Source organism: Candidatus Velamenicoccus archaeovorus, assembly GCF_004102945.1.
GTDB lineage: Bacteria > Omnitrophota > Gorgyraeia > Velamenicoccales > Velamenicoccaceae > Velamenicoccus > Velamenicoccus archaeovorus.
Genome location: NZ_CP019384.1, coordinates 1,840,266 through 1,895,931, shown reverse-complemented (window position 1 = coordinate 1,895,931; position 55,666 = coordinate 1,840,266). Strand labels below are relative to the sequence as shown.

The following is a 55,666-nucleotide window of genomic DNA, read 5'->3' as shown; positions in this document are numbered from 1 at the left end:
AGTTTTAGCCCAGGCAGGCGCGCTGATAAAAGACATTATGTTTAGAGATGTGAAGAAGATTAACGTATACCGGGATCAAGAAGAGGCTTTAGGCATTTTTAAAAAATATGATCTTCTGGCTCTGCCGGTTATAGATAATAATGAGAAATTATTAGGGATAATAACCTTTGATGATCTGGTAGATGTTATTGATGAGGAGGCCACAGAAGACTTCCAAAGAATTGCCGCAGTTGTCCCCATAGAAGAACCTTATCTTGAGACGAATCTGTTTAATATACTTTGGAAAAGAAGTTTTTGGCTTATCTTATTGGTGATTTTGGGATCTGCCTCAGGCTTTATTCTTCAAAAATTCCAGCTGACTATACAAAAATGGATTGCATTAAGTTTTTTTCTCCCCATGCTTGTTGATACGGCTGGTAACGCAGGCACCCAATCCTCGACGATAGTTATCAGGAGTTTGGCGGTGGGCGAGATAAAAATAAACGATTTTCTCAAGGTAGCTTTAAGAGAGTCAATGCTGGGAATCTTGTTAGGCGGCATTTTGGCCTTAGCGTGCATATTAAGGGTATTTTTTCAAGAATACAACTGGGGCTTGAGCCTTTCTGTGGGGCTTTCCATGGGGTTAACTGTTATCATTTCCGCAGTGATAGGCGCCAGCCTCCCCATTATATTAAAAAAGATTAAATTAGACCCGGCTTTGATGAGCGGGCCTTTACTTACGACAATAATTGATATCTTGGGCATTACAATATATTTCTGGATTGCTAATAAGTTCTTGTTTTTGCTGAGAATCTAAAAATAAGATCAATGGCCAGCTTGGAAGGCTTAAAAAATCAAGGAGGATACTAAATGAGCCGGAATGTGACATTAAACATAGGAGACACGATAAAATATTCTGGAGACAGCACCGGCATTATTGAAAATATCAGGGTAATTTCAACGGGGAATTATATTGAGCAGTATGAATATAATGGCAATGATGAGGATATAGTTTTAACCTTAAAAAACGACCATGGAGTAACGAGCCTTTGGCTTAAAGATATGGTTGTTTCTAAAGTACTTTAAAAATGGGCTGTAAACGCAAAGGAAGAATTTCTGATAGATTACTGGGTGTTAAAGTAAAGAGCGTAGATAATAATGCCAAGAGATTAGTTACAGAGGAAACAAGGGTTAGCGGGAACAAGGCGAAGCATATAAAGACAATTTTTACTGTAGATGCCCAAACACTGATTATAGGAAAGGGCAATAAAAACGCTGGCCTTTGCGATATAAAAGCCGGAAACAAGATCAATATAGATTTTATAAAGACTCAAGATAAAAAAATGCTTGCCAAGGGCATTACTATATTAGATTAAATCTTATTGAAAGGAGGTGCGCGAAAAGCATTTTAGGTATGGCGGTTAATAGTAATTACATAACAGAAAGGAGCGTCCAATGGCTGCAAAAATAAAGAAAATTACAACCGATAAGAAAGAAACCTCCGCCGGATCTGAAAAGTTCTTTGTTGAGGTGCAGAAGAAAGCATATTATCTTTGGGAAAAAGAAGGGAAACCTCAAGGAAAAGATTGGAATATATGGCTTAAAGCGGAAAAAGAGGTTTTAGGCGGATAAAAATATTAAAGCAGTATGGGTAAATAACCTGCGGCCTGTATTTCGGGCCTTATAATGGGCTGTCTGCGCAATAGCAGAGTTGCCATTAACGGGTTTAAATGTAAAGGAGCGGAGGCCATGGCAATAAACGTATTTGTTAGTTTTGACCAGACTGATCAGAAGCAAGTCGAAGCCTTTAATTTTCTTAAAGGTAAATCGAAACATGTGTTTGAGGCTCACGATTGTTGCTTTAAAGAAATATCGGCTGACGGGAGCGAAAAATTGATACAGTGCCAGCTAAATGACGGTCGTTCAAGAGCAATACGAGAAGAGATTATTAAAAAATTTGAGCAGTGTGCCAAATTAGTTGTTTTAATCGGAGATGGGACTTATAAGAATGCCTGGGTGGAATGGGAAGTCAACAATTTTTATAAGATGAAAGACGCGCTTTTGTCTGGTAAAGCGTGGATGAATATTCGCGGTATGTTTCTTGAAGGCTGCGAAAAAGCAACAGCTCCTAAGGCCTTGGAATGCAGGTCGACACAACGCTTGGCTTGGGACCCCGAGGCTTTGGAAAAATGGATAGAAGAATTAAGTTAGATAGGCGCGTAATAAAGGGCAAGAATGCGAAAAGGGTATTTTTATATAGCAAATCAAACTCGTAGCGGAAAGCGTATGGGGTTGGTTTTTATCCTTAATGTCGGCAATGGAAAACTGCTTAAGTTGTCTACCTTAAAATACATCTTCAAAAATAATAGCATCCTTGTTGTTTTTACGCCTGTATCAAGCAATGAAGCTGGTATCCTTAAAAAGCGCTTAAAGAAGACGAACCTTGTCCATAAAACCTTTGATACTCAAATCTGTAGGCTGCTCGGAGAGATTATATCTGGGCTGCTGAAGCCGGATATAGGCATGGACCTTGTCATTAGGGAGCTGACAGAGAAGCAAAATAAGGATTATAAGGATTTTGAATACAAATGCTACGATAAGGTCTATATACCCGGCACCATTCCCATGAGGCGGAGCAACGAAATCGAAGTGAATAACCACAAGATAAAGCTTGGCGACTCGGTGTTTAAGCTGTTCTTGCGCCTTGCGCTGGAATTAAAAAAAACAAAAGAGGGCTGGGTTCACCGGCATAGCTTGGGCTCGGACAGCATAATTGCCGATGTCGAGAAATTTCAGATTTACAGTAATCTCAGGACGGCTTTGCAGGGAAGCCTACTGGATAAAGACGGCCAGAAGTTTATAGAGAACAACGGCTCAAAGCAGTACCGCATATCCCTCCACCCCGATTTTATCGCCTACGATAAAGAAAAGCTCCTTAAGCATCCGGATAACAGCATCAAAAATATTGCAAAAAAATTATCCAATAAATAGGAAATCGTCTTGAAGAATAGATCCTCCGTTGGCTAAGTAGGCTGGCGGAGGTTTTTTGTTTCGCAAGTATTTCCAGCGCGCCCTTCCAGAAAGATATGTTTAATTACTGAAAAAAATCATTGACAAATTATCCTAAGTGTATAATACTGTATACATGCAGACTACCGCTATAACGAATAAGGAACTAGAAGCCATCCGCGAAATACGCAATTTCATCCTGCACATCGGACGCATCCCATCCATGCGTGAACTCATGTCTTCTCTTGGATATCGTTCGCCTCGTTCTGCCTCGTTGATTGTTAACAAGCTGATTGAGAAAGGTGTGCTACGTCGTAGGGACGATGGAAGCTTGCAGTTTGTCAAAAGTGTTGGTGATGATAGGATACGTGCTCAGACCGTGGATGTCCCATTGGTTGGAGTTGTAGCTTGCGGCGCTCCAATGCTTGCCGAAGAAAATATACAAGCTAAAATACCGGTTAGCATAAAATTAGCCTGTCCGCCACATCGTTATTTTCTTCTAAAAACAAAAGGTGACTCGATGAATCAGAAAGGCATCGGTGACGGAGATTTTGTTTTAGTTCGTCAACAAGTAACAGCGAAGAATGGTGATACTGTTGTAGCGCTGATTGATAATGAAGCAACTGTTAAGGAGTTTCACGAGGCAGGGGAGACGGTTGTTTTAAAACCCAGATCAAAAAATAAACAGCACCAGCCTATTGTTCTAACAAGGGATTTTCAGATTCAGGGAGTGGTCGTGGCAACGATTCCAAATATGTAGTAATTTTATTTAAGGATAGAGGAGAAAAGTATGTATGATAACGCAGTAGCAGAAAAAATATCGATCCAATATAAACAAACCCCTCTTACCGATTTCGCAAGTGTTAATTCAAAAACTAGACTTGATGATTTGAACCTGAATTGGCGTGAAAGAGATCTTCCGGAAAACGAACGGACAAAGCATGTCCATAGACTGCATCCATATATGGGGAAATTTATTCCTCAATTAGTCGAAATTTTCCTTAGGAAATATCAGCCAAAATTAGTTTACGACCCATTTTGTGGATCTGGAACAACCCTTGTGGAGGCAAATATTCTTGGGGTTGATTCAATCGGCACAGACATTTCTTCGTTCAACACTTTGCTTTCTCAAGTTAAGACGGCTAAATATGATTTAGATTTACTGGAAACGGAATTGAGAGATATTCTGAAAAAATTATATACTTTTAAATATGGCCCCTCTTCTCCAAAAAATGGAGGTAATGGCCGTTTATCAACCAGCAGTGAATACGTCAAAACATGGTTCTCCCAGAGCACGCAAAACGAATTACTGTATTTTAAAGACTTGATCGATAAATACACGTATAAAGATTTATTGAAAGTAATTTTATCGCGCTCTGCTCGCTCTGCTCGCCTTGTGACGCACTATGATTTGGATTTCCCTAAAAAACCTCAAATCGAACCATATTTTTGTTATAAACATAATCGAACGTGTCAGCCAGTAAGCGAAGCCTATAAGTTTTTATACAGGTATACTCTTGATACGCTGGATAGAATAAAGGAATACGCAAAATTACGAACGGAAGCATCGGTTGTAATCTTTCACGATGATTCCCGCGAAGTAAAATTGCCGAAGAATATTGATATGATCTTTACATCGCCGCCCTATCTGGGACTTATTGATTATCACGACCAACACAAATATGCTTACGAACTATTGGGTTTACAAAATAATGAGACGAGGGAAATCGGCCCCGCAAAAAATGGACAGTCGGAACAGGCTCGCAAAGATTATATTAAAGGTATAAACGATGTTCTGTCGCATACCAGAGATTTTATGGTTAAAAAAGGACTTGCCCTAATCGTTGTTAACGATAAATTTAACTTGTACAAGGCAGAAGACGTAGGCTTCAAATCTGTAGGGCGAGTCGATCGTCATGTAAATAGACGAACAGGCCGCCGAGAAGGCGCTTTTTATGAGAGCATTTTAATATGGGAGAAAATATGACAGATAAACAAAAAATGAAAGAGGCGATCCAGTCTGTCATCAAATCGATGATGGACAGAATTATGCATAAGGTTTTAGTCGAGGATCCGTTTATTAAAGAAGACCACAAAGCAGAGAAGCCGCTATATGCGGCTCTGGTGCCGGATGAGATATTTAAAGGATCTCATTTCGAAAGGCGGTTCGTTACTCCATTTGGTAATGTTTGGGAGAAATTAGCCATTGTAGCGGCCAATAATGGGCTTGGACATGGTGAGCAGGGTGTGTCAATAAAAGGACAAGTAAATTCAGAACGGCTACGAAGAATTCAAGAGGTTTTGAATACCCTGGAGCATTCCGGGCGAGGCAAGGAAAAGGTGCGTCCTGATTGGAAAAAGGAATTGCAATATATTTTAGAAGGTAAGAGCGAGAAGCTTATCCCCACGACTGTTATCTGCGATGTTTATGCTGAGGATAAACGTAGTAATAAAAAATATGCTTTTGAGTTAAAGGCTCCTTTGCCCAATAGCGATCAAACGAAGGTCAGTAAAGAAAAAATTTTGAAGCTTTACAGCATGCAACCACTACAAGTCGATGGTGCCTATTATGCGTTGCCGTATAACCCTTATGGCAAACGTGCTGATTACGCATGGGCTTTCCCCGCTCGCTGGTTTGATATGAAAAATGATGATGTTGTACTTATCGGGGATGAGTTCTGGGAAAAAATCGGCGGAACAGGAACATATAAGGCATTTATAAGTGCCGTGAACGAAATTGGCAAAGATTATAAGGATAGGATTTATAGAGAATTTTTAGGGATTGAGCCTCCAGGTGATCTAGAAGAAGGTAAATTGGATTAAAAGCCTTTAGGGCTTAGTAACATGTCATATACCATAACCCGATCGAATTCAGGATTTATGGCATTTTTTATGAAGGATTTATATGAGCGGCAAATATTTTGAATATCCTGAATTATTATCCCCGCCGGTAAAACGAGCAGCTTATAGTGATAGGACATCTTGGCTTATGGCCAAAATGTCGAAACTGGCATACTTGCCTTTTGAAAAAGACGACACTGAGTTGAAATCCGCGTTAACAGAAGCAGGATTCTTACTGGTTAGAGCATTTAATCAAGATGGAACGCAGGCCTTTTTGGCAAAAAGGGATCCTGACAAGATGGCGGTCCTATCATTTAGAGGTACACAGACTGAAGGTTTGACGTTTGAAACGTTCTTTGATGTATTTACTGATTTATATGCCGCTATGCGGGTGGATCAGAATAATATCAAAACTCACAAAGGTTTTCTTTCGGCTTTTAAAAAAATACAAGTAGATGTTACTCAGCAACTGCAGTCTTTGACTGATTATGGATTGTATGTAACCGGCCATTCTCTCGGCGGGGCATTGGCTTTAATTGCGACGTCCGAGATCAATTCAGATAACCTGGCGGCATGCTACACATTTGGAAGCCCTAAAGTCGGCAATGAAGAATTTGACGATAAGATCAAGGCGTCAATCTACAGGGTCATCAATTCTTTTGATGTGGTGCCTTTCTTACCATTTACGCCGATTATGTTGCCCCTATTTTGGCTGATTAAGAAGAAGGTAAAGAACAATAAGGTTAAAATACTTGCTGAGAACTTTTCTGAATACCAGCATCATGGGGATATGCGCTTTTTGACTAAAGTGTCAATAAACGCAGATGCAAAAGTGTTAACAGAATATGCCGAGTTAACGCGATCGCTAAATTTAATCTGGTTATCGTGGACGATCGCGAAGGATATAGGCGTACAACATCATTCGCTTGATGTTTATTGTGAGAAATTAGCTGGTTGGGCACTAAAGCGAATCAATCTGTGAGGTGAATTATGGGATTTGAGATAGATTTTTTACCAGTTGGTGAGGGTGAACGTGGAGGCGATGCTATTGCAATTCGATGGGGCAACCTTCATGGGGATCGTTCGGAGCAAAAAATAATGGTTATTGACGGAGGGACAAAGGAATCCGGTAAATCCCTTATTGAACATATCAAGAAATATTATAAAGCCGCAAAAGTTGATTATGTTTTCTGTTCTCATCCTGACGCAGATCATGCTTCTGGATTAACCGAGGTAATTAACAATCTTACAGTTGGAGTTCTATGTCTTCATAGGCCATGGGAACATGCCCAAGATTTAAAGAACATGTTTCAAAACGGCAAAATTACGGGGACCAGTTTAAAAGCTAATTTAAAAAAAGCATTAGAGGATGCCTATGAGTTAGAATCATTGGCAAAGCAGAAGAATATTCGCGTTTATGAGCCTTTTGCGGATGATTTTACAGACGGGAATGCCGAAATAGTTGTATTAAGCCCTACCAAAGATTTCTATAGTGTTATGCTTGCTAATTTCCGGGAAACACCTGAACCAAAAGAAAGTTTGACTTTAACTGAGAGGATTGTTACTGCTGTTAAAGAGGCGATCAAATGGGTTGCTGAGAACTGGGGACTAGAAACATTGGCTGACCCGCAGGAAAACGAAACGAGCGCAGAAAACAACTCAAGTGTAATTTTATTGCTTCAAGTTGAAGGGAAGAAATTTCTATTTACTGGAGATGCTGGTATTGAGGCGTTAAGTGGGGCAATCAAGAAGGCGGTAAGCCTAGGGATCGATTTGAAAACACTAAACTTTATTCAAGTTCCTCATCATGGAAGTAAGCATAACATAGGTCCTTCTTTGCTCGACTCTATAGTAGGTGAAAAGTTACAGGAACCAGCACACCTAAAAACAGCCTTTGTGAGCTCTCCAAAAGATGGAGACCCTAAGCACCCATCGCGAAAGGTAGTAAATGCTTTTATGAGACGTGGCGCTAAAGTTCTTGCTACTAAGGAAAGCACAAAATGTCATTTTGACAATGCTCCGGATCGCGGTTGGGTCAAGGCAGAACCATTGCCATTTTATGATGAAGTTGCAGAATAGGGGAGGAATAATAAATGAAAGACATAATTGATAAACTTTCCTCATATAATCTATTTAATTATCTTTTTCCCGGAGTTGTCTTTGTTGTTCTGGCTGACGCAATAACTGACTATTCTTTTATACAACAGGATGTAATTTTGGGACTCTTTTTGTACTATTTTGTAGGGTTGGTAATTAGTAGGGTTGGCTCTCTTGTTGTTGAGCCACTGTTGAAATGTACGTCATTCCTTAAATTCGCAGATTATAAAGATTATGTAGCCGCCACAAAAAAAGATGAAGGAGTTGAGCTTTTATCAGAAGTCAACAATACTTACCGCACATTATGTGCATGCTTTGGGCTGCTCGTTTTGCTTAAATTAGTTGAAATTTTAGGAAGGAAGTTTTCGATCCTCCGAGGGTGGGAGCTTTTTATTCTCGTGGTTACCTTACTGGTTATCTTTTTGTTTTCCTACAAGAAGCAAACAGCCTATGTTAAGAAGCGAGTAGAGGCTAATAAATAAGAAGGGAAATTGAGGTCTAAATCTTTAGCAATAGGCGTTCAATTTCGCTTCGGCGTTCTTTCTCGGTTTTTAGGCGGGAGATCTTCAGAAGTCTTCGGCCGTGGAAGATTTTTAGCATGCTTTCATCAGTGCAAGATTTCATGTTTTCTACGAAGTCCGGAGGTAGCGTCTTGACTATTTTCAGCAGGTGTGCTAACTTGGCTTCTGAGATATTTAACGCTTTACGGGTTTGTGCCCAGGTCAGCATCGTAGGCCCCTGGCTCATGAATGCCTTGATCTTTAAGGCTTCTACTATGGTATTGGGGTAAACCGGCGGCAACCGGATGGGTTTTGGGGGCAGGGGATCGACTAAACTAAGCAAAATCCGCTTGCTTCGCCTAATCTCCATTTTCACAACTAATTGAACCACTTGAGGTTGTGCGGTGCGGCTGGCGACAACTCTGGGCAGCCAATCTTGACGCTCAGGCGAACATCGAGCGTTCGATGCAGTAACAAGCGCCTTGCAGGTTTCCCCTGCAGGGCGTTTGTCATTTTGGGGCGGTTTATGGGCCTCCGGAACAGATAGTCTGCACGATAGGCTGTCTACAGTCGGTTGATCTATGTACATTTTTATTTCGATATAGTCTTGGTAAACGATGATTTCCTTGATAAGGGCTTTTATCAAGGCTTTTCGGGCATCAGGAGGGGCCTGATCGAGATATTGCATGGCAAATCGAAGGTTAGAATGTAAAAACTCTCCCGAATTTGCAGACATCTGGGCAACACTCTTCTTAGCTTGTAGTTTTTCCAAGTCGTCTTCCAGCCTGATAATTTCCTCATCCAGCTTTGCCATTTTATCTTTGTAAGTTTTTCCTTGCGATACCTTGCTGTTCATGGCCAGCTCGAGAAGCTTGTTTGCTTCTTTTTGAACCGATAAGAGTTTTTCTTGAAGAGGTTTAATGAGTTTTTCGAGGTTTTCCAGCTTTATTTGCGAATCCAAGATGGCATCGCCGATAGCTTTTACGATGATATCTTGATCGCGGGAAGCACGCTTAAAATAATCGATTAGAGCATCATCGAATCCCTTGGCAGATAACCGTGACGCTTCACAACCCAATCCTTGTTTCGATCTGCCGCAGACATAGTAAAAGAATTTTTCAGAATGCCCGTTACCGCTTTCGCAGACATAGTGACTGCCACATTTCCCACACTTAAGGATGCCGGATAAGAGATAAATGTATTCCTGGGGTTGTTTTGCAAAGCGATGTCCGGGAAGTTTTGCGGTTAGAATTTTGTTTGCCTTTTCCCATAAATGTTCATCGACAATAGCCGGATGATGGCCCTTGTGTATTTCATTCCCGTATTTGACATAGCCTTTATGGAATGGATTTTTAATAATCCAAGCGACGCTTTGTTTACGCCAGACTTTTTGGCTCGGTGTTTTTATACCTCTGCGGATTAACTCTTGCGCGATATCGTAAAGAGATCTGTTATCAGCCGCCATTTCCCAGATGAAACGCAATTTGGTGCCGTTTTCAGGGTCGACGATTATTTTATGCGGCTGTCTTCCGTTCGGCAAAGGATCGCCGTCATCGATTAACTTGTAGCCAAAGGGGACATTGCCGCCCACCCATTTGCCTTGTCTTACTCTGGCCAAGCAGGAAGCTTTGACACGTTCGCCTGTCAGTTCGCGTTCGAACGCGGAGAGGAGTCCGAGTATTCCTATAACTACGCGGCCGATTGCAGTCGAGCTGTCCAAATTTTCGCGCACGGAAATGAAATCTATTCTGGTATCTCGGAATAAATCTATGAGGGCGTATAGATCGCGCGGATTACGCGTGAGCCGGTCAAGCCGAAAGAATATTATGCCGTCGAATTTCTTTTGTTTTACATTGGTGAGGATTAACTGTATTCCGGGGCGGTTCAAATCTTTTCCCGAATAACCGTCGTCCTTGATTATGCCTTTTTTTCCGATTTCAGCCAATTCATATCCGAAGGCATCTAACATGTTTTTGCAGTGATAAGCCTGAGCATCCAAAGTGGTAAAATCGCCTTGCGCTTGATCATCCGTTGAGCAACGTGTATAGATGACATAGCGTTTTTTCTTTTGAGTATTTGTATTAGGCGTAATCATTAATTATGTATGTTCTGTTTCAGGCATCCGCCGTGTAAATAAATGCATTTACACGGCGGATGAAAGATATTTTATGCCTGAACGTCTTTTTTGTTTTTGCCTTTTCCCCAACCGGCTTTCCATCTGGTTACTGCCCCTGAAACGATTTCGTTGATGCGTTCTTGGGTTGTACCTTCCTTAAGGATATCAACCAATTCTTCTTTGTTGATTACCCGGAAGTTTTTAATGCCGCGATCTTTTGCCAAGAGCATCAGCTCGTTGCGCGTCGGCTCCTTGGCGGATGGCTCGCCGGTAACCGGCGCTTTGGTTTTTTGAGCTTCTGATTTCTTCTTGCCGTAATGCTTGGCATGAAGCTTATGCAAAAACTCCTTGTCTTTCTTTTTCTGTTCTGCAGTCATGTGTTTGTCACCCCCTTTCATTTTTTGTCACCCCAACCCTATAACAATAATTAAACAAGTCAAGCTATATCAATGAGTTAAGACAATTTGTCGGATTGTTTCAGAGTTTGCCCTCAATGCGTATATATCGTTTTTTTTCTCGGATTGTCACATCTTGCTGTGACAGTTTCTCAAGAAACCCGATATACACACGGTAGAGGTGACAAATATGGGGCAGCGGATAAAAAATAATTTTCAGAAAAGATTTGGCGATCATATTCATGTGATTTACGCAGAACATTCTACCGTAACGGAAAAAGAGATTTTAAAAACAAGGCTTTGCGAGGCAATCGCAATGGTTTTGTCTGGAATTCTCGGGAGGGAGCCGACTCAAAGGGAATTGCTGGGCATCGACGATTTGTCGAGGATCAAGAAACGTAAATAGTGATACCTCCATAAATATTTATGAGCCCTCCGTGATTTACTTCATGGCGTTAAATGCATATCGTTGATTAGGACTCATTTGAGACACCTCAGAAAAACAAAGGAGGTGTCTCGTGAGTCTCAATTACGGAGGTTTATTTGAAAGTTGGGAGCTTGCCGTTGCTAAAAAAATTATTAATGTGTATCGAAAAAAATGGAAATGTCTTGAGAGGGAGGGGTTCGACGATCTGCTACAGGAATGCCTTATTCATTGGATGGAGGTTCGTGACAGGTATGATCCTGGTCGCGGCGCGTCAAAAAATACCTATATGGCGGAGGTTGTTTCGAATGTGCTCGGCCACATTGCTGAAAAAGCAAGAACGGATAAAAGAAAGGCAATTTATGAGAGTGTATCAATAGACGAGCCTCTTAAAGACGAGGAAGATTCCCCTGCATTAAAAGATAAAATTTCAGTAAGCGATGATGCCCTGCCGCAAATTAATTCAGATCTCAAGATAGAATTTTCCAAGGTATTTCAGAAACTCACGCCGCAACAACAGAAGTTATGCAAGCTTTTAGGCGAAGACGGGTTGAGTATAAGCGACGCATCCAGACAGATGGACAAACACAGAATGGTTATTTACAGGGAGATTGCGCGGATTAGAGAGCTTTTTGAAAAAGAAGGGCTTAAGGATTATTTGAAATAATTTTTCAAGCGACATGTGACAGTTTTTCGGAAAAAGCGATATACACGCAATGGAGGCAATAAAGATGACCGATGTATGCAGATTTAAATTCCACGAAAAGATAGGCAAGAGAAACATCGAGAAGCAAATAGCCCGCGCTATTGAAACTGCAGAATATGCTTTCGGCCAGGCTAAAGTAAGACTTCATGCGGCATATCTAGCAACAAATGATAAGGCGGTTATCGATGCTTCAAGTGAGGTTGGTGAATATATTGCGCAAATATTTATCGGTCTGATGACCCGTAAAGTCGGTGAAGATAAATTTTCCGTAGAAAGGATAAGGAGGAGCAACGAACTATGAAAATCAATAAGGGATGGAAAGAAATCTATAAAAGCCTGAGCTGGTATAACCGGCGCAAGCTTGTTGAAGCCAACCGGCCGTTCGGCAAGGACCCGAAAGAGTTTAGAGAGCTGGTGATGTGGATGCTCGCGGGCCTCTCCATCTTCGGTGTTGTCCTGAACGTGAATAAAGATCCGGCCGGGTTTCTGGTGTGGATGTTTACGAACGCATGCTGGGCAGTGATCGATTTTAGGAAGCGTTTATACGCGCAGTCGTTTTTGTTCGTTGTGTACTTTTTCTTGGCCTTGTGGGGCTGGATCATCTGGGCCAGATGAATTGGTTTCGGGGAGGTGAAAACAATGGAGACGATTGATAATCCGGACAAATTTTTATCAAAAGAAGAACAGCTTTTACGCTGGTGCAGGCAACGCGGGATCTTCTCGAAGGCCGAGGTCATAGCGTACGGGACTAAAAAATATTATTTGCGGGCCGAGAGGACGATCAGGGATTTTGTTCTGCAGGGCATCGTGAGGAAGGTCGGCAAGGATGAATGCATCCGGCGTAACCTCAAGGGCAACATGGCTTGGTATGAAGTTGTTTCTTCTTGAGAAGGTTTTTCATGGGAAATATCGATATCAGGGATTTACGTGACGGGAAATTTCTATGGATAGACAAAGCCGCTTTGAATCTGGTCAGCGCGAAGGCCGGTAACCGCGGAGTCGCGGTCTATTCGTGGCTGTGTTATTACGCCAACGCCAAGAATCAAAACTGCTTTCCGTCCTTGCGGACGCTTGCCAACCACTGCAATGTCAGCCGCAGGACGATCATGCGTACGATCAAAGTCCTTGAGAGGATCGAAATCGTTTCAATTGAACGAAAAAAGGGGAAGCCGAATGTTTATAAATTGCTCAATTCGCCTGTGGATAAAAGTAGTGACACTGATGTCACCGGTGTCACGCATGGCACCGGAGTAGTGACAGCGGTGTCACCACCTCTGGTGTCATCGGTGTCACCCGAACAAGAATTAAATGATCAAAAAGAAACGAACAAAACGGACGTTTGTTTTTCCGACCTGTGGATAAGCTCAAGTTTGCCGTACGGCAATCCAAGCAAGGAGCAGGTAGCGGAACTGGCTTCATGGTGCGAGAGGCTTTTAAGCGAGGTCAATTTATACCGATTGCTTATGGAATACCGTACGGACAAGGGATTCCCACCCAAGCCGGAGGTTGTTATCGCGTTGTGTAAGCAATTTATGCAGGGTAAGGCGAAGGTAAAGAACGCTTGGGGCTGGTTTAAGAAGGCAATCGATGGGCAGATGAGGCAGGTCTTGATGGATATAAGGCTAAGGGAGCATGAGAAACTCAAGAAAGAACCGGCATCGATCGGTCATCTGCTGTCGCAGATCGCCGCCCGCCGTGAGTAGGCTGGCGGGTCCTTGGAAGGGGGTGTCGGGCGAGGGTCGGGCGAGGCGCGGGCCTTCAGTGATGAGGGGTTCAAAAAACGATGTCCATGTCCATCACTTTTGGGATTTAGCACATCTGGGGTAAAAACGGCCAAACGGCCTGTTTCCGTCGGGAATACGGGCTTTTTTTGATTAAAAGACACGTCTGCAAGGGGTTCAAAATGGGCGTTTTGATGGACATGAGCGGACATAAAAAAGGAGAAAATCGTGGCAAAAATCAATGTTAAACCGGAAATCGTTGAGGTCAAGGTGGAGGAGTTAAAACCGGCACCGTACAACCCCCGGGAAATAACCGAGCCTGCCTATGCGGGGCTTAAGCATAGCTTGGAGAAGTTCGGGTATGTGGATCTTTTGATCGTTAATAAACGGAACATGCGGATTGTGTCCGGCCATCAGCGGTATAAGGTCTTGCAGGCTGACGGGGTCGAAAAGGTCGATGTCATCATGGTCGATCTGGACGAAATCCAAGAGCAGGCCATGAACGTGACGCTTAATAACAGCGAGATTGCCGGTCAGTGGACGGCCGCCTTGATCCCGCTTTTGGAGAGGTTGAGAAAAGAAGCCGGTGATGATTATCTCAACTTGCGGCTTCAAAGCCTGCGGGAGAGTGTCGGGGATATGGGTGTCGAGAATCTGGGGAGCGGAAAGACCCTTCCGGACGATATCCCGGAGCCGCCCGAAAAGCCGATCACCAAGAAGGGCGATCTCTGGATCCTTGGCGAACACCGGCTTTTGTGCGGGGATTCTACCAGCGAGGCAGATGTCGCGCGGCTTATGGATGGCCGCAAGGCAAGTCTTCTGGCAACCGACCCGCCGTATTGCGTGGATTATACCGGTGCGGACAGGCCCAACGGCGGCCGGGACTGGTCGAATGTCTATCACGAGATCGATATCCCGGACGCGGTGGATTTCATGCGCAAGTTTTTAACCGTGGGCCTCGGTTTCATTAAAGAAAAGACCGCGCTTTATATGTGGCACGCTTCGAAGCGGCGTTCGGATATTGAGGGCCTCTGCAAAGAGATCGGTATTTTAATCCATCAGGAAATCGTGTGGGTCAAGCCGTGCGTCATTTTGACGTACTCGTTTTATTCGTGGCGGCATGAACCGTGCCTTTTGATGTGGGTCAAAGGCCATAAGCCGGAGTATAAGCCCAAAAACAAGGCGATCGGCAGTGTCTGGACGGTTGGTTTCTTAAGGACTGGCGATCCGGAAACGCCGGAGTATCACACCGATGTCTGGGAGCTGGACTGGGAAGGCAAAAAGCGCAATCCGGGCCTTGATCATCCAACCGTTAAGCCGACCGAGGTTTTTGCCATACCCATGCGGGTTCATACAACCCCGGGCGATGTCTGTTATGAGCCGTTTTCCGGTTCGGGATCGCAAATTATCGCTGGCGAGAGGCTGAACCGTAGGGTGTTTGCCATGGAGATCGAGCCGGTCTTCTGTGACGTGGCGGTCAGGCGCTGGGAGGAATTTTCAGGGAAAAAAGCGATAAGGGATAGTAATGGATGAAAAGAACCGCAACCTTGTTGAGATTGCCAAGAAAAAACGTTACATCGCCCTTGTCGAAAAGCTGGGGCGCGGTTCGCTGTCGTCCAAGGAGCTTAAAGAGCTTGAGGAGTTCGAGAAATCAGAACAGCGGCCTGCGGGGGTTATCGATGGAACGGTAGACTTGCCGACATTATGTGTCTACCTCGAGAAATCCCCGCGGATGATCAGGCGGTATGTCCAGCAGGGCATGCCGGTCTTCAGGGACGCCGTCGGTGAGATCGCGCGGTTTAAGGTCGGGGATGTCTTCAAGTGGTTCTATAAGAAGCAGGGATCGGAAGAGGATAACGGCAAGGATTACTGGGACAAGGAATATCGCAAGAACCGCGCGAAGCTGAGCGAGATCGAGTTAAAGCAGAAAGAAGGGGAAGTCATCCCTTTCGAGGATCACGTTTCTATCGTTAAAAACCAGATCCGGGGCATCAAGGCCGGATTCCTTCGTTTGCCGAAGCATATTGCGCCGAAACTCTATCAGCAGGATCCGAAGGTTATTTGTGAAATGCTTGATCAGGAAATCAGGTACATCATCGAACAATTTGCGGGGAAGCAGAATGCCAATAAAGCTGGGAAGGGAAATTCTTAAAACCATTGTGCCGTACGCGGCCGTTGAATGGGTCTTGCCGGTCAAGATGACCGTGAGCGAGTGGTCGGATCAGTTTCGCAGGCTCGATGTAAAGACATCAGCCGAGCCCGGGCAGTGGGCGACCGCGCGCACGCCGTATCTTAAGGGGATCATGGACGCGTTCACGGATCCGTATGTCGATGAGATCACGGTCATGGCGGCTTCGCAGGTTGGGAAAACCGAGGCGATGTACAACATGCTGGGGTTTATCATCGATCAGGATCCGGGCCCGACGCTCATGGTTTCCCCGCGCGCGGATGATGCCAAGAGCGTTTCGTATAACCGCGTCAGGCCGATGATCGAATGCTCGCCGGTCTTGAGCAAGTATATCCCGATCAATACGGACGATATCACGAAGCTCGAATATCATTTCGACCGGATGATTCTTTATTTTGCCGGATCGAACAGCCCCGCGGACCTTGCGTCGCGTCCGATCCGCTATCTTTTCTTGGATGAGGTCGACAAGTACCCGAAGTTCTCGGGCCGGGAAGCGGATCCGATCAAGCTGGCGTCCGAACGCCAGAAAACTTTTTGGAATAAAAAGACGGTCAAGGTGTCTACGCCCACCACGCGCGAGGGATATATTTTCCGCGAGTACGACAAATCAGACCAGCGCAGGTTTCATGTGCCGTGTCCACATTGCGGGAAGAAGCAGGTTTTACTTTTTGGGCAGATCAAGTGGCCGAAAGAAGAATCATCAGCCGAGAGGATAAAAAATAACCGGCTGGCGTGGTATGAGTGCGGGCATTGCAAGAAGCGCATCGATGATATCCATAAACAGAAGATGATGCTGGCGGGTGAATGGATCTCGGAAAAAGGCGAGCATAACCGCAACCGTGGTTTCTGGGTGAGTTCGCTGTATTCGCCGTGGCTGACATGGAGTGATATCGCATCGGAGTTTCTGAAATCAAAAGACTACGTTGAGCTTTTAATGAATTTCGTCAATTCATGGCTTGCCGAGGTTTGGGAAGAGAAGATCGAAGAAACCACGGTTGATAAGGTGCGCAATCTGGCGCGCGATTATGATCAGGGCGTTGTTCCGGATGAGGTGCTGGTGCTGACGGCCGGTGTCGACGTGCAGAAGGATCATTTTTATTACGTCATTCGCGGCTGGGGATATTACGAAGAGTCGTGGCTCATCCGGGCCGATCGCGTTGAATACTGGGACGATATCATCGATTGTTTGTTCAAGACCGAATACCGCAGGGTGAGTTCCGCGGAAACCTTGAACGTATATATGTCGTGCATCGACTCTGGTTTCCGGACGGATGAGGTATACCGTTTCTGCCGCGAGTGGCCGGACAAGACAAAGGCAATCAAGGGCCTTGAAGAAATCACCGGCGGCCGGTTCTACCGCGCGAACAAGATCGATATCAATTCTCGCACTGGCGCGGTCATTCCGGGCGGGCTTGTGTTGTGGAATTTGAACGTCACGCAATATAAAGACAAGATCAACCGCCTTGTTACCTCGAAGAATCCGGGAAAGTGGCATATCTTCAAGAATCCCGCAGATGATTATCTGATGCAGTTTACTTCCGAACATAAAGTTCTCATCCGCAACCGAACAACCGGCAAGGCCAAGGAAGTCTGGCAGAAAAAGAAAGAGGCCGCGGCCAATCACTACTTGGACGCGGAAGTCTACGCGCTGGCGGCCGCGGATATCATCCGGGCCCTGAATATGCGTAAGGAAGACGCGCCGCGGGTTCATCAGCCGGTAACGGATGAATCCGGCCGCGGCGGGTGGCTTCGCAAAACGAAAGGGTCATGGATTTAATGGGGCGATGGATAGAAAGAAAATCAAATTGGCTGAATAATGGCGGGAGTTCCCAGCCCCGGGAGAAGCCGTTCGGCAGGCCGCCGAATGATTCATCGGATTACGGCGTTCGTTTTATTCCGATCCGATGCCCGAAATGCAAAAGCAAAAATACGCGCTGTTATTCAACACACCCGCCGATCCGGTATCACAGTTGTTATAAATGCGGGCATAATTTCAAGTCTGTTGAGGTGGATGATGAAAAATGACTTTTTACTACTCCGTAGTAACGACCCCATTGCCAAAATATGAAAATTACATATTATTGAAATAGAACATTTTTGCGAGACGGCTGATCACCGTTTTCGCGCCCAATAAGCATTAAGAAGCCCGTTACCGTGCACGGCGGTGGCGGGCTTTTTTTATTGGGTTCAAGAGGAGGACGCATGGCCGCACCTACAAAACAGGAAATGCTCGAAAACGTCGAGACCGCTATCAATGCCCGCATCAGCGGCGGCGCGGTGCAGTCGTATTCGATCGGCGGCCGCAATCTGCAGTACATTCCGCTTCAGGATCTCTACAAGTTGCGCGATCAGCTCAGGCGCGAGATCGCAGGTTCAGGCGGGACTACCACATACGTTTCATTCGGGAGGCCGTCATGAAGACGCCGCTTACGGAAAAACTATCCAGCGGCTTGGACGGCCTTATTTCTTTTTTCTCTCCCTGCGCGGGCCTCAAACGGCGCATGTACCGCGAGGCCATCAAAGTTACCAAATCATTCAGTTCATACAGGGGCGCGTCGCGCGACCGTCTTCGTTCATCGTGGATGCCGGGCGGAGGATCTGCTGATGCGGATCTTCTTCCGGAGTTAAAAGACATCCGCGAGAGGAGCCGCGATCTAAACCGTAACGATGCGCATGCCTCAGGCATTACCTCGACCATGACCGTCAATGTGGTGGGTTCGGGGATCCGGCCGCAGTCGCGTATCGACAGAGACGAACTCGGCCTCGGCGAAGAAGAAGCGGCGAAGTTTCAGAAAGACGCGGAGCGTGTCTGGAAGAGATGGATACCGTACGCGGATGCGGGCAGGCGCATGGATTTTTACGAGATCCAACAGCTTGTCGACCGCCAGATTCTCGAAAACGGGGAGGCGTTGATCGTTCCGATGATGATCGAAGATCCTTCCCGGCCTTACAGGACAGCTTTGCAGGTGATCGAGTCCGACCGGTTGGATACGCCTTCGGATAAACGGGGAGACAAATCGATACGCGCGGGCGTGCGCATAGGCGAAAAGGGCGAGGCGGTTTCATATTTCATTCAGAAGACGCATCCCGGCGAGTCTCGGATTGCCAAGAGCGGCGATAAAGAATTCATGGAGATTCCGGCGTTCAATGAATACGGCAGGCGCAATGTCTTCCACCTCTACTACGTCTTACGTTCGGGACAGACGCGCGGTGTGCCGTTCTTTGCGCCGGTTTTATCTTATTTCAAAGATCTCGGGGAATACGCGGAAGCCGAACTCGTGGCCGCGAGGATCGCCGCGTGTTTCTCGCTTTTTGTGACTTCAGAAGCGTCCATGGACGTTTCGGCAGGTGGTGTTTACGAAAGAAACCCTTCGGGTCAGTTTATTGAAAGTCTTGAACCGGGAATGATCAAGCACCTGATGCCGGGAGAGAGCATTACGTCGTTTAATCCCCAGCGGCCGGGATCGAGTTTCGAGCCGTTCGTTGACCGCATCTTGAAGGCTATTTCCGCGGCGCTGGGCCTGCCGTATGAACTCGTGGCCAAGGATTTCTCGAAAACAAATTATTCCAGCGCGCGGGCGGCTCTTTTGGAGGCGCGGCGATATTTTCGGATGCGTCAGGAATGGCTGGCGCAGAAATTCTGCCAGCCGGTCTGGGACATGTTGCTGGAAGAGGTCTATTTAAAGGGCGAGATTTCGGCAGAAACTTTTTACGAAAAAAGACAGCGCTGGACTGGTGCTTCATGGATCGCGCCGGGATGGGAGTGGGTGGATCCGCTTAAAGAAGCGCAGGCCGCGGAGGTGGGTTTAAGAAACGGCATCGTGACCTATTCGGATCTTTACGCGCAGGACGGAAAGGACTGGGAAGAGTGTTTCGAACAGCGCAAGCGTGAGCAGGAGAAGATGAAGAAGCTCGGACTTGAGGTGCAGGATGAAAACAAAGCAAAAGAAAAGCAGAAAAACACCGGTGAAGAAAACGAAGAGGATTCTGGCGGGGGCAAAAAGCCAAATGGCAATGCCGATTGAGGTTGATGTTTCCCTCACCGATGTGAAAGAGGTGCGAGATGGCGAATAAAGACACTTATTTTCGCGCGGACATTGCGCGCGGCGGGGGCGTTCGCGTTAACCGCAAGGAAGAGGTTATCGAGGGTTTTGCTGTCGTAACCAAGGGGATTACCCATGACGAAAGGGGTGAGTTCGATGACATAGCGCTGGATTCGGTTGTTGAGCTGGGCAATAAGGTCAAAGCCGGAGTCAAATCGAGATTCGGGCATCCGAACATGTCGAGTACCGCGCTCGGCACGTTCTTGGGCAGGGCGAAGAATTTCAGGAGAGACGGCGATATCGTCCGCGCGGATCTGCATATCGACAAGACCGCGCACGAGACGCCGGACGGCGATTTGGCCGGTTATGTCATGAACCTTGCCGAAAGCGACAGCCAAGCGTTCGGATCTTCGATGGTCATCCACTGGGATGAGGAATTCCGCGAGGAAAAAACGAAGGCCGGAGAGGATCTGCCGCCGTATATCCGCGTGAAGAAGCTTATGTCCGTGGATATTGTCGATGATCCCGCGGCAAACAACGGTCTTTTCGGGATGCCGTTTTTCTCGGAAAGCGTCCGGCCGTCTGCGGAGATGACGGCTTTTTTAGATAAATTCCTGAACCAGCCGGAATCGGTTGAGAAGGTGATCGCGTTCTTGGAAAGGTATGGGGTTAACAAAAACAAGGAGGAAAAGAAAATGCCAGAGGAAATCACGATGGAAAAGATTAAGGCGGAGCATTCCGGCCTTTACGACTCCATTCACGCGCTCGGGGTCGAAGAGGGTGTCAGAAAAGAGCGCGAACGGGCGGTTTCGATTTTGAAGAAATCGAAGGTGTTCAAGGATATGTCCGATATCGCCGTCGAGGCGGTCGAGAACGGCGCGACGTTCGAAAACGCGGTCATCAAGTTTCAGGAGAAACAGCTTGAAGGCCTGCAGAAAGCGTCCGTGCCGCCCTTGGGGCCCGACGCAGAGGAAGAGCCGGTCAAGAAACAGACAACGCATCTGGAACGCGCGCGGCAGTATCAGAAAGAGCACGGGTGCAGTACGACCGATGCGCTTAAGGCAACAGCGGACAAAAGGAAATAACCAAAAGGAGGTAGGACGATGTCTCAATTCAATATCGGATCAAAAGCATTTGTCGCAGGAGAAGAGCTGGAAGCTTACCGCAGGGTCAAGCTGAGTACGGGAAGCGGATCGCAGGTGGAATATGCCGACGCAGGCGAAGCTTGTATTGGGATCACTGCGGCCAAGGCGGCTTTGGGTGAGCATGTCAGCGTTGATTTAAAGAGTTCCGGCAGGACGTTCAAGATGGTCGCGGCCGGAGTGATCAGCGCGGGAGGCAATGTGTACGGGGCCAATGACGGGAAGATCAGCGCAACCGTGAGCGGTTCCATTATCGGCAAGGCGCTGGAAGCATCAACAAGTGACGGTGAAGTTGTCGAAGGGCTGTTTGCCTAATCAAAAGGAGGAATGAAACATGCCAGACTATCAAGGGACAAGAGCAGTACCGAGACTCGAGTTAGGGGAAGCGGCGCTGGAGTTTATCCAGTCGCAGGACGAGTTCATAGGCACGAGAGTTCTGCCTATTTTCCAAACCAAAAAGAAGGCGAGCATCTTTCCGGCCATCACCCGGGAGAGCATTACGCGCGAAGCGGATACCAAACGCGCGCCTCGCGGCAATTACAACCGTGACACCTTTCAGGCCAAAGACCGGCAGTACAACTGCGAAGAGCATGGCTTGGAAGGGCCTCTGGACGATTCCGAACGGGAAATGTACGCCACGGATTTCGATGCCGAGCTTACGACCGTTCAGATCGTAACGCGCAGGGTTCTGCAGGCGCAGGAAAAGAGGATCGCGTCGAAGGTTTTCGATACCACGGTCTTTACGGGATCGAAGCTTTTTACGGATTTCTCGAGCGCGCCGTGGGACAATATCTCAAGCGATGTCATCGCTCAGGTGAGAGCCGCGCGCGAGCAGGTGAGGCAGAACTGCGGCATGGAGCCGGGGACGCTCATCATGAGTAAGGCGAATATCGACCGGCTTCTTGGCAATGAGAAGATAACCAAAGCCATCCAGTATGTCGCAAGATTGACCGAGGCAGAGCTCTTAAATGCCATGGCAGACATCCTTGGCGTGAAGCGGATTCTTGTCGGCAAGGCGATCTACAACACCGCGAAAGAAGGCAAGTCGTTTCAGGGCGCGGATATCTGGAGCGATGACTTTGTCATGGTGGCGGTGATCGGCGAGGGACAGAGATTGTCCGATCCGACAGTGGGAAGAACGTTTCTCTGGACGGCGGACAGTCCAGAGAACGCCACGGTCGAGCAGTACCGCGATGATGCGGCCAGAAGCGATATCTTCCGCGTGCGCCAGCATGTGGACGAGATAATCGTGGATCCGTATTTCGCGCATCTGTTGAAGGTCGACGCTTAAAAATAGGGGATGCCCGGGGGCGTAACTGCTCCCGGGCCCCTTTTGGGGACATGTTCATGAGCTTAAAAGAACAAATGCCGACGGATGCTGTCGGTTGTTTCTTGAATATGGGCGAGTTTGCCGAGGAGATCACGTATACGACCGGCGCGGGGGTTTCCAAGGTGATCGCGGCCGTTGTGGTGCGCTATGAGCTTGCACCGGCAGAGGAAAACATCAACCGGTCGCTCAAGAAGCAGGCGGAGGTTTATATCGCCAATGATGCTACCAGCGGTATCGCGGCAGTGAGCAAAGCAGACGACCGCATCACGCTTAAAGACTCGGAAGGATTCGACCGCGAGGCTCGCATCAACGATGTCATCAGCCGTGATGAAGGGATGTGGCATTTGCTAGTGGGGTGGTAGGCATGGTGCAGTTAACCACAGAAATTGACACAAGGGCGCTGGACAGGGCGATCAAGATCGCGCCCCGCGTCCTTAAGTTCGAGCTGGCGGACGGGCTGGATCGTATCGGCAAGGGGTTCTTGAAACGGTTCAGACAGCAACAGCTTCAGGGGCCTCCGGGTGTGCGCGGCGCATCCGGTCATGGCCTTTTCGGCACGTTCAAGCGTGTGTTTTTGGTGTCGCCCGAGATCGAGGGCATGGGCATCGAGGTCTTTTCCGAGTCGAAGATTGCCAAATTGCACGAGACCGGCGGCACAGTCAGGGATCCCGGAGGGAAGCGCTTGGCAGTGCCGTTATCGGCAAGGTCGGAGATGTTCACGCCGTCAGGGAAACTCCGAGCGCGTTATAAAAAGCCCAAAGAGTTGAAAAACGTCAGGGCTTTGCGTTGGAAGGGCGAGACGTTTCTTGCCCGGGTGACGAAGCGCGCGCAGAGGATCTTGCCGCTGTATGTGCTTAAGCGGTCAGTTCGTATTAAGCCGAGGCTGGGGTTTTACCGGACATGGGACGGCCTCGTGAATTACCGGATTGATATTTTGAATAAATCGATCGAAAAGGCGTTGAGGAAGATCTGATGGAAACGGTCAGAGAGCGGATATTGCAAAACATCAAGACTGTACTTGAAGGCGTGACGATCGCTAACGGGTACAACTTCGATTTTACGCCCGCCACCGTACAGCGCTGGTCGATGCACGGCAACAGAATGGTTGATATGCCGATGGTGGTGATCAGCCCGGGCGATGAGGATGAGTCGAGCATGCCAAATCCGTTCGAAGAATGTCTTTTAACTTTGTATCTCGACATATTTTTCGTGAACGATGAGAACGACCCGGTGCCGACCGATACATATTTGAACAGACTGCAGGGTGATATCAAGAAAGCGATCCTGCAGGACTCCACGCGCGCGGGCAACGCAGTTGATACGGATGTTTTAGGGACAACGCCGTTTGAGACGACCGAGGCACAGCCGTACGCGGGGATCATCATGGAGGTTCGCGTCCGCTATCGTCATTTGCGGACGGATCCGACAGCAAAGAACTAAAAGGGAGGGATTGCAATGTCAATGCTCATAAGAAAACGCCAGCTTGCGGCGAAGATCGAGGCGGTCGAAGGTTCTGCGGAAACACTTCTGGCGGCCGACGCAGGCATTCTGGTGAATTTTTCACCGAAGGCAAGTTACGATCCGCAGATGTACCAGAGGGATCCTGTGCGCGCGTCTTTGACCAAGATGGGCAAGCTCGCGGGGAAGCGATCGGCCGGGATCGATTTCAGTATTGAATTGAAAGGTTCGGGATCGGTTACGCTTGAGCCGGAGTGGATGCGGCTGGTCAGGGCCTGCGGGTTTCAATCGAACGCGCTCAAGAAGATTTCGATCGGTGCGATCACCAGCGGGCCTTACAGGCACGGAGAGGTGATTACCGGTGATACGTCGGGTGCAACCGGCCGGGTTGTCATTAAGACCGCAAACGGTGCGGCATCGCTTTACTATGTCGCGCTCACCGGAGTATTCGAGACCGGAGATCACATAACAGGCGCGGATTCAGGCGCGGTTTCGACCGCTTTATCCGATCCGGCAAGTGCGGGTTTTGAAATAAAACCGATCAGCAGTTCTGTGGTTTCTTTGACCATGGGGCTTTATGAGGACGGCGTGGCGAAGCTTCTTAAAGGTTGCCGCGGGACGGTCAAGTTCAACTTCAAGATCGGCGAACCGGCCACGCTCGATTTCAGCTTCAAGGGCGTTGAACATGGAGTCACGGACACTCCGATGTTTACCGGCGTGAGCTTCGACGATACGGTGCCGCCGGTGCTTTTGAACGCGGTCATGTCCTGCGACGGCGTGTCGCTTAATGTCGGCGAGATGGAGATCGACGTATCGAACACGCTGGCTTCAAAAGACAAGATCGACGATGCGAAGGGGATTTTATCCTACATGATCACCGGCCGGGATATGCAGGGGTCGTTTAATCCGGAAATGGTGCCGGTTGCTTCGCATGATTTCTTCTCCAAGTGGTTCAGTAATACGCCGATGGTTCTTGATTTGGCGTACGGAGAAACCGAGGGCAACAAGTTCCGGTTCTACGCGCCCAGCATTGTTTACAACAAGGTCGATGACGGCGACCGCGACGGCATTCAGCTGGCGCAGACGTCGTTCGATCTGACCGGTTCGATGGAGCCGGGGGATGATGAACTTGCATTATTACTTTTATAAAAAGGAGGCGGCTTATGCTTACAGGAATTGATGTCAATGCAACGCGTGAATATGTGTCAAAACTTGACCCGGACAAAGAGAATCCGAGCGTGTTTCATATTGGACTTTTGGATCCGGTGTTGAGAGCAGAGGTCGACGATGAAAGCAGTACGTATGAGATGAGCTCGACCAATCCCAACGACAAGGCCAAGGTCAGACTCAACTGGAACAAGCGGCAGATCACGGCGATCAAGTTCGGGCTGAAGGGCCTGACGAATTTTTTGGATCCCGAGACCAAGAAGCCGATCGAGCTTAAGTTCGACACGATTCATTACGCGGGCAAGATGAGAAACGTTGTTCCGGACAGGATCATTGCGATGTTCCCGAACGAATTGAGGCAGGAGCTGGCTGAGGTCATTTTGAACGAGTCGAAACTGTCGGAGGGCGAGCAAAAAAACTGATCGTGGCGGTTCATTTGGGCGGCCTCACCGTGAACTGCCAGAGCTGTTTAAGCGGGAGAAAGATACGATGTGAGTATGAAGTGCCTGGGCAGGAAGTCTGGGAGCTTAACGGAACGCAGTACCGAGGATGCCCTTTTAAGATCGTCACACGACAGTCGGCGAGCTTTATAAGGGCATTTCAGTTTTACAGGCAGGGTTATCTGCCGAACGCGGGCGGCTGGATCGACCAGTCGGCCAAAATGCTCGATGCTTTTGAAGTGATCGAAAAGGAACTACAGGCAATCGAGCAGGAGATGCAGAAAAGAAGGGACAGGTTCAAGCGATGACGAATAAAGAACTCTCGATCATATTGCGCCTCAGGGACGAGGCGACCAAGCGCCTTGAAGGCGTGCGCGGCAACCTGCAGAGATTCGCCAATGCATGGAAGCAGAATTGGATTGCGATCACCGCGGCCATCACAGCCAGCATCATGGCGCTTCGCAAGGCGTGGGATCTCATGGAAATGGGAGCCAAGGCCCAGCAGATCGAGCAGAGTTTCAGCCGCATGGCAGAGAGCGTCGGCATAGACGCGCAAAAAATGCGGCAGTCGATCATGGAGGCTTCCAAGGAGACGGTTAATTTCTCCAATGTCGCGGACAAGGTTTCGGCTCTCATGGCGCAGGGCTTGAATATGGATCAGGTCGCGGCGCTCATGAAACAGGCTCGGGCCGAGGCGAGGATATTCGGCACTACGACCGAAGAGGCGTTTCAAAATATTTCAAGCGCGGTCACCGGCGGTCTGGTCACGACCTTGAGACGGTCGTATGGACTTCAGCTGTCGCTTAAAGACGCGGCAGAGGAATACGCCAAGGCAACAGGCAAGACCGTCGAGCAAGTTCAGAAATACCACATGGCGCAGGCTCTGGCCAATCATATTCTCGCGCAGAGTAAATCGCACCTTGAGGCAGTGAATCTCGAGATGATGACCAGCTACGAAAAGGTGCAGATGCTCAAATCCCAGTGGAATGATTTCATGGAAAAGGCAGGGCAGGCGCTCTGGCAGGTGCTCGGGTTTCTGCAGGGGTTTGCCAATCATCTGGTGGCGGGTGTTTTCACGATCCTTGAGTATGGCGCGGGTGCGGTCAAAGGGTTCATTCAGGGCATAACGAATGCCTTGAACGGCCTCTTGGGTTTCGCGGTCGATTTCTTTCAGGCGCTCATGGTTCCGCTCATTAAGTTTTACGACCTTTTGGGAAAACTTCCCGGCAGTGTCGGTGAAACATACCGGCAGGCGTCCGCGGAGGTAGAGAAGTTTTCGCAGTCGCTGGAAGAGAACAAGATTCAGTTCAATGTCGAGGGTCTTACTCAGGGGCTTGAAGAGGCGCGCACGGCGTTCAATCTGGCCGCGCAGGAAAGCGCGCGGGACGCGATGAATCAGTACGACCTTGTGTTTGCCAAGGTCAAGGAGACTGGTGACAAGACAGCGGAGATATTGAAGAACGTGGCCAAGGATGTGGGGAAAAGCGCGGAAGCGGCCGCCCAGCAGTTTAACGTCATGGAAGAGTTTGCCAAGCAGTCGGCGCATAACATGCAGAACGCGTTCTCGCAGTTTTTCTTCAAGGCGTTTACGGGTGAGCTTCGCAGTGTCAAAGAGGTGTTCGCTGATTTCGGCCGGGCGGTTCTGCAGATGATCTCAAACATCTTGGCGAAGCTGTTACTCATAAAGATATTTACGGCGATGGCCGGTGCTGGCGGCACGATTTTCGGTGTGCCGGTGGCGAGTTTGTTTCATAGCGGAGGAACGGTCGAAAAGCGCAACCGGGCGTTTATCCGGGCGCATTCGGGCCTTGCGCCGGATGAGGTGCCGATCATCGCGCAAACGGGCGAAGGCGTGCTTTCCCGCAGGGGAATGCAGGCGGTGGGCGGGTCGGACAACCTTCGCGCGCTTAACCGCGGGGAATCTATGCGCGGGGAAGGTGTCACGATCAACGTCAATCAGGTGATTCAGGCGTGGGACGCGCAGGACGTTTGGCGCAACCGCAAGATGCTTTCCAATGCCATTGCCGATGACATTTATAACAACGGGAAGATCCGTTCGGTGATCAGGAGTTACGCATGAGTGATTTTAGCTATTTACCGGATTTTGTTTTCGAAGAGACGCTGGAATACAAGACGCTTATTTCGGAGTTTGAAAGCGGCGTTGAACAGCGCAGGCGCAAGTGGGCGGCGCCGTTACACAAATGGCGTCTCAGGTTTTCCAGCAGGTCAAAGGCGGACATGGAGATGATGCGGAATTTCTTTTCCGCGAAATACGGCTCGTTTATGGCGTTCACATGGACGAACCCGAACGATGCCGTGGAGTATACGGTTCGGTTTGCCGAGGACAGTTTTAAATACACGATGAAGGCGTATGAGGTGTACGACTTCGAGTTTGATTTTATAGAGGTGAAGCAATGCCTAGAAATGTCAGCCCCGCTTTTATAAGCGAGAAATCAAAACAGGAGAACGCGCCCATCTTTTTATACGTTCTCGAAAAGTACGACTCCATTAATGATTTGAGGATCGCGGGGTTCGATCAGGATGTGACGTATCAGGGAGAGGTTTATTCGAAGTTCCCGGTCACGCATGAGTTTATCGGCGAGAACAATCAGGGGCAGATCGATCAGGTCAAGGTGCGGCTGGGGAATGTTTCACGCCTGATTCAGCTATATCTGGAGCAGTTTGATCTGCGCGGGAAGAAGGTCACGATCCGCATGGTCTGGGCAGACCATCTGACGGACCCGGACGCGCATATGGACGACGTTTTCTATATCGACAGCTATACGGCAGATCAGAAGAACGTGGAGTTCACTTTAACCGGCAAGTTCGATGTTCTAGGCGTTGATCTGCCCGCGCGCAGGTACGCGCGCAATTACTGCGCGTGGAAGTTCAAGTCGCCCGAATGCGGGTATATCGGAGGAGAGGTTTCATGCAACAAAACCAAACAGCGGTGCAAGGTGCTGGAGAATTACCACCGGTTCGGGGCGTTTCCATCCGTGCCGACGCGAAGAATCTACGTGATGTAGAAAAGGCGATCATCGGCAAGTATCTCGGGATACCGTATCGACACAGGGGCCGGACGATAGACGGGCTGGACTGCTGGGGGTTTCTAAAACTCGTCTATGCGGATCTCGGTTACAGGCTTTTCGATATTGAGGATCTGGAATACAGCAAGGTGTGGGGTTTAAGCGGCAAGGACTATTTCAGGGAGCATTACGGCCACGATTGGGATCGCGTTGAAACGCCGCAGGTTTTGGACGGGATATTGTTCGTCAATTCGAAAGGAGTGGCAAATCATGCGGGGATCGTTCTTTCGAAAAGGCGTTTTATCCATTGTTGCCGTCAGGGGGTTGTGGTGTCGCGGCTCGATGATGTGTCGTGGAAAACAAAAACAGAAGGTTTCTACAGGTTAAAAAATGATATCCGTTCGTAATATCGACAATCCGTTCAAGCCGGAAGAGGCTCCGGTTCTGGAATTCACCTATTCCAGAAGCAAATCCGTGCGCGAATATCTTGAGCATTCCGGCTTCGATTATAAAGACAAACGCGTCATCGTGACCGGCAAACGCATTGAAGATCTGGATTCGCGTATTGAAGAGGGCGACGAGATCGTGGTAGCGCCGGAGGTCAAAGCGCCGGTGGTAGCAGTTGTTTCGTTTATCATCTCGGCAGTCTGGGCGGCCGCGGTGGCGCATCCGTTTCTTTTCACGTTCTTTGTCCTCTCGATGGGGTATGCCATTTATCAGTACATGAATCAGCCGAAAATGCCGGATTTCAATCTCGGCTCGGCCGGGATGGATGAGGGTTCGCCCACGTATGGCTGGGACGGCGTTCAGACGATTCAGGAGGTCGGCGTGCCGGTAGCGGTGGTCTACGGCGAGCACCGGGTCGGCGGCAATATCATCAATCAGTTTCTATGGGAAGACGGTGACAAGCATTATTTGAATGTGCTTCTGGCTGTCTGTGAAGGCGAGATCGAATCGATAGAAAATATCGAGCTTAACAATAATCCAATCGATAACTTCGAAGGCGTTGCGGTCAACAAGCGTTTCGGTACGAATTACCAGAGCATGATCCCGAATTTCGAGGATCTGCACAATATTTATCCGGTCAGCGCCAACCTCACGCAAAACAATCCGTACATTTACACCACGGTCGATCTGGATGTCGAGGCGTTTGAGATTCACCTGCGGCTTAATAACGGCCTCTATCAGCAGAATTCCAGCTCCGGGGATATCCAGAGCTGGAGCGTTACATACCGGGTTGAATATAAAGAGCATTCTTCAGGAACGTATATCGATCTGGGCGAGACGACGATTTCGGCGCAGTCGCGTTCATCAGTCAGGCGCGTATTCCGCAAGGCCGGTCTTACGCCGGGCCAGTACGATATCCGCATTACCCGCACCAGCGAGGATAGTTCGCTTCAGCCCTTAAAACAGGGCGATCTTCTTTTGTTTCAGATCGATGAACTCAAGACAGACGATTTGAGCTATCCGAACACCGCGCTTCTGGGGCTTCAGCTTCTGGCTACCGACCAGCTTTCGGGATCCATGCCGAATATTACCTCGATTGTAAAGGGGCGGAAGGTTTCGGTTCCGGATGTCAAAAACGGCACGGATCCGGTTGCTTGGGATGATTATTACTGGGACGGTGCAGATTATCGTTTGCTTGCGGACGACACCTTGCTTTCGTGGGACGGCGTGTCGTTTGCCCAGAGATATTCAGCGAATCCGGTCTGGTGCCTCAGGGATTTTATTATCAACAGCCGGTTCGGGCTGGGTGAATTTATTGCATCAGAAAATCTGGATCACGCGTCGCTTCTTGAAATGTCGCAGTATTGCGAGGAGAGGGTTCCGGACGGCCAAGGCGGATATGAGAAACGATTCCGGATGGATGTGGTGATCGACAGTAACAACAAGGCTCTTGATGTCCTGATCCAGCTTTGCGCTACGTTCAATGCCATGCCGGTATACAGCGCGGGCGGTCTGGCTTTTAGGATCGACCGGCCGACAACGCCGACACAGCTCTTTGGTATGGGCAGTATCGTCAAGGATTCCTTTGCGCAGAGTTGGAAGACCTTGAAAGAGGTGCCGAACGTTATCGAGGTTCAGTTCACCGATAAAGAGAAAAACTATCAGCAGGAAACGATCGCGTACATCGATGAGGAGTTATTGGGATCAGGCGAGCCGATGCGCAAGAGCCAGATTCGGCTTTTTACGACAAGGGGAAGTTATGCCATCCGCGCGGCGCGCTATGCCTTGAAGGTGGCGCGGTATATCAACCGGTCGGTTAGTTTTAAGGCCGGGATCGATGCGGTGGCTTGTCAGGCAGGGGATGTTATCTCGATATCGCACGATGTTCCGCAGTGGGGCTTTTCCGGCAGGGTGCAGGACGGCAGTACGGATGTGCTCGTTAAATTAGACCGTGAGATGGTTATTGAGGACGGCAAGTCCTACAAGATTCAGGTTCGCTTCGCGGACGATACGATCGAGGAGCGGCTTATCACATCGCCGACCGGAACGCATGCGGAGGTTTCGTGCGAGGCGTTTTCGCAGGATCCGCAGGGCTTCGATGTGTACGCGATAGGCGAAACAAACAAGGTCAAAAAGGATTTCAGGGTCGTATCGATCCAGCGCGAAGGCAAGAGCGAGGTTCTGATATCCGCGCTGGAATATAACGAAGCGGTTTACGATGATTCGGACATTATCCTGCCCCAGAACAACTATTCGTCTTTATCGAGCGAGATCCCGGCTGTCAGCAACCTCAGTCTGACCGAGTCGCTGGTCAAGAAGGCAGACGGAACGATCGAGAACGCGATCGATGTCTGGTTCGACCGCCCAGCCTATGTGGATCATTTCGTCAAGTCGTATGCCAAGGCAAAAATATATATCAGCGATGATGATGGTTTAAGCTGGCGCGCGCGGGGAGAAACCTCGGGAACGAATTTCAGGATCATCGGAGATATCGTTGACCACCAGACCTACAAGGTCAAGGTGACCTCGCTCGATTCCCTGAACGAAGAGAGTTCTCTTGCGACCGCGCCTGAAAGCACGATCACGATTGTCGGCAAATCGGCCCCGCCTTCGGATGTGCCGTCATTTCTGGTTAACCGCAACAGGGACATGCTTTATTTCGGCTGGACGCCTATTCCGGATGTGGATGTGTGGGGGTATGAGATCCGGCGCGGCCTTGATTGGGAAAGCGCGGAGTTCATCACGCTTCAGCAGGGGACGCATTACCTCACCAAGGATGTCAAACGCGGCATTGGCCAGCGGTACTGGATCAAGGCGATCGATACGTCCGGCAATTATTCCGTAAATGCAAAAGAGGCGGTTGTCACGATCACTGAGATTCCGTTCAGAAATATCATCGCGGAGTATCAGGAACAGCCGCTTTGGGCAGGCGCGATGAACAATATCGAAAAGGAAGGCGAGTCGATCGTGATCACGGACGGGGTCATGTCAGGGACGTATACGACACCGGTCAGGGATTTCGGGTATGTGGCCAGTGTTTATATCGGGATCGATGTGATCGTTTCGACCTCGCTGGGCAGGCGGTTTAATACCGACGGTGTCACAAAATTCAACGACAGTCCGTCTTACCGCTTTACCGGTCAGGAGACCTTGCGCGCGGCCAGTTTCCGGATCCGCACGTCAGAGGACAACATCACATGGAAGGATTGGGAGAATTATCAGCCCGGCGATTATTACTGCAGGTATTTCCAGATTGAACTCACGCTTTACCGCGAGAATATCGGCGATGAGATCACCTGTTCGACGTTTCAGTATTTCGGAGATCTGCCGGATGTCGACGATTACGGCAACGATACGGTGGTTTCGGCGGTGGACGGCAAGCAGGTGTTTTTTGGCAAGACCTATCACGAAGAGCCGAGTGTTCATATCGAGATTCGAAGCGGGAGCGGCATCTATTCGCAGTTTACGGATAAAAGCATCACCGGCTTTACGGTGAAGCTGTACGACGCTCAGGGCGTGGTGCAGACCGGTATGTTCGACTGGCACAGCCACGGGATTTAGGAGGCGTAATGGCAAAGGGATTGATTCCATACAAGGTGGTTATTGAGTTTGAGAAAGGCGAGTTTTTAAACGGGGTCATTTTATATAAAGTCAATGACGGCGGCCAGATCAGCCGGATCAAGAGTATCGGGATTAAAGACGCGGCGTTTAATAAATCGACCTTGAACGGCGTGTTGCAGAAGTTTATCAAGCACGCGAACCAGTCGGAAGGAGTGAGCGATGGACAAGTTGATCTGTAATAAATGCAAAAAAGAGATACCGGATGACATGGCGTATATGTCGGTCAAGGGCGACATTATTTTGCGTATGCCGAAAAGGAAGCCGGTTGTTTTCACATGCGCGGAGCAGGCAGAAAACTACGCCCGGCAGATGACGCTACATGATGTCTGCTGGATCCAGATGTTACGCGAGCACGGCATTGAGCTTTACGACATGAACGCGGTTGCCGAGGCGTATCAGAAAAGAGAGGTGGGCGATGGCTTGGGACAAGACTAAACCGGAAAACGACATGCTTTTGATCAATTTTCCTCCGGCGTGCCGGGCCAATTGGGAGGCGCTGGAGCTGTTGACTGATCCTGCGCTTCAGATCACCAATGAGAAAGTTGCCCCGGGTGCCGGAATAGAGGATACGAAACTGGCGCAGATAACCTCGCCAAGCAAGGTGAGCGGCACTGCTTTGACGGGGCTGGCCAGCGTTCCAGCGGCGGCCGGTGTTCTTCCGACTGAGAATTCGCCCAATAAATTGAAGGCGGATGTCAGCGATACGACGCCGGAATATCTGGACGGGCTTATCGATACGGCAATGTTTCAGGTGTCGGCAGGCGATCAGTTGCAGTTGAAAGACGGCGGGGTTTCGACCGCGAAGCTGGAAAGCGGTGCGGCATCGCCCGGCAATAACAAGTATTACGGAACGAATGCCTCAGGGACAAAGGGCTTTTTCGATAAGACGGCGGTTTATGCTTCGTAGGGAGAGATATGGCGCATAAGTTACCCCCAAAACAATGCTCATCGAATACACCGGCTTGGACGGATCCGGTGCTTACGGATCTGTCTTCAAAGGTGCGCAAGGTGCATGTCGATGAGCTGAGGTCGTTTTTGAACACCGAGTTTGCCCGGCGCGGGCTTACGCAGGCGTCTTTTACGGATCCGACGATCACGGCTTTGGTGACAGAGATACGGAAGGTGCATGTGGATCAATTGCGTACCGAACTGGCGGCATGCAAATCGGGCCGCGGTGAATCCGGATATTGCCCGCAGGACAGTTCCGGTTGCATGGATTTTACGGATCCAACGATTACGGCACTTTCAACGGAGGTTAGGGGGATTCATTTCCGACAGATGATGCAGAAAGTTCAGGCGCTCATGACCGGCTGTATCTGTGAAACTGAGCAGTGCCAGTATTGCGCGGACTGCGGATATCACTATACGACCTGTTCTCACGCGGGCGTGGCGTGCGATGACCATAAATATTCGGAATGCCACCACTCGATCAATCATTACTGGATTTGCGCCAGCATCAACTTGCCTTCGGTAACAGAGCATCCGTACAAGTCGGCATCCGGCAATCCGTTGTCGACAGTGGCTTGGGACGGCTATGTGCCGTGGGACTGGTGTGTATATACGCCGCCGGGATCGAACTGGGGGACGTGCGAGTATTCGGGCGGGCATAACCATAGCGCGTGGAATTGTAAATGTAACCCTTATTCATGGTGAGGAAATGTTTCAGGATCAGGTAAAGGCACAGGAAGTATCGTTCAGGATCGCGCGGCTGGAAGGCGAGAACGCCGTCAGCGAGCTGGTTAACTGGTGCAGGAATAATCTCGATGAATTGACCGTTCAATGTTTCACGCATAAGCGGTTCATGAGCGTTCAAGCGCTCATAGATGCGCTATGCGAGGTTTATCAGGAGCTGGGAGTCGAGGGCGACAAGGGCAATATTTCGGCGTTTGTTTTGTTTCTGGCTGGGAAGCACAGGGACAAGATTTATGCCTCGCATGTAGTTGCGCTTAATGATACGCATCGCACGGTCTTCAAAGACAGGCTTGGGCTGGATATCGAGGAGATCGAGCCGGGCTTAAGCAAGCTGGACTGGAGGATTAATGCCGGTATTTGAGCTTAAGAATAGCAAGGCGTGCGGCGATTTGCCGTTACAGTGCCGTGAGGTGATCAAGCGGTACAAGGCCGAGGGAATGTTCGATATCGGTTCGATAACGGACGGCAAGCAGGAATACACCACGGTTTATTTTCTGATGACGCAGGACTGCAATCTGCGCTGTGCTTATTGCTATCAGCCCAAGGAATTCAGGCAGAAGGACAGCGGGATCACGCGGGATGTTATTGATGCGGCCGAGGACTGGGCCTCACGCACGTTCGATGAGAGGCGCGTCAAGTTCAGTATATTCGGCGGTGAGCCGTTCTTGAATTTTCCAATGGTGCAGTACCTTTGCGATACCTATTGCATGTACCGCTATGTGGTGACAACAAACGGGTTGGTTCTTTTGAATGATCCGGGCATTCGGGAATGGGTTTTGAGGCATAAATACCACCTCAATTTGAGCGTCAGCATATCGGCTTTGCGCGGCGTTCTGGGAGAGGGATATCTGGATAAGGCAGGAGAGGTGCTTGATCTTGTGAAGGCCAACGGCGGAGACGTTCATTATGTGGTCGATGATTCGGAGCGGCCGGGGATCTATGAGGAGATTATCAGGCTTTATGAATACGGTGTGCCAGTGGTGCGGATATCCTCGGCCCGGCATTGGGATATGGTCAGGGACAAGAACGAGCAGTTCAAGGACTTGTTTAGGCGCGTTGCGGATTACGTTTACTTTTCAGGCAAGCCGAAGTTCGGACGGAGTCAATGGGATATTGCGTTAAAAAACAACATTTATCGCAAGTTGAAAGGTATCGCGCTCAAGGACGTGCCGCCCACGTTTTGCGGGTGCGGGTATCTGTATCTGGCTGTGAATAACAAGGGCGAGATATACCCGTGCGATTTTTTTGCCAATTATCCGGAGTTCAAGATCGGGGATGTGTGGAGCGGGTTTAACGATACGGCATTCTTTTTCAAAAAGATGGGCGATTGGATCGATGAGCTTTACGAGCATTGCAGGGATTGCGAGGTTTGTTTTGACGGCGATATCCGCTGTTGCCCGCGGGCAATGTGCTTGGCTGAGAATTACACCGTGACCGGCAATCCATTGAAACCGGCGGCGAATCACTGCTGGGCGAACCGGATTGAAACGGCCACATATGAATACATCGCCAAGAAGGCGATCGAGACCGGTATCGACGTGCTGTATCACAAGGGGGCGGTGCGCAAATGAGGATCCCTCTCTATAAATCGGTTTATTTATATCTCACGCACGCGTGCAATGCGAATTGTTCGTTCTGTTACCGCAGAGGTTTGTTCGAGAGGCACAAGGTATCGACGCTCGGGCCGGTGAAGATGTCGAAACAGACCGCGGACGATATTCTGGACTTTTGTTTCTCAAAACTTCAGCTGGCACCCAAATTCACGATCTACTTTTGGGGAGGCGAGCCGACGGTGAATTTCGAGGTCATCCGGCATGTGATGGAGAGGTTCCCGCAGATGCTGTTTCACATGAACACCAATGGCGCATTGATTGATGAGCGGATGTATGAGTTTTTCGCGCGGCATCGCAACATCGGGATCACATGGTCGTTCGGAAATTGCTATGAGAAATACGGCGGGCCTCATTGGAAGGCCGAGGCAGAGCCGTGGATGCTGAAGCTGGTAAGAGAAAACCCGAACCATAACGTCAATTTCATGGTCGTTGAATACGGGAAACTGAAAGAGGATTTTGATTTTATCGCGCGGAATATCACCCGCAATATCACGATCGACCTTGCAACCCGACACGATCACAGCCAAGAGGATTTGGAGAGGTTCGCGGCGCAGTATTTCGAACTTCTTATCGAGCACGAAAAAGACGCGGAGCTTTTTCAGACGCTTAATCCGGCTCTTCACAGCAACGCCTATGTGCGGGAGTTCGGGCTTAAGGCGCAGGTACGAGAGTTTCACTTTTGCCGGACGGGCCTTGAGCGGATTTTTATCGATACCGAAGGCGGTATCTGGCAGTGCGACAACATGTACATCTGCAGGCATAACCGGCTGGGATCGGTTTATGACGGCATCGATTATTCGAAGCTGGATTACGTTTGGGAGATCGATGAGAGCCGCGAGAAGTATCTGGGCAGATTTTGCGAGAGTTGCGAGCTGTACAAGCGGTGCCCGCGCAATAAATGTCTGGGCCTTAACCTTGAGCATATGGGTGACATGTTAAAGCCCGAGCCGGGCTACTGCGCCATGAACAAGGTTCTGGCCAAGGTCATTGATAAATATATCCAATTGGAAAAAGAGAAACGGGAGAAAGTTCATGTCTAACGCGGAATTGGTCGGCGGCAAATCCAAAGACGAAATAAAGAGCATCGATCTGTTCATCACTGAACAGTGCAACATGAAATGCGATTACTGTTTTCATCCTAAGGGTGAGGCGGTGCTGTCGGTCGAGCAGGGAAAGAAGATTCTTGCCCGGATGAAGGAAATAAGCCCTGCGGGCCTGCAGATAACGTTCTTCGGCGGTGAGCCGCTTCTGTATCCACAGACAGTTTTGGAGCTGGCTCTTTATGCCCGGGAGCTGTGGTCGCCGGATAAAGACGGGCGGCACACCTCGACCTTTTCGATATCAACAAACGGCATGTATTTCGATGAGACGGTGTTCAAGAAATTTGCCGAGCTGGGAATGGCAGTTCAGGTCAGTTGTGACGGCGATGAGATCACGCATACCGAATACCGGCACGGCGACTATCCGCGCATTATCGAAAACATAAAGAAAATTCTGGCCATCAAACCGGATATGAGTGTTCGGATGACGTTTACGCCCAAGACGGTCGGGCGGTTGGCGATCAACGTGCAGTACCTGCACGAGCTGGGCATTACGAAGATCATGCATCACGCGGTCATGGAAGAGGATTGGACTCAGGATGCGGTCGAGCAATACCGTTATCAACTGACGCAGATTTATCACTATCGCCGGTACTGCAAGCGGCAGGGCCTGCCGATCGAGATTGCGTTTATCGATAAACCGCTCAAGATCGTCAATGATGAGGTGCCGCCGGAGAAGGAATACTGTCAGGCGGGCAAGACCTATATCGCGGTTCTGGAGAACGGCGACGTTTATCCATGCCACAGGGCGGCGAGCGCGCGAATATTTAAGCTGGGGAATATCTTCGAGGTGCGACCGTTTATCCGCGGAATATTCCTCAATATCGACAAGGAGTACACCGGATGCTGGAAAAACTGCCCGCACGCTCGGACCTGCCACAGTTGCGTGATCACGCACTACAAGGTCAATCAGGAGCTGACTGTTCCGGTTACGAAATACTGCCGGATATGTGCGGTCGAAAGCGAGCAGGCGCTGGGCTTTCTGCCGGTCGAGCTGGCGGACAGGCGGGAGCGCATGCTTTTCACAGTCGGGCAGGTCTTGGTGGATGTGGCCAAACAGAACGAGGAAATCTTGGAAGCGTTAAAGAAAACATAAGGAGGGACGGCAATGGCAAAAGTTATCAATCATGAAGAAATTGTGGTCAGTGGTATGGCCGTGGCATTGACCCCGGCGGTTTATAACCCGGGCAACGGGGTTTCGGCATCGTTTGCGATGATTACGGCCGAGGGCGGTGACATGCGATATTTCGTCAACGGCCAGAATCCGAGCGCGGCATCGGGCGTGCTTTTGGAGGAGGGCGATATCGTTGAGCTTCCGTCGATTTATCACATCAAGGATTTTAGAGTGATAAAGGCGGGCGATGATGACGGAAAAATTACGGTCACTTACGAAGGTTAAAAGGAGGGCGCAAAATGGATCATATTAAACACCAGAAAAAGAACCGGATCATCACCCGGGTCAATGAAATCGTCACGAATGGCGGTCTGCCGAAAACCGGGCAGATGATGAGTTATCAGATGGGTGATGACGGCTATTACCAGATGGGGTATCCGCTTGGCGGAGGTCAAAGGTTTATTGATAACGGTGACGGGACGGTAGTCGATACCGTGACCGGCCTTATGTGGGTCAAGGATTTGCAGATGGCCGGGTTTGGAATGACGATGTACTGGTATGACGCGATTAATGCATGTGAGAATCTTTTCTTTGCAGGGCATGACGATTGGCGCATGCCGAATATTAATGAGTTGATGTCGATTGTGGATCATTCAAGATACAGCCCTGCGTTTGATCCGATGGTTTTTACCCCTATGCCTGATATGTGGACGCCATATTGGTCTTCAACTGTTTGTGTATCTTGGACAGATGGTGCGTGGTGTATGTATCCGTATGACGGGTACAAAACGACATGGGGCAGACCTTGGGATATGTGTTACGTTCTGCCGGTTCGCGGCGGGCAGGCATAAAAAGGAGGATTTCAAATGGCAAAACCTACAATTGAATTCAAAGACGGCAAGAAGATTGTGACGTATCCTTCCGGCGAAAAGCGGGAGCATTCGAAGGAAAGTTTAACTACTGCGAAGCAGATGTTTGTGAAGCGCAGGGAGAAGATCGATGAGCAGATCGCGCTCATCGATGATGACATCAAGAAGATCGGATAGGTTTATGAAGAGTGAAGGAAACTGGACAAGGTTCATCACGCCGGTATTGGTGACGATCGTTATTTTCATGCTCGGCACGATCATTACGCAGGTCAACCGCATCGATGAGAAACTGTTTCATCATCTGGCGAATGACGAGATTCACATGCCGCGGGCCTTGTATGTGTCCAAGGCCGAGTTCGATATGCAGAGCCGGTTTATCGAAAAGGAGAACGACCGGATCATCAAGGCGATTGATGAGCTGAGGAAGGACTTAAAGAAAGGGGTGGCGCAATGATTACGATCAAGCTGGTTATTGCCTTCGCGCTGGGCGCGGTGGTTGGGGGATTGGGGATGTTCTTTTATTTGTGGTTAAAAGGCAAGGTGCAGGATGGCGGAAAACGAAAGATTTAGCATCCTTAAGTTTTTGGGAAGTTTTGTTCAGTGGTTGCCGTGGGTCAAGACCGCGCGTTACGCGATCGGGATCGCGGCGATCGGGCTTATCGGATTGACGATCTATAAGGCTTTCTTCATGCCGACTCAAACCACGAAGCAGGAAACGCATATCATCGCCCAGCCCGGTGCGCAGGTCACTATTGATCAAAAGCGCGAAGAGAAGAAGTCCGGGCTTGAGGTTCATCCGTTTGTCGAGGGGTACGGTTTCGCTGAATCCGATGACCGAAAAGGGGTCGGAGCCAAGGCCGGGGTGCGGGTAGATTTCTAAGACAAAGGCCTTGCCAACTATTAAACCGTATGGCCCTATACCCTCGAAAGGAGGGGATGATTATGGTTCGTGAAAACATGACGGCAAAAAAGACGCGGTATATCAGCGTCAGGAACGGCGGCGAGGAGACGTACGTCGAAAACATTCCGGTGTCGGGCCGGATGCGGGATCATCTTCCGGCCGCAAAGTTGCGTCTGCGGGAGATCCAGCGGGTCATGCCGCTGGGTAAATGGTCGATCACGATCGAACAGCAGTGGAAGGATGCGGGCGTTACGCATTTTCAGATGCTGGATGTCATGACCGGAAAATTGCAGGAGTCGGTTTTATAAAAAGAAATAGTCGTAGTAAAGAAAGCCCAATACCTGCTGTGAGTTCCACGGGCATATACATGGATAGCTACGGAAATTTTATTTTAAGGAATAAACAGAGTACTGCTGGGTTTGATTTGACAAAAGTAAAAATAGATGGTATATTCTATTTATGAACCATTGTTCATTAATTAAACAGTGTTCGTGAGGGGGATAAATGGCTATATTAAATAGAAAAGAGAGAGATAGGCAATTACGCAGATCCGACATTTTCAAAGCGGCAGAGCATGTATTTGCTTTGAAAGGATATCACAAGGCAACAATAAGAGATATCGCAAAAGAAGCTCAATACGGAACGGGGACGGTTTATCTACATTTTAAGAACAAGGACACTCTTTATTTTGCTTTGCTTGAAGAAAAGTTAAAGTGCTTATTAGCTTTGATTAAAGAGAAAGTAGGGCAAGTGAAAGATTCGAAAAAGAAGCTGGAGATTTTTATACAGGAAAGTTTAGTTTTCTTCGAGAAAAATCAGGATTTTTTTCAGATATTTGTCTCGGAGGGTAGTGAGTCATACATTGAAACAAGATTCTTAAAATCATCCATTGGCTTGCAATTGCAAGAATACACGGAAAGCCTGCTGAAGGAGGCGCAAGGGCAAGGGGTTGTTAATAGTAATTTTGACCCGGAGCAAATCAGCAATGTGCTCGAATCTATTTTAAAAACGATTACTCTTAAGTGGTTACAAAAGAAAAAAAGAAAAGAAGAAAGTTTAGTAGGTCTATCCGATACAATTCTTAGGTTGTTTCTATACGGTGCCGCAAGTAAATAACCTGCCTTTTAGTATTTCCTCAGAGAACTCTTTACAAAATCATTTACCTTGACAAGCCACTAAATGAATGGTATGCTTTATTTGTGAACAGTTGTTCACAAATTGATAGAATGTTCACGAGCAGCGTAATAGAGGGTTTCGTGATTAATATTAGGGTGACGGTGTGATAATGAAAAAACTATCTGTATTTATTACAAGCTTAAGCACTATTGTTGCGCTTACCTTTAACGTTGGCGCTTATGCGGATAATTCCCGAGAGGAAACCGTTTTAAAGATTAGCCTTGAGGAAACCGTTCAGAGGGCGCTGGATACTAGTGAAGAATTAAAGATAAAGGATAGCGAGATTAAGAAAAGTAAAGGTGTTTACGGGGAAGTCCGCTCAGAGGCGTTACCGCATATCAGCGGCCAATCTGTTTGGACAAACAATATGGATTATCCGGATAAAGCCACCGGTAAGTATCACGATCATTCCTTAGATAACGGCATAAGCGCTTCACAGCTTATTTGGTCGTTTGGCAAAGTGATGTATGCAATAGATTCAGCTAAGAATGCTGTTGAAGCGACTCGTTTGAATAGGGAAGCAAGCAGACAAGATGTGATTTTTGCCGCAAAATTAAGCTACTATAGCTGTCTTCTTGCTAAAAATACCCTATCTATAGCCGAGAAATCATATGCCGATGTTCTTGAAAATAAAAAGTTAATCGGTCAACGCTCTTACGGAGGTCGTAGCTCGAAATATGAAATTGTTAAAATAAATGCTGATGTCGCGGCTAGGATTCCGGCAGTCAATGAAGCCCGCACACAATTTGATGCGGCCATCGAAACATTAAGAAGGGTTATTGATGTTGATTTTGACCGGAAGATTGAACTTGAGGGAAATTTTCAAGAACAATACACAGATTTTAATTATGAAACGCTGGTGAGTGCTATGTATGCATACGAGCCTTCTTTGCAGGGGCTTGAGAAATCAATCGATTCTGCCGAAGCAAGCGTAAAGAGTAAATACGCCAGTTTTTTACCTACGATTTCTGCTTTTGCTTCTATGAATTACAAAGGGGATTCCAATGAAAATAGTTTTTTGAAAAAAGATGAGCTTGATAATTACTCTGCCGCCGGTCTTAAGGTAAGTATCCCGATTTGGGAAGGAGGAATAAAAGAAGCTCAACTGAGTCAAGCCAAAGCGAATAAAGAAATTGCCGTTCTCAGGAAAAAACAAGTAGAAAGAAATCTACTGCTGGAGCTTAAAAAAGCCTACTTAGAATACCAACAGTATAAGGATAATCTTAAGGCAAACATTGAAGCAGTGAGCCTTGCCGAAGAGGCCTTCAAACAAACGCAAGAGATGTTTTCTTCAGGTCAGGTCAGTATCACCGACCTCAATATTGCGGAACTTTCTTTGACTAACCAAAGATTGAATAAGGAAGCCACTCTTTACAACATAAATATAACGCTGTCAAAGATCGAGAAATTAATAACCGAAAAATACGAACATGAAAAACTTTAAGCGAAAAACAATATATTTAATAATCATTATCCTTAGTTTAGCTTCCGTTCCACTGCGTATTCACGCGGTCAAGGCAGCACGCGGTAAGACAATTGTCAGTTTCTATGGGGAATGGAAGAAGGCGGGAAAGCCGGTTGAGGTTCGGGTGATTAAAGCCGGAGATGTCCCCGTTTACGCTCAGTTTACGGTCAGGATCGTTGACGGGCGGGTTGCCCGTGGGTTTGTTACAGGTGAAGTTAAAAATGCGCTTCAGGAAGGACAAGAGATATACGATCCGGAGGATAGATTCGTTGTTAGCGCTCGATTAAAAAGCATAGGTGCGGAACTAGACATGGACGCTGGTATGTTCCCGGTAGAGGTAGAGTTTGATAAGTCTCGGGATCCGAGCGTTGCGTTTGTGGTTTGCGCTCATACTTCGACGCTACATAATGTATTAGCCGTTCCCAATGAAGTGCTGGATATTGCCGGAGATGAATATTTTATTTGGAAGGATGAGAACGGTCTTGCCAAAAAACGCAAAGTGGTTATTCGATTACGCAACGGCTACGGCGCGATAATTTCCGAAGGATTGCAATCCGGCGATAAAGTAATATTCAGCGGACAGAGTATGCTTGAGGATAATGACCGGCTACTGGTGGTAGACGCCGGAGAAACAGATAAAAAGGAACAAATTCAATGATAGAATTTTTTGTTAAACATAAGATTACCACGGTCATGTTTGTGTTGGTATTCGTGGTCTTGGGGTTTTTCAGCTATTCCAATCTGATGATTGAGAAGACCCCAAAGATTGATTTTCCGATTGTGACGGTTTCCGTGACTTATCCGGGGGCGAATCCTTTGGAGGTGGAGACGCTGGTAGTCAAAAAGATTGAAGACGCTATTTCTGAGATTTCCGAGATTAAGAAGATAAAAAGCCAGTCTTACGATAGTTTCGGATACATATTCGTAGAATTCTTACTTTCCGCAGACGTCAACGTCAAATCTATAGAAGTTAAGGACAAGGTTGAGGCCATTCTTAACGACCTGCCTGATGCAATAGAAAAACCGGTAATAGAGAAATATGATCCTTTAATTGAGCCGGTGTTGGACATGGTTTTAAGCAGTGATTCCGGTGATCTGCGCGAAGTATACGAATATGCGGATAAAACCTTAAAGACCAAATTTTCATCCATACGTGGCGTAGCCAAGGTCGACGTATATGGAGGGGAGAAACGGCAGATTAATGTCCGTTTGGACCCCATGCTTATGAAGCAGCATTATATTAGTATCAACGAAGTGATTGCGGCGCTCATGGCCCGCAATAAAAATGTGCCTGCGGGGGATATTGAAAAGGGATACGATGCTCTTAGCGTGCGCTTTACCGGAGAATTCACAAGCGTAAAAGAGATTGCCGATACCCTTCTAGTTTCATCCGACGGCGGTGAATTTCACCTGAAGGATATTGCAGCAGTCGAGGATAGCTATAAAAAAATCTCTACAGTCGCTCGCTATAACGGTAAACCTGTAGTTGGCCTTTCCGTCAATAAAGCTTCCGACGGTAACGCTGTATTCATTTCTCATCAAATGCGTAAGAGGTTAGCGGAATTCCAGAAAAGTCTACCTCAGGGAATGCATCTGGAAATTGCTACCGACACCACTACTTTTATCGCGAATGAAACATTGGATACCGAACGGAACATATTTATAGGAATCGTTTTAACCATAATCCTATTGTTGCTGTTTCTGGGGCGTTGGGATATGTCGTTTATTTCTGCAATCATTATTCCTACCTCGATTATCTCTACGCTATTTCCTATGTGGATGTCGGGTTTTTCCATTAACATGATGACCCTTCTTGCCATCGCTACGGTAATCGGAACACTTATATCCAATGCTTTAGTAATTTTAGAGAACGTGATGGTACATTTGAGCCGCCACGACAATCCGGAAAAGGCAGCGATAGACGGGACTAAGGAAGTTTTAATTCCCGTCATTGCTTCTACCGGCACCAATCTTGTTGTATTCATGCCGATTGCTATGATGGGTGGAATGGTTGGGCTGATGATGAAATCATTCGGTCTGACAGTGGTTTATGCTACTTGCTTTTCATTGCTGGCCTCATTCTCATTGACTCCAATGTTGTGCGCGGCAATGCTTCAACCTCAAAAAACTGAGAAACCTTTCCGGCCCGGACTGATGCAAATGGTTATTTCTAGAATAAGAATGATTCCGATTTCCGTGGACAAACTAACGGAATTTCTTAAAAAGCAGTATAAGCATATATTTGAGCTTATGTTCCGTTTTCCGCGCTCGACTATTGCTTTTTGTTGTTTGGCGCTGATCGGTTCATTTTTACTTTTCTCTTATGTGGAAAATGATTTTCAGCCTAAGTCCGACGAAGATAAGGTCATTATCAATCTTTCTCTTCCTCAAGGCTCAACCGTCGAACGTACAGAAGAGGCGGTCAAGCATATTGAAGCTTTCTTGGATACGATACCAGAGAAACGAGCTTACTTGTCTAATATTGGGAATAATGGAGTAGAGAACGCCAAGGTTACCCTGGATTTAATCCCTTCAACCGAGCGTAAACGCAGCGATATGCAGATTATTGACGATCTGATCGTTTTCATCTCAAAGATGCCGGATGTAGAAGCGTATTGCGTACGGCAAGGTATAAGCTCGATGTCTGAAGGTGATGTAGCTATAGACCTTTACGGCACGGATTACACGGTTATGGTTGATCTGGCCAGACAGATGAAAGATATCATGAATAAAAGCGGCGATTTTCAGAGCGTAGTTCTTTCATATAAAAGCCCTAAGAAGCAGATGAGCTTGGTTCCTAATGAGGAAAAACTTAATGAGTTCGGACTCAACGCAGCTAGCGTGGGCGCAGTAATGCGATACTCCATTTACGGAGAGGATTCCAATATTTACAAAGAAAAAGGTGAAGAATATAAAGTCAACGTGGAGATGGATGATGTTTATGCTCGGAATTTCGACGATATTAAAGAAATATCAATTCTTTCGCGCAAAGGGTTAATCCCTATCAATGAATTAGGAGAATTGAAAATCGATAAGGCTGTTCCCACCATCTGGCGTCGCGATCGCAACAGGATCATACGAATTGACGGGTATCTGGGCAAGAGCTCCATGGTTATCGTCAGCAAGAAGTTGGATAAACAGTTCAAGGCAATTAACTTTCCCTCCGGCTATAACTATAAATACTCGGGATATTCGGAGTATATGGAAGAAACAAATGTTGAATTGGGCAGGGCGTTTCTTTTGGCGATCATCCTAACCTTTATGCTGTTGTGCGCGATCATGAATTCACTAATTGCTTATCCTTTGGCGGTCATGACTACAGTGCTTGCTTCCGTCGCCGGGATGGTCTTGGGGCTGTTTTATCTTAACCAGAGCATGAATGTGGCTTCGATGATGGGTATGGTTATGTTGGTAGGTATGGTAGTGAATAACGCGATCCTGCTTCTGGATCAGACCTTAGTTAAGATGAAAGAGGGATTGGCGATTAAGGATGCGCTTTGGCAGGGCGCTTCAGCTAAATTCCGCGCGATTATTATGACTTCGTTTGCCATTATTTTAGGCGTTCTACCGCAGTTGTGGAGTTTAAGCAAAATTAAACAGTCTATGGGCGCGGTGATGATCGGCGGATTGCTCGCTTCGATCATCTTTACATTTATTCTAGTGCCGGTAGTCTTCTGGTATCTGGAGCGTTTTGAGAGGCGGTTTATAAAACATTAAATGCATGAAAAATTTTGACACATTGTTTTCAATCGTAAAAATGTTAAGCGAACATGAGGCGGTTTATGCTCATGGAAGTCGGGTTGCTCGGCTTGCGTGTGCTATTGCTCAAAAAATTGGCCACCCCGACGCAGATATTAAGCATATTCATTTTGCAGCAGTCGTTCATGATATTGGAAAGATTCAAATACCGGTGGAGATCCTTAATAAGTGCGGCCCTCTGAATAATGATGAATTTGAGATCATGAAAAAGCATCCGGAGTTGGGCTATTCTCTTTTAAAAGACATAAAGTCCGAATCTATGGCAGCGGAGGTTGCGCTTCAGCACCATGAAAGATTGAATGGTTCAGGATATCCTTTCGGCTTACATGCCGAGGAGATTAATCCTGTTACAAAAATAATTTCAGTTGCCGATGTGGTAGATACGATGGTTTCTCCACAGGTGTATCGGCCAACATTAAATATTGAGGATGCTTTGCAGGAAATTCAACAAAACAGCGGATCACTATACGATTCCGAGGTGGTTGCAGTAGGCATAACTCTTATTGAAAAAGGTGAGTTTTGTGTTTGAAAGGCCGTATTATTTAAAGCTTTCCGAGTTGCTTCAGAGGCTTATGAGGAGTTTACATGTCCATACTAAACGTTATTTTTTATCTCAGAAGATAAGTTTTTTAGAATTTCAAATATTAAATTTCTTAAGTAGCGGCAAGCCGAGCGAGATGAACAAAATAAAAAAAGAACTCTCTGTTAGCGGTGCATTCGCGACCAATCTTGTCGATCGACTTGTTGAACGCAAATTGGTTGTTCGTCATCGGACTGAGAAAGATCGTAGGAAGGTTACTGTCGCGCTTACCGACAAAGGGAGATATTATTTGGCAAAATTAGAAAAGCATAGAAAACGGTTTCTTGAGACGCTCGTTAACGGTCTAAAAGAAAAGGATAAAAAAATAATGGAAAGAGGAATCTCGATACTCGTTGATTCTTTAGAATCTATGGGGAGTTCTCATGTATAAGTGGGTAGGAACAAGAAGGCGGTTATGCTTGTTCAGCATGATCGCTTTTTTTATTTCCGGTTGCGCAAGCGTTCGGCATGCCGTCCCTCCGGATTTATTAAGCAGCGCGCGGGTTTTCGGCATGCAGGATGTCAGGGCATTCAGCGGTATGCCTAGTGATTCTTTCAAAGAAGATTTTATCAAATTATTAGAGCAAGAGAAAAAAGAACAGAGTTCTTTTTTTGACTTTAATAATAGCCAGACTTTATATGCGCTGGCTATTTCAGGAGGAGCTGCTGAGGGCGCATACGGGGCCGGTTTATTAAGTGGTTGGAGTGAATCGGGGGTGCGTCCGGTTTTTAAAGTAGTAACAGGGATTAGCACGGGAGCGATAATTGCGCCAATCGCCTTTCTCGGGAATGAATATGATTACAAGTTAAAAGAGTTTTATACAAAATATTCTACGAGAGATATCGTCCGAATACGAATCCCGTTTATTAATTCTTTTGCAAATACCCGCCCGCTTGAGCGTCTGATTGAGAAATACTTTGATGCAGAATTGATGAAGCAAATAGCTGCTGAGTATGCCAAAGGGTGCAGGCTTTACATCGGAACTACTAATTTAGATGCGCAGCGGCTGGTTATCTGGGATATGGGAAAAATCGCGTCTATAGGAGATGATAAAGCTTTAAAGCTGTTTCGCAAGGTCATATTGGCGTCGGCATCTATCCCGATTGCTTTCCCGCCGGTATATCTGAATGTAGAAGCCAATGATAAGACGTACGACGAGATGCACGTCGACGGCGGCATAACTAGGCAGGTATTTTTTCTGCACGATGTTTTGCAGGGGTTCGACAAGGCTCTTAAAGAGAAGGGGATGGATGCATCTAAGCTTAAATACGCAATCTATGTAATAAGAAACGGCTATGTTGATCCTATCTATAAAGAGGTTCCGGATAGGCTTTCAGCAATTGCTGAGCGTGCGGTTGACACGATAATAAATGCTCAGGGCATAGGCGATCTTTACCAGTTGTACGTTTTTACTAAATATGGAAAGGGAGATTTTAATCTTGCCTATATTCCTGCAACGCATGTGTCAAAAGCAAAAGAGCTTTTTGATCCCGCGGAAATGCGAGAGCTTTATGATCTTGGATTTAAGGAGGCATCGGGAGGCTATCCATGGAGGAAAAGACCTCCGGGCATGGAAGAGTCTAAATAAACCCGCAGGACAAGGATAGGGGATGAAAAAGGGATATTTTTATATAGCGAACAAGAAAGGGAACGGTAGAAGAGCGGGCTTGGTTTTCGTTCTTAATATCGGCAACGGCAGGTTGTTAAAGCTATCTACCTTAAAGTATATTTATAAAGATAATAGCATCCTTGTTGTTTTTACACCGATAACACGCAGCGATGCCCTCGACCTAAAAAAACATATGAAGAAAGAGAGCATTTACAGAAAGACGTTTGATAATCAAATTTGCAAACTACTCGGCGAGATTATTTCCGGAATGCTGAGGCCGAATATAGGGGCGGATCTTGTCATTAGAGAGCTGACGGAAAAGCAGAATAAGGATTACAAAAATTTTGAGTACAAATGCTACGACAAGGTTTATATCCCGGGTACTATACCGATGAGACGAAGCAATGCAGTCGAGGTAAATAATCATAAAATAAAACTCGGCGATTCGGTATTCAAGTTATTCCTCCGTTTGGTGTTGGAATTGAAAAAGAAAAGGGACGGCTGGGTTCATAGGCATAGATTGGGTTCCGACACGATAATTGCTGATGTTGAAAAATTTCAGATTTATAGTAACCTCCGAACGGCTTTAGAAGGTAGCTTGCTGGACAAAGACGGTCAGAAATTTATTGAGAATAACGGATCAAAGCAATACCGCATATCCCTCCACCCTGATTTTATCGACTACGATAGAGAAAAACTTCTTATGCATCCGGACACCGGCATTAGAGATATTGCCAAAAAACTATCTTAGCGGTTGCTTTAGTTTTTCCTTCTCAATCCAGCCTTTTTGTGCTATATTGCTATAAATAAAGGGATATAGCGATTGGAGCACAAAATAGATGAACCGGCAAATAGGCAAAACCAACATGAAAAAGACGACTATTGAAATTAGCGAGGAGCAGTATTTCTTCCTGAAAGAAAAAGCTCTTGAGTTACAAAAACAAAATAAAAGCGCGTCCATTATATCAATTATCCGGGACCTGATTGAAAAGGATCGGAAACAATGGAGAAATAAAAATTAAAACATGAAGGGTTTCTATGGCAAATAGACAGTCATTCAAAACCGATGTAAGCTTTCTAGAAAAAATTTCTATTGGAGCAACAGGGACTAAGAAAGTATTTGATGACTTAAAACGGCAAACCCATGCCCCTATAGAGTTGGAACGTGGGTCAATGAGTTTTAAGATTTGGAAGGGGATTAAAATTAAGCGTGTTCGTGTTCCTGATATCCTTTGTGTGAAATGTGGAAAACGGGTGGAATCAAGAGCAAAAACCAAGTTGCAAATAACCATGTCACATTCAATAGCTAGCCCGGAACGCGGGTGGGATTTTGGTTTGAATGATGAAGATTTTATCGCCTTGGTAAGCTGTAAAAAAGCAGGAGAAGATCCTACAGATTGGAAGGCTTCGGATCTTGTGCAATATATTCAAGTCAATTATTTGAGGAAGGTTTTTCGTGACAAAAAAGTTATTACCGAGAGACCGAAAGGTGTTGAAGAAGGATTTGAAACAAGGATTTCATGGCCATGTGCTGTTGCTAGTTGCGATGGTACAGTGGTAGAGATAAATAACAGAATAAAGTTTAAACGTACTGAAGATAACAGAACAATAAGTCTGAGCTTAAAAAAGAAAAATATCACTATAAAACCTATTGTAACTGTTAATGGCGTTGTTAAACAAGATCAGATCATCGCATCTGTTGTTCCTGTTATTCAAGATTTTAAGTGCTTAGGCGGGAGAGGGGCTTCAGATTATCAGAAAATGTTAAAAAGTACTTCATTAAGTGAAAGATATGCAGCGGCTAAAGCACTTTCATATTTCCCCAAAGATCTGCAAGTGATTAAATCTTTATTGGAGAAAATGGGAGACTCCAAAGATCATATTTATATTCGTTTGGAGGCGGCATCAAGTATTTTGAAGCTTGGGCAGAAAGAAAGCATAGATTTCTTTAAAGAGGTTTTGAGGGATACTTATTTAGAAAATAGGCTGGAAGGTGTTATTATTCTAGGGGAAATTAATAGTAGTTATTCTGCTGAATTGCTCATCCGTGTTTTATTAGATAAAGAGCAGCATCCAGAAATTAGAGCGGGAGCAGCTTGGGCGTTGGGGGAACTCAAGAATAAAGAAGCGCTACAAGCGTTAGTTACGGTATTTGACGATATAAACATCGATGTTAGATCTGAATCTGCTCGGTCGCTTTTCAGGTTGGCAGAGATTTATAGCAAGGAAATTATTGGATTATTCCCAAAGGGCAGCGAAGATGTGCGAGCGGGTATTTCTTGGGCATTGAGCAAAAGCGGTAACTTCTCCGTCAAAGACTTATCTTCTGTAATGAACGATGAAAATTCACGGAAGTGGGTTGCTTGGATAATTGGTTCCCAAAAGCAGGAGAAGTTTATTACGCAAATAGAAGAATTGAAGCAGAAAGATAAAGAGGTGTATTTTGCTGTAACAGTGCTGTGGAAAATTCTTTCGAGTTGGGTGAGCGATTTGGATATTTATTAATAAAAGGAGTTTGCTGGGTCGATGAAATTACCATCTCCATTGTACACAACGCAATATGGGAAGGCTTATGTTGGCGATTCTTTAGAATTGCTTGATTGTCTTTCTGATAATTCTGTCAACCTTGTCATAACATCGCCGCCGTTTGCGTTGCAGAGGCAAAAAGAATACGGTAATAAATCGCAAGAAGATTATGTCGATTGGTTAGCTGTTTTTGCAAAAAAAATCAAGAGAGTAATAAAGAATGATGGCAGTTTTGTTCTTGATCTTGGGGGTGCTTACGAAAAAGGAAGGCCGACCCGGTCGCTTTATAACTACAAAATATTGATTAAATTCTGCGAGGATCTTGGGTTCTTTTTGGCAGAGGAGTTTTTTTGGTTTAATCCTTCGAAATTGCCGTCCCCGATTGAATGGGTTAATAAGCGAAAGATAAGGGCGAAAGACGCTGTTAATACAATATGGTGGTTTTCGAAGTCAGAATATCCCAAGGCTGATATCAAGAAGGTATTAACTCCTTACTCGGAGAGGATGAAACAATTATTGAAGAATAGCGAGAAATTCTATACGCCAAAGAAGAGGCCATCCGGACATGATATTTCTAAAGAGTTTGGCAACGGGAATGGCAATGGTGGCGCCATTCCTCCCAATCTTTTGCAGATATCGAATTCGGAAAGCAATTCAAAATATTTGCGGTTTTGTAAGATAGCGAATATACAAGGACATCCAGCTCGTTTTCCAAGGCAGTTGCCAGAATTTTTTATTAAGTTTCTTACCGATCCGGGTGATGTTGTGTTGGATATATTCGCGGGTTCAAATACCACCGGAGAAGCTGCAGAAGGGCATGGCAGAAAATGGCTGGCTTTTGAGAAAGAAAAAGATTATTTGGCAGCATCGTCTTTCAGGTTTCTTGAAAATAATAAAAGTGATTCAGAAATACAGGGTTTCTATGGTGCCTTGTTAAGCGAAAAAGAGGTAGAAATAAGAAGCAAGCAATCGGCCTTGATTTTTAAATAGTTCTGGGGGGGCTACAAGAGGTGAAATATGGCAAATGAAATATTTTATGACCCACAAAAAGAAATTTGCGAAGTAAGAAATCAGCTTTCTTATGTTAAAAGAATTGGATTCTTGTTGGGGGCCGGGACTTCGAAGGCATTAAATATATCCGATCTCGCTGGGCTAACAAAAAAAGTTCGAGAGAAGCTGGGAGAGAAACAAAAGAATATCTTAAAAAATGTCGAAACTGGATTAAGCGTAAAAGAAGGTGACGATCCATTAACGATTGAGCAGATTCTTGATCAAGTACGTTTGATTCGACAGCTTGCAAATGATAGCCCGGACAGAAATTTTGAGAAGGTAAGCGGAAAAGATGCTCTCGATTTGGATATGGAAATATGCAATCGTATTTACGAGATTATAGGCGAAGAGGAGAGAAGTGTTGATTTATCGCATACAAAGAAATTTGTGACATGGTTAAATTGGTTGAGTAGAGATTATGCCAAAGAAGTTTTTACTACCAATTATGACCTGGTTGTTGAGAAGGCGCTAGAGAGTTTGCATATCCCCTATTTTGATGGATTTGTCGGTGCTTATCAGCCGTTCTTTTTTCCGGAGAGTCTTGAGAGCAAGAATACATACGATATTCCACCGGTTTCTTGGATAAGATTTTGGAAGCTACATGGCTCGATCAATTGGTTCTGGAAGAAAAATGCTAAAGGGAAACCCAACAAAGTTGTTCGACTTGGGATTGAATCGAAAAAATCTAACAATGAAAATGAGTTGGTAATTTATCCGTCAAAAGAAAAGTACGAGACTTCTAGAAAACAACCTTTCATCGCTTATTTTGATCGGCTTAGAACTTTTCTACAGGATGGAGAGGGAATTTTTGTTATAAACGGATATTCTTTTTCTGATGAGCATATAAATGCCGTAATTATTGATAGTTTGAAACAAAATAACAGACTTCATATTATAGGATTTTTCTTTTCCGACGACGATTTGGCGAAAATAAGCGAACTCGGGACTTTTCTGAACTTTACAGCAATCGGACCCCGAAAAGCTATAATTAGAGGTTTCTTGGGCGAGTGGAAGAAAAATAAGACAGACCATTTGTTAGATGCTTGTTGGGATGTTGGCGGCAATCGTCTAAAAATAGGAGATTTCAAAGAAATGGTCAGGTTTTTAATGGAGATATCTGGTAAGCAGGAAAAAATCGAAGAGGTTGTGAAGGAATCAAATGATAAATGAAATTACATATTTAGGCAAAGTAATTAATGTTAATAGTTCAAGCATTGAAGTTGAGATTTCTCGAGATATCCCTTCAGCAACGCCGATTATTAATGGGCGGCTATATAAGCTTGGACAAATTGGGACATTTGTAAAAATTCCGGTAGGGGGACTGACGTTGTTTGGGATAGTTTCTTCTGTCAGCAATACCCCTTCCTTAATTGAAGTCAACAAGTACGAGCCGGATTATGGTTCCAGATTTTTGCAGGTTCAGCTTATTGGTGAACAATTGGGAGGAGATGTATTTAAAAAGGGAGTAGGGACATATCCCACGATTAATGATGAAGTCCATATTGTAACAGAAGATGACCTTAGAATTATTTACGGTGATCATAGCGCAGGGACGATTGAGATAGGGAAACACTCTTCTTCTGAGAATCTTCCTGTTTATTTGGATCTGCATAATTTTATCTTGCGACACAGCGCTATTCTCGGCTCTACCGGTAGTGGTAAATCAAATACGACTGCACATATTCTAAAGCGCATTTTGAATGACTACCCAGGTTCGAGGGTGGTTTTGGTTGATACTCATGGAGAGTATTCTTCTGCATTTGGAACAGAGGCTAAGGTATTCAAGATAAATGACGACCAAAGTCCTTTGTATATTCCTTTTTGGGCAATGTCTTTTGATGAGCTTTCGTTTTTCTTGGTTGGAAGACAAGCCGGTAGCGAAAAACCAGAGGACAAGAAATTGCGCGAAGCAGTTGTTAAACTAAAGAAAGATAATGCATCCAGGTTGAAGGCGGGTAATGTCAATGTGGATTTTGTTACCGCGGATTCACCCATCCCATTCGACATAAGGAAGATGTGGTATGACTTTAACAGGGAAATTAATGCAACCTATTCTGAGGCTACAGCCGACAAGCAGACAAAAGATAAAGAAGAGTTGGAGGCAGAGGGAGATCCACAAAAATTAATACCGGCAAGATTTAAACCTTATTCTATGGGAGCCGTCGCGCCTTTTAAATCTAAAGAACAGACGATGTATGCTTACGAAATGAAAATACTCTCTCGTCTGAAAGATACGCGCTTTGACTTTATGTTTAATCCCGGAGATTTTTATGATACTACAAGCAAGCATGACATAGATCAACTTCTCCGTGACTGGATTGATCATGCCCAGCGTCTTACCATATTGGATTTAAATGAGGTGCCTTTCGAGTTAATCGATATAACGGTAGGTTTAATAACACGGTTAATTTTTGATTCAATGTATTGGGGTAGACATGAAGATTATACCGGAAGGAACCGAGCAATATTGATGGTTTTCGAAGAGGCGCATTCTTATTTACCAAAGAATGAAAGCAGTTCGCATATATATGGGTATGCAAGGCGCTCTGTTGAAAAGATATATAAGGAAGGGCGGAAATTTGGCGTCGGAGCAATGGTTGTAACTCAAAGGCCGTCAGAAATTTCGGAGACAATTCTTGCTCAAGTAGGCACATTCGTTGCATTGAGGCTTACCAATAGTAGTGACAAAAATAACGTTCAATCTGCCTCACCTAATAATATGAATAGTTTAATGGAGCTTTTGCCATCCTTAAGGATTGGTGAAGCGATAATTGTTGGCGAGGCAATAAATATCCCTTCGAGGGTTAGAATTGAACTTGTGGAACCTCGGCCGAGCAGCAATGATCCTAAGCTGGTTGAAGGTTGGCGCAAGAAGTTTACTGTAAAAGCAGAGCACTACAAGAATATTGTTAAGGCTTGGAGAGAACAAAAACATCTGAAAAAGGGGTAAAAAATGGAAATGATACCAGTTAATTCTTCTAATTTGGCGGCTATAGGATATGATCCCGACTCAGCAGTGTTGTATATTGAATTTAAGGACGGCTCAGCCTATGAATATTTTGATGTTCCTCAACATGAATATGATGGCTTGATGGCGGCCGACTCTCATGGGACGTATGCACACCAAAATATTTATAAGCGATATCGGCAGAATAAAATTCGATAGAAGGAGTGGCGATGGCTGTTATTAATTTAAATCAGAAGCTAGGCAGGATAGAGATAAAAGATTTTGAGTTATCGAATAACGTAGTTTTTAATTTTTTTAATAATATCCCAGTAGATGAGAGGGACGAAAAGCTCATCCGTGCAATTTATATAGGGGTATTAGCATTAATGGAAGATAGGATTTCTGCTTTTCTTGCCAAGACGACGAATGAACTTGGGACTGAGCTAGAGAGTTTGAAAATGATTTTTGAAATGAAAAAGGAGTTATTTTATAAGACAACCGTAAAGGGGTTTGTTGCAGAAGACCAAGTAGCGGAATTCTTAAATAACTACTTTACGTCAAGAAGAATTAACGATAAAGCCGTTTTGATTGGAAATGCTACTGGTGTTTTGCCA

At 46.6% G+C, this 55,666-nt stretch carries 66 protein-coding genes (2 of these 66 only partly in view); 64 read left to right on the top strand and 2 right to left on the bottom strand.

Annotated features, from left to right (window positions below; genetic code table 11):
• The 12 genes from mgtE to BU251_RS08830 all read left to right on the top strand — a co-directional run.
• Positions 1 to 796: the 3' portion of a magnesium transporter gene (gene mgtE / locus BU251_RS08885; protein ID WP_128700831.1), read on the top strand. 557 nt of this gene lie to the left of the window's left edge; only the last 796 of its 1,353 coding nucleotides appear in the window; its start codon lies off the left edge, out of view; its stop codon occupies positions 794 to 796.
• 53 nt (positions 797 to 849) lie between these two features.
• Positions 850 to 1,065 carry a hypothetical protein gene (locus BU251_RS08880; RefSeq protein ID WP_128700830.1) on the top strand — a complete coding sequence of 72 codons (216 nt, stop codon included), beginning with the start codon at positions 850 to 852 and terminating at the stop codon, positions 1,063 to 1,065.
• A gap of 2 nt (positions 1,066 to 1,067) precedes the next feature.
• Positions 1,068 to 1,355: a hypothetical protein gene (locus tag BU251_RS08875; RefSeq protein ID WP_128700829.1), complete on the top strand. Its 288-nt coding sequence runs from the start codon at positions 1,068 to 1,070 to the stop codon at positions 1,353 to 1,355.
• Between the two features lie 79 nt (positions 1,356 to 1,434).
• The gene (locus BU251_RS08870) at positions 1,435 to 1,611 is read left to right on the top strand and encodes a DUF2934 domain-containing protein (protein WP_128700828.1); all 177 of its coding nucleotides are present in this window, start codon (positions 1,435 to 1,437) and stop codon (positions 1,609 to 1,611) included.
• Between the two features lie 117 nt (positions 1,612 to 1,728).
• Positions 1,729 to 2,190: a TIR domain-containing protein gene (locus tag BU251_RS08865; protein ID WP_164908946.1), complete on the top strand. Its 462-nt coding sequence runs from the start codon at positions 1,729 to 1,731 to the stop codon at positions 2,188 to 2,190.
• 24 nt (positions 2,191 to 2,214) lie between these two features.
• A complete protein-coding gene (locus tag BU251_RS08860; protein WP_128700826.1) occupies positions 2,215 to 2,970 on the top strand; it encodes a hypothetical protein in 756 nt (251 codons plus the stop codon).
• A gap of 154 nt (positions 2,971 to 3,124) precedes the next feature.
• Positions 3,125 to 3,748 carry a transcriptional repressor LexA gene (gene lexA / locus BU251_RS08855; RefSeq protein ID WP_128700825.1) on the top strand — a complete coding sequence of 208 codons (624 nt, stop codon included), beginning with the start codon at positions 3,125 to 3,127 and terminating at the stop codon, positions 3,746 to 3,748.
• Between the two features lie 30 nt (positions 3,749 to 3,778).
• Entirely contained in the window at positions 3,779 to 4,975 is a 1,197-nt protein-coding gene (locus BU251_RS08850) for a DNA methyltransferase (protein ID WP_128700824.1), read from the top strand.
• Entirely contained in the window at positions 4,972 to 5,811 is an 840-nt protein-coding gene (locus BU251_RS08845; RefSeq protein WP_128700823.1) for a TdeIII family type II restriction endonuclease, read from the top strand. Before BU251_RS08850 ends, BU251_RS08845 begins: the two co-directional genes overlap by 4 nt.
• An 82-nt stretch (positions 5,812 to 5,893) precedes the next feature.
• On the top strand, positions 5,894 to 6,811 hold the full coding sequence (locus BU251_RS08840) for a lipase family protein (RefSeq protein ID WP_128700822.1): 918 nt from the start codon (positions 5,894 to 5,896) through the stop codon (positions 6,809 to 6,811).
• A gap of 8 nt (positions 6,812 to 6,819) precedes the next feature.
• Positions 6,820 to 7,908 (top strand): ComEC/Rec2 family competence protein, encoded by a 1,089-nt coding sequence (locus tag BU251_RS08835; protein ID WP_128700821.1) that lies wholly within the window; start codon positions 6,820 to 6,822, stop codon positions 7,906 to 7,908.
• A 14-nt stretch (positions 7,909 to 7,922) separates the two neighbouring features.
• Positions 7,923 to 8,408, top strand: coding sequence for a hypothetical protein (locus BU251_RS08830; protein WP_128700820.1), 486 nt, complete (start codon positions 7,923 to 7,925; stop codon positions 8,406 to 8,408).
• 16 nt (positions 8,409 to 8,424) lie between these two features.
• Here the strand turns inward: BU251_RS08830 and BU251_RS08825 are convergent, their stop codons facing one another.
• Together BU251_RS08825 and BU251_RS08820 are read right to left on the bottom strand one after the other, a co-directional pair.
• The gene (locus BU251_RS08825; protein WP_128700819.1) at positions 8,425 to 10,521 is read right to left on the bottom strand and encodes a recombinase family protein; all 2,097 of its coding nucleotides are present in this window, start codon (positions 10,519 to 10,521) and stop codon (positions 8,425 to 8,427) included.
• Positions 10,522 to 10,592: 71 nt separating this feature from the next.
• Positions 10,593 to 10,940: a hypothetical protein gene (locus tag BU251_RS08820; protein ID WP_128700818.1), complete on the bottom strand. Its 348-nt coding sequence runs from the start codon at positions 10,938 to 10,940 to the stop codon at positions 10,593 to 10,595.
• A 515-nt stretch (positions 10,941 to 11,455) separates the two neighbouring features.
• Here BU251_RS08820 and BU251_RS08815 point away from each other — a divergent pair.
• The 52 genes from BU251_RS08815 to BU251_RS08560 all read left to right on the top strand — a co-directional run.
• Entirely contained in the window at positions 11,456 to 12,028 is a 573-nt protein-coding gene (locus tag BU251_RS08815; RefSeq protein WP_128700817.1) for a sigma-70 family RNA polymerase sigma factor, read from the top strand.
• A gap of 64 nt (positions 12,029 to 12,092) precedes the next feature.
• Positions 12,093 to 12,368, top strand: a complete 276-nt coding sequence (locus BU251_RS08810; protein WP_128700816.1) for a hypothetical protein — start codon at positions 12,093 to 12,095, stop codon at positions 12,366 to 12,368.
• On the top strand, positions 12,365 to 12,682 hold the full coding sequence (locus BU251_RS08805) for a nicotinamide mononucleotide transporter (RefSeq protein ID WP_128700815.1): 318 nt from the start codon (positions 12,365 to 12,367) through the stop codon (positions 12,680 to 12,682). Before BU251_RS08810 ends, BU251_RS08805 begins: the two co-directional genes overlap by 4 nt.
• A 24-nt stretch (positions 12,683 to 12,706) precedes the next feature.
• Positions 12,707 to 12,955: a hypothetical protein gene (locus BU251_RS08800; protein WP_128700814.1), complete on the top strand. Its 249-nt coding sequence runs from the start codon at positions 12,707 to 12,709 to the stop codon at positions 12,953 to 12,955.
• An 11-nt stretch (positions 12,956 to 12,966) separates the two neighbouring features.
• Positions 12,967 to 13,770, top strand: a complete 804-nt coding sequence (locus BU251_RS08795; protein WP_128700813.1) for a helix-turn-helix domain-containing protein — start codon at positions 12,967 to 12,969, stop codon at positions 13,768 to 13,770.
• 246 nt (positions 13,771 to 14,016) lie between these two features.
• Positions 14,017 to 15,321: a site-specific DNA-methyltransferase gene (locus tag BU251_RS08790; protein ID WP_128700812.1), complete on the top strand. Its 1,305-nt coding sequence runs from the start codon at positions 14,017 to 14,019 to the stop codon at positions 15,319 to 15,321.
• Positions 15,314 to 15,940 (top strand): hypothetical protein, encoded by a 627-nt coding sequence (locus tag BU251_RS08785; RefSeq protein ID WP_128700811.1) that lies wholly within the window; start codon positions 15,314 to 15,316, stop codon positions 15,938 to 15,940. Before BU251_RS08790 ends, BU251_RS08785 begins: the two co-directional genes overlap by 8 nt.
• Positions 15,909 to 17,753 (top strand): phage terminase large subunit family protein, encoded by a 1,845-nt coding sequence (locus BU251_RS08780; protein ID WP_128700810.1) that lies wholly within the window; start codon positions 15,909 to 15,911, stop codon positions 17,751 to 17,753. Before BU251_RS08785 ends, BU251_RS08780 begins: the two co-directional genes overlap by 32 nt.
• 425 nt (positions 17,754 to 18,178) lie before the next feature.
• Positions 18,179 to 18,394: a peptidylprolyl isomerase gene (locus BU251_RS08775; RefSeq protein WP_128700809.1), complete on the top strand. Its 216-nt coding sequence runs from the start codon at positions 18,179 to 18,181 to the stop codon at positions 18,392 to 18,394.
• The gene (locus BU251_RS08770) at positions 18,391 to 20,001 is read left to right on the top strand and encodes a phage portal protein (RefSeq protein WP_128700808.1); all 1,611 of its coding nucleotides are present in this window, start codon (positions 18,391 to 18,393) and stop codon (positions 19,999 to 20,001) included. Before BU251_RS08775 ends, BU251_RS08770 begins: the two co-directional genes overlap by 4 nt.
• Before the next feature lie 38 nt (positions 20,002 to 20,039).
• Positions 20,040 to 21,104, top strand: a complete 1,065-nt coding sequence (locus tag BU251_RS08765) for a hypothetical protein (RefSeq protein WP_128700807.1) — start codon at positions 20,040 to 20,042, stop codon at positions 21,102 to 21,104.
• A gap of 18 nt (positions 21,105 to 21,122) precedes the next feature.
• A complete protein-coding gene (locus BU251_RS08760) occupies positions 21,123 to 21,476 on the top strand; it encodes a capsid cement protein (protein ID WP_128700806.1) in 354 nt (117 codons plus the stop codon).
• 19 nt (positions 21,477 to 21,495) lie between these two features.
• Positions 21,496 to 22,452 carry a major capsid protein gene (locus BU251_RS08755; protein ID WP_128700805.1) on the top strand — a complete coding sequence of 319 codons (957 nt, stop codon included), beginning with the start codon at positions 21,496 to 21,498 and terminating at the stop codon, positions 22,450 to 22,452.
• A 56-nt stretch (positions 22,453 to 22,508) separates the two neighbouring features.
• A complete protein-coding gene (locus BU251_RS08750) occupies positions 22,509 to 22,853 on the top strand; it encodes a hypothetical protein (RefSeq protein WP_128700804.1) in 345 nt (114 codons plus the stop codon).
• A gap of 2 nt (positions 22,854 to 22,855) precedes the next feature.
• Positions 22,856 to 23,464 carry a hypothetical protein gene (locus BU251_RS08745; protein ID WP_128700803.1) on the top strand — a complete coding sequence of 203 codons (609 nt, stop codon included), beginning with the start codon at positions 22,856 to 22,858 and terminating at the stop codon, positions 23,462 to 23,464.
• Positions 23,464 to 23,931 carry a hypothetical protein gene (locus tag BU251_RS08740; protein ID WP_128700802.1) on the top strand — a complete coding sequence of 156 codons (468 nt, stop codon included), beginning with the start codon at positions 23,464 to 23,466 and terminating at the stop codon, positions 23,929 to 23,931. Before BU251_RS08745 ends, BU251_RS08740 begins: the two co-directional genes overlap by 1 nt.
• Positions 23,932 to 23,946: 15 nt before the next feature.
• Positions 23,947 to 25,098 (top strand): phage tail tube protein, encoded by a 1,152-nt coding sequence (locus BU251_RS08735; protein ID WP_128700801.1) that lies wholly within the window; start codon positions 23,947 to 23,949, stop codon positions 25,096 to 25,098.
• 14 nt (positions 25,099 to 25,112) lie between these two features.
• The gene (locus BU251_RS08730; protein WP_128700800.1) at positions 25,113 to 25,538 is read left to right on the top strand and encodes a hypothetical protein; all 426 of its coding nucleotides are present in this window, start codon (positions 25,113 to 25,115) and stop codon (positions 25,536 to 25,538) included.
• A gap of 2 nt (positions 25,539 to 25,540) precedes the next feature.
• A complete protein-coding gene (locus BU251_RS08725; protein WP_128700799.1) occupies positions 25,541 to 25,864 on the top strand; it encodes a hypothetical protein in 324 nt (107 codons plus the stop codon).
• Positions 25,861 to 27,636: a hypothetical protein gene (locus BU251_RS08720; protein ID WP_128700798.1), complete on the top strand. Its 1,776-nt coding sequence runs from the start codon at positions 25,861 to 25,863 to the stop codon at positions 27,634 to 27,636. The genes BU251_RS08725 and BU251_RS08720 overlap by 4 nt, the downstream gene beginning before the upstream one ends.
• Positions 27,633 to 28,001 (top strand): DUF2460 domain-containing protein, encoded by a 369-nt coding sequence (locus BU251_RS08715; protein WP_128700797.1) that lies wholly within the window; start codon positions 27,633 to 27,635, stop codon positions 27,999 to 28,001. The genes BU251_RS08720 and BU251_RS08715 overlap by 4 nt, the downstream gene beginning before the upstream one ends.
• A complete protein-coding gene (locus tag BU251_RS08710; RefSeq protein WP_128700796.1) occupies positions 27,971 to 28,582 on the top strand; it encodes a phage minor tail protein L in 612 nt (203 codons plus the stop codon). The genes BU251_RS08715 and BU251_RS08710 overlap by 31 nt, the downstream gene beginning before the upstream one ends.
• On the top strand, positions 28,486 to 28,989 hold the full coding sequence (locus BU251_RS08705; RefSeq protein WP_164908945.1) for a C40 family peptidase: 504 nt from the start codon (positions 28,486 to 28,488) through the stop codon (positions 28,987 to 28,989). Before BU251_RS08710 ends, BU251_RS08705 begins: the two co-directional genes overlap by 97 nt.
• The gene (locus BU251_RS08700) at positions 28,973 to 32,590 is read left to right on the top strand and encodes a TipJ family phage tail tip protein (RefSeq protein ID WP_128700794.1); all 3,618 of its coding nucleotides are present in this window, start codon (positions 28,973 to 28,975) and stop codon (positions 32,588 to 32,590) included. The genes BU251_RS08705 and BU251_RS08700 overlap by 17 nt, the downstream gene beginning before the upstream one ends.
• Positions 32,591 to 32,598: 8 nt before the next feature.
• Positions 32,599 to 32,829: a hypothetical protein gene (locus tag BU251_RS08695; protein ID WP_128700793.1), complete on the top strand. Its 231-nt coding sequence runs from the start codon at positions 32,599 to 32,601 to the stop codon at positions 32,827 to 32,829.
• Entirely contained in the window at positions 32,810 to 33,085 is a 276-nt protein-coding gene (locus BU251_RS08690) for a hypothetical protein (protein ID WP_128700792.1), read from the top strand. Before BU251_RS08695 ends, BU251_RS08690 begins: the two co-directional genes overlap by 20 nt.
• Positions 33,066 to 33,557: a hypothetical protein gene (locus BU251_RS08685; RefSeq protein ID WP_128700791.1), complete on the top strand. Its 492-nt coding sequence runs from the start codon at positions 33,066 to 33,068 to the stop codon at positions 33,555 to 33,557. The genes BU251_RS08690 and BU251_RS08685 overlap by 20 nt, the downstream gene beginning before the upstream one ends.
• Positions 33,558 to 33,625: 68 nt before the next feature.
• Complete coding sequence (locus BU251_RS08680; RefSeq protein WP_164908944.1) at positions 33,626 to 34,303, top strand: hypothetical protein; 678 nt, start codon at positions 33,626 to 33,628, stop codon at positions 34,301 to 34,303.
• 4 nt (positions 34,304 to 34,307) lie between these two features.
• Positions 34,308 to 34,703, top strand: a complete 396-nt coding sequence (locus BU251_RS08675; RefSeq protein WP_128700789.1) for a hypothetical protein — start codon at positions 34,308 to 34,310, stop codon at positions 34,701 to 34,703.
• Positions 34,690 to 35,913 carry a radical SAM/SPASM domain-containing protein gene (locus BU251_RS08670; RefSeq protein WP_128700788.1) on the top strand — a complete coding sequence of 408 codons (1,224 nt, stop codon included), beginning with the start codon at positions 34,690 to 34,692 and terminating at the stop codon, positions 35,911 to 35,913. Before BU251_RS08675 ends, BU251_RS08670 begins: the two co-directional genes overlap by 14 nt.
• On the top strand, positions 35,910 to 36,995 hold the full coding sequence (locus BU251_RS08665) for a radical SAM protein (RefSeq protein ID WP_128700787.1): 1,086 nt from the start codon (positions 35,910 to 35,912) through the stop codon (positions 36,993 to 36,995). Before BU251_RS08670 ends, BU251_RS08665 begins: the two co-directional genes overlap by 4 nt.
• Positions 36,988 to 38,151, top strand: a complete 1,164-nt coding sequence (locus BU251_RS08660) for a radical SAM/SPASM domain-containing protein (protein WP_128700786.1) — start codon at positions 36,988 to 36,990, stop codon at positions 38,149 to 38,151. The genes BU251_RS08665 and BU251_RS08660 overlap by 8 nt, the downstream gene beginning before the upstream one ends.
• Before the next feature lie 12 nt (positions 38,152 to 38,163).
• Complete coding sequence (locus BU251_RS08655) at positions 38,164 to 38,454, top strand: hypothetical protein (RefSeq protein ID WP_128700785.1); 291 nt, start codon at positions 38,164 to 38,166, stop codon at positions 38,452 to 38,454.
• A gap of 14 nt (positions 38,455 to 38,468) precedes the next feature.
• On the top strand, positions 38,469 to 39,020 hold the full coding sequence (locus tag BU251_RS08650) for an Lcl C-terminal domain-containing protein (protein WP_128700784.1): 552 nt from the start codon (positions 38,469 to 38,471) through the stop codon (positions 39,018 to 39,020).
• 15 nt (positions 39,021 to 39,035) lie between these two features.
• On the top strand, positions 39,036 to 39,215 hold the full coding sequence (locus BU251_RS08645; RefSeq protein ID WP_128700783.1) for a hypothetical protein: 180 nt from the start codon (positions 39,036 to 39,038) through the stop codon (positions 39,213 to 39,215).
• A 4-nt stretch (positions 39,216 to 39,219) separates the two neighbouring features.
• On the top strand, positions 39,220 to 39,492 hold the full coding sequence (locus BU251_RS08640) for a hypothetical protein (RefSeq protein WP_128700782.1): 273 nt from the start codon (positions 39,220 to 39,222) through the stop codon (positions 39,490 to 39,492).
• A 93-nt stretch (positions 39,493 to 39,585) separates the two neighbouring features.
• Positions 39,586 to 39,918 carry a hypothetical protein gene (locus tag BU251_RS08635; protein ID WP_164908943.1) on the top strand — a complete coding sequence of 111 codons (333 nt, stop codon included), beginning with the start codon at positions 39,586 to 39,588 and terminating at the stop codon, positions 39,916 to 39,918.
• Positions 39,919 to 39,980: 62 nt separating this feature from the next.
• Positions 39,981 to 40,247: a hypothetical protein gene (locus tag BU251_RS08630; RefSeq protein ID WP_164908942.1), complete on the top strand. Its 267-nt coding sequence runs from the start codon at positions 39,981 to 39,983 to the stop codon at positions 40,245 to 40,247.
• 196 nt (positions 40,248 to 40,443) lie between these two features.
• Positions 40,444 to 41,055: a TetR/AcrR family transcriptional regulator gene (locus BU251_RS08625; protein ID WP_128700779.1), complete on the top strand. Its 612-nt coding sequence runs from the start codon at positions 40,444 to 40,446 to the stop codon at positions 41,053 to 41,055.
• 169 nt (positions 41,056 to 41,224) lie between these two features.
• Entirely contained in the window at positions 41,225 to 42,559 is a 1,335-nt protein-coding gene (locus BU251_RS08620; RefSeq protein WP_128700778.1) for a TolC family protein, read from the top strand.
• Entirely contained in the window at positions 42,546 to 43,238 is a 693-nt protein-coding gene (locus tag BU251_RS08615) for a permuted SH3 domain-containing protein (RefSeq protein ID WP_128700777.1), read from the top strand. Before BU251_RS08620 ends, BU251_RS08615 begins: the two co-directional genes overlap by 14 nt.
• Positions 43,235 to 46,297, top strand: coding sequence for an efflux RND transporter permease subunit (locus tag BU251_RS08610; protein WP_128700776.1), 3,063 nt, complete (start codon positions 43,235 to 43,237; stop codon positions 46,295 to 46,297). The genes BU251_RS08615 and BU251_RS08610 overlap by 4 nt, the downstream gene beginning before the upstream one ends.
• A 4-nt stretch (positions 46,298 to 46,301) precedes the next feature.
• Positions 46,302 to 46,868, top strand: coding sequence for an HD-GYP domain-containing protein (locus tag BU251_RS08605; RefSeq protein WP_128700775.1), 567 nt, complete (start codon positions 46,302 to 46,304; stop codon positions 46,866 to 46,868).
• Between the two features lie 148 nt (positions 46,869 to 47,016).
• The gene (locus tag BU251_RS08600) at positions 47,017 to 47,310 is read left to right on the top strand and encodes a MarR family winged helix-turn-helix transcriptional regulator (RefSeq protein ID WP_228767807.1); all 294 of its coding nucleotides are present in this window, start codon (positions 47,017 to 47,019) and stop codon (positions 47,308 to 47,310) included.
• Positions 47,303 to 48,508: a patatin-like phospholipase family protein gene (locus BU251_RS08595; RefSeq protein ID WP_128700773.1), complete on the top strand. Its 1,206-nt coding sequence runs from the start codon at positions 47,303 to 47,305 to the stop codon at positions 48,506 to 48,508. The genes BU251_RS08600 and BU251_RS08595 overlap by 8 nt, the downstream gene beginning before the upstream one ends.
• A 22-nt stretch (positions 48,509 to 48,530) precedes the next feature.
• Positions 48,531 to 49,280, top strand: coding sequence for a hypothetical protein (locus BU251_RS08590; protein ID WP_128700772.1), 750 nt, complete (start codon positions 48,531 to 48,533; stop codon positions 49,278 to 49,280).
• A gap of 287 nt (positions 49,281 to 49,567) precedes the next feature.
• On the top strand, positions 49,568 to 51,034 hold the full coding sequence (locus tag BU251_RS08585; protein WP_128700771.1) for a HEAT repeat domain-containing protein: 1,467 nt from the start codon (positions 49,568 to 49,570) through the stop codon (positions 51,032 to 51,034).
• 21 nt (positions 51,035 to 51,055) lie between these two features.
• A complete protein-coding gene (locus BU251_RS08580; RefSeq protein WP_128700770.1) occupies positions 51,056 to 52,045 on the top strand; it encodes a DNA-methyltransferase in 990 nt (329 codons plus the stop codon).
• Positions 52,046 to 52,072: 27 nt separating this feature from the next.
• The gene (locus tag BU251_RS08575; RefSeq protein ID WP_128700769.1) at positions 52,073 to 53,275 is read left to right on the top strand and encodes an SIR2 family protein; all 1,203 of its coding nucleotides are present in this window, start codon (positions 52,073 to 52,075) and stop codon (positions 53,273 to 53,275) included.
• Positions 53,265 to 55,055, top strand: a complete 1,791-nt coding sequence (locus BU251_RS08570; RefSeq protein WP_128700768.1) for an ATP-binding protein — start codon at positions 53,265 to 53,267, stop codon at positions 55,053 to 55,055. The genes BU251_RS08575 and BU251_RS08570 overlap by 11 nt, the downstream gene beginning before the upstream one ends.
• 3 nt (positions 55,056 to 55,058) lie before the next feature.
• A complete protein-coding gene (locus BU251_RS08565) occupies positions 55,059 to 55,271 on the top strand; it encodes a KTSC domain-containing protein (protein WP_128700767.1) in 213 nt (70 codons plus the stop codon).
• An 11-nt stretch (positions 55,272 to 55,282) separates the two neighbouring features.
• Positions 55,283 to 55,666: the beginning of a hypothetical protein gene (locus tag BU251_RS08560; RefSeq protein WP_128700766.1), read on the top strand. 651 nt of this gene lie beyond the right edge of the window; only the first 384 of its 1,035 coding nucleotides appear in the window; it begins with the start codon at positions 55,283 to 55,285; the stop codon falls past the right edge of the window.

Bases quoted from the DNA above. Each gene is read 5' to 3' on its own strand.
- BU251_RS08880 (WP_128700830.1), top strand. From the start codon at position 850: ATGAGCCGGAATGTGACATTAAACATAGGAGACACGATAAAATATTCT.
- BU251_RS08875 (WP_128700829.1), top strand. From the start codon at position 1,068: ATGGGCTGTAAACGCAAAGGAAGAATTTCTGATAGATTACTGGGTGTT.
- BU251_RS08870 (WP_128700828.1), top strand. From the start codon at position 1,435: ATGGCTGCAAAAATAAAGAAAATTACAACCGATAAGAAAGAAACCTCC.
- BU251_RS08865 (WP_164908946.1), top strand. From the start codon at position 1,729: ATGGCAATAAACGTATTTGTTAGTTTTGACCAGACTGATCAGAAGCAA.
- BU251_RS08860 (WP_128700826.1), top strand. From the start codon at position 2,215: ATGCGAAAAGGGTATTTTTATATAGCAAATCAAACTCGTAGCGGAAAG.
- lexA (WP_128700825.1), top strand. From the start codon at position 3,125: ATGCAGACTACCGCTATAACGAATAAGGAACTAGAAGCCATCCGCGAA.
- BU251_RS08850 (WP_128700824.1), top strand. From the start codon at position 3,779: ATGTATGATAACGCAGTAGCAGAAAAAATATCGATCCAATATAAACAA.
- BU251_RS08845 (WP_128700823.1), top strand. From the start codon at position 4,972: ATGACAGATAAACAAAAAATGAAAGAGGCGATCCAGTCTGTCATCAAA.
- BU251_RS08840 (WP_128700822.1), top strand. From the start codon at position 5,894: ATGAGCGGCAAATATTTTGAATATCCTGAATTATTATCCCCGCCGGTA.
- BU251_RS08835 (WP_128700821.1), top strand. From the start codon at position 6,820: ATGGGATTTGAGATAGATTTTTTACCAGTTGGTGAGGGTGAACGTGGA.
- BU251_RS08830 (WP_128700820.1), top strand. From the start codon at position 7,923: ATGAAAGACATAATTGATAAACTTTCCTCATATAATCTATTTAATTAT.
- BU251_RS08825 (WP_128700819.1), bottom strand. From the start codon at position 10,521: ATGATTACGCCTAATACAAATACTCAAAAGAAAAAACGCTATGTCATC.
- BU251_RS08820 (WP_128700818.1), bottom strand. From the start codon at position 10,940: ATGAAAGGGGGTGACAAACACATGACTGCAGAACAGAAAAAGAAAGAC.
- BU251_RS08810 (WP_128700816.1), top strand. From the start codon at position 12,093: ATGACCGATGTATGCAGATTTAAATTCCACGAAAAGATAGGCAAGAGA.
- BU251_RS08805 (WP_128700815.1), top strand. From the start codon at position 12,365: ATGAAAATCAATAAGGGATGGAAAGAAATCTATAAAAGCCTGAGCTGG.
- BU251_RS08800 (WP_128700814.1), top strand. From the start codon at position 12,707: ATGGAGACGATTGATAATCCGGACAAATTTTTATCAAAAGAAGAACAG.
- BU251_RS08795 (WP_128700813.1), top strand. From the start codon at position 12,967: ATGGGAAATATCGATATCAGGGATTTACGTGACGGGAAATTTCTATGG.
- BU251_RS08785 (WP_128700811.1), top strand. From the start codon at position 15,314: ATGGATGAAAAGAACCGCAACCTTGTTGAGATTGCCAAGAAAAAACGT.
- BU251_RS08780 (WP_128700810.1), top strand. From the start codon at position 15,909: ATGCCAATAAAGCTGGGAAGGGAAATTCTTAAAACCATTGTGCCGTAC.
- BU251_RS08775 (WP_128700809.1), top strand. From the start codon at position 18,179: ATGGCCGCACCTACAAAACAGGAAATGCTCGAAAACGTCGAGACCGCT.
- BU251_RS08770 (WP_128700808.1), top strand. From the start codon at position 18,391: ATGAAGACGCCGCTTACGGAAAAACTATCCAGCGGCTTGGACGGCCTT.
- BU251_RS08765 (WP_128700807.1), top strand. From the start codon at position 20,040: ATGGCGAATAAAGACACTTATTTTCGCGCGGACATTGCGCGCGGCGGG.
- BU251_RS08760 (WP_128700806.1), top strand. From the start codon at position 21,123: ATGTCTCAATTCAATATCGGATCAAAAGCATTTGTCGCAGGAGAAGAG.
- BU251_RS08755 (WP_128700805.1), top strand. From the start codon at position 21,496: ATGCCAGACTATCAAGGGACAAGAGCAGTACCGAGACTCGAGTTAGGG.
- BU251_RS08750 (WP_128700804.1), top strand. From the start codon at position 22,509: ATGAGCTTAAAAGAACAAATGCCGACGGATGCTGTCGGTTGTTTCTTG.
- BU251_RS08745 (WP_128700803.1), top strand. From the start codon at position 22,856: ATGGTGCAGTTAACCACAGAAATTGACACAAGGGCGCTGGACAGGGCG.
- BU251_RS08740 (WP_128700802.1), top strand. From the start codon at position 23,464: ATGGAAACGGTCAGAGAGCGGATATTGCAAAACATCAAGACTGTACTT.
- BU251_RS08735 (WP_128700801.1), top strand. From the start codon at position 23,947: ATGTCAATGCTCATAAGAAAACGCCAGCTTGCGGCGAAGATCGAGGCG.
- BU251_RS08730 (WP_128700800.1), top strand. From the start codon at position 25,113: ATGCTTACAGGAATTGATGTCAATGCAACGCGTGAATATGTGTCAAAA.
- BU251_RS08720 (WP_128700798.1), top strand. From the start codon at position 25,861: ATGACGAATAAAGAACTCTCGATCATATTGCGCCTCAGGGACGAGGCG.
- BU251_RS08715 (WP_128700797.1), top strand. From the start codon at position 27,633: ATGAGTGATTTTAGCTATTTACCGGATTTTGTTTTCGAAGAGACGCTG.
- BU251_RS08710 (WP_128700796.1), top strand. From the start codon at position 27,971: ATGCCTAGAAATGTCAGCCCCGCTTTTATAAGCGAGAAATCAAAACAG.
- BU251_RS08705 (WP_164908945.1), top strand. From the start codon at position 28,486: ATGCAACAAAACCAAACAGCGGTGCAAGGTGCTGGAGAATTACCACCG.
- BU251_RS08700 (WP_128700794.1), top strand. From the start codon at position 28,973: ATGATATCCGTTCGTAATATCGACAATCCGTTCAAGCCGGAAGAGGCT.
- BU251_RS08695 (WP_128700793.1), top strand. From the start codon at position 32,599: ATGGCAAAGGGATTGATTCCATACAAGGTGGTTATTGAGTTTGAGAAA.
- BU251_RS08690 (WP_128700792.1), top strand. From the start codon at position 32,810: ATGGACAAGTTGATCTGTAATAAATGCAAAAAAGAGATACCGGATGAC.
- BU251_RS08685 (WP_128700791.1), top strand. From the start codon at position 33,066: ATGGCTTGGGACAAGACTAAACCGGAAAACGACATGCTTTTGATCAAT.
- BU251_RS08675 (WP_128700789.1), top strand. From the start codon at position 34,308: ATGTTTCAGGATCAGGTAAAGGCACAGGAAGTATCGTTCAGGATCGCG.
- BU251_RS08670 (WP_128700788.1), top strand. From the start codon at position 34,690: ATGCCGGTATTTGAGCTTAAGAATAGCAAGGCGTGCGGCGATTTGCCG.
- BU251_RS08665 (WP_128700787.1), top strand. From the start codon at position 35,910: ATGAGGATCCCTCTCTATAAATCGGTTTATTTATATCTCACGCACGCG.
- BU251_RS08660 (WP_128700786.1), top strand. From the start codon at position 36,988: ATGTCTAACGCGGAATTGGTCGGCGGCAAATCCAAAGACGAAATAAAG.
- BU251_RS08655 (WP_128700785.1), top strand. From the start codon at position 38,164: ATGGCAAAAGTTATCAATCATGAAGAAATTGTGGTCAGTGGTATGGCC.
- BU251_RS08650 (WP_128700784.1), top strand. From the start codon at position 38,469: ATGGATCATATTAAACACCAGAAAAAGAACCGGATCATCACCCGGGTC.
- BU251_RS08645 (WP_128700783.1), top strand. From the start codon at position 39,036: ATGGCAAAACCTACAATTGAATTCAAAGACGGCAAGAAGATTGTGACG.
- BU251_RS08640 (WP_128700782.1), top strand. From the start codon at position 39,220: ATGAAGAGTGAAGGAAACTGGACAAGGTTCATCACGCCGGTATTGGTG.
- BU251_RS08635 (WP_164908943.1), top strand. From the start codon at position 39,586: ATGGCGGAAAACGAAAGATTTAGCATCCTTAAGTTTTTGGGAAGTTTT.
- BU251_RS08630 (WP_164908942.1), top strand. From the start codon at position 39,981: ATGGTTCGTGAAAACATGACGGCAAAAAAGACGCGGTATATCAGCGTC.
- BU251_RS08625 (WP_128700779.1), top strand. From the start codon at position 40,444: ATGGCTATATTAAATAGAAAAGAGAGAGATAGGCAATTACGCAGATCC.
- BU251_RS08620 (WP_128700778.1), top strand. From the start codon at position 41,225: ATGAAAAAACTATCTGTATTTATTACAAGCTTAAGCACTATTGTTGCG.
- BU251_RS08615 (WP_128700777.1), top strand. From the start codon at position 42,546: ATGAAAAACTTTAAGCGAAAAACAATATATTTAATAATCATTATCCTT.
- BU251_RS08610 (WP_128700776.1), top strand. From the start codon at position 43,235: ATGATAGAATTTTTTGTTAAACATAAGATTACCACGGTCATGTTTGTG.
- BU251_RS08605 (WP_128700775.1), top strand. From the start codon at position 46,302: ATGAAAAATTTTGACACATTGTTTTCAATCGTAAAAATGTTAAGCGAA.
- BU251_RS08600 (WP_228767807.1), top strand. From the start codon at position 47,017: ATGAACAAAATAAAAAAAGAACTCTCTGTTAGCGGTGCATTCGCGACC.
- BU251_RS08595 (WP_128700773.1), top strand. From the start codon at position 47,303: ATGTATAAGTGGGTAGGAACAAGAAGGCGGTTATGCTTGTTCAGCATG.
- BU251_RS08590 (WP_128700772.1), top strand. From the start codon at position 48,531: ATGAAAAAGGGATATTTTTATATAGCGAACAAGAAAGGGAACGGTAGA.
- BU251_RS08585 (WP_128700771.1), top strand. From the start codon at position 49,568: ATGGCAAATAGACAGTCATTCAAAACCGATGTAAGCTTTCTAGAAAAA.
- BU251_RS08580 (WP_128700770.1), top strand. From the start codon at position 51,056: ATGAAATTACCATCTCCATTGTACACAACGCAATATGGGAAGGCTTAT.
- BU251_RS08575 (WP_128700769.1), top strand. From the start codon at position 52,073: ATGGCAAATGAAATATTTTATGACCCACAAAAAGAAATTTGCGAAGTA.
- BU251_RS08570 (WP_128700768.1), top strand. From the start codon at position 53,265: ATGATAAATGAAATTACATATTTAGGCAAAGTAATTAATGTTAATAGT.
- BU251_RS08565 (WP_128700767.1), top strand. From the start codon at position 55,059: ATGGAAATGATACCAGTTAATTCTTCTAATTTGGCGGCTATAGGATAT.